Origin of the sequence: Klebsiella sp. R390 (genome assembly GCF_051131745.1) — a bacterium.
Classification (GTDB): Bacteria; Pseudomonadota; Gammaproteobacteria; order Enterobacterales; family Enterobacteriaceae; genus Klebsiella.
The window spans coordinates 1432816-1489578 of record NZ_CP180445.1 but is presented as its reverse complement, the minus strand read 5'-3'; the positions used below and the strand labels follow the sequence as shown (position 1 = coordinate 1489578).

Sequence of the window (56763 nt, the reverse complement as noted above, 5' to 3'; positions counted from 1 at the left end):
GGCCCGGCGATCCGGACGTTAAATCGTCTTATTGTGCAGTCCCGACGCGGGTCAGGCTGAAGACATCGTAAAACGATAGCTCACCTTTGGTGGCGACCATTTTCTCAAGCTGGCTTTTCTGCTCGCCGGCAACGCGGGGCGATTGCAGAATGCGTTCAATCAGCTGTTGCGGTACGTAACGCGTGTTATACCATTCGCCGTTGTAACAAACGCGAAAATCCAGGACATCGATATCTTCGTAGCGATAGCGCGGGTAGACGTCGAAAAAGAAGAAACCGTTGAGCAGGACAAACAGCACAACCAGCAACCAGACGGAATCTGCCAGCGTTTCTGAACGCCACATGACCACGAAGGTCGCCAGGAAGGCGGCGTACATCGCGACGAACAGCCACGGATGGTTGCGGATAAAACTGATACTAAAGCGCGGACGGTTGTCACGCTTCTCTTGCGCATTGAGTTCATCAATGGTGTTGGTCAGCAGTTGCTGTATTTCTGTCATTTTGCTCCCCGGTTCTGCTTCATAACGCGCTAGCCTGAAGGCTATTTTATGTTGCAGTAATCTCTCGGGAAAGTAACAGATCAGTTGCAGAAAAGCATAACAGTTACGATTTTTGCGCTGTCAGCATCTTGATGATTTGCGCCGGGTTGCCACCGACGACGGCGTAAGCCGGAACATCTTTCACCACCACGGCACCGGAGGCGATAACCGCGTTGTCGCCAATCGTCACGCCGGGATTAATCACCGCCCGTCCACCAATCCAGACATTATGGCCGATCGTCACGGGTTTGCCGTATTCTTTGCCGCTGTTGCGTTCATCCGCATCCAGTGGATGCGTGGCGGTATAGATATGGACGCCGGGCGCCAGCATGCAATTATTACCGATATGAATCGGGCAAACGTCGAGCATCACGCAGTCAAAATTGGCGTAAAAATTGGTGCCGAGGAATATATTGTAACCATAATCACAGCGGAAAGTGGGTTCAATATAGGCGTCATGATCCCTGCCAAATAGCTCGGTAAGGCATGTTGCCCGCCATTCACGTTCATCGGGTGCCGAATGGTTGTAGCGATGCAGTAATTGCCTGGCGTGCAGGCGATCGGCTCGTAACGTTGCGTCTCCTGGCTGATACAACTCGCCAGCGATCATTTTGCGTTTTTCTTCACTCATGGTGCTTTCCTTAATGAAATGGGCACCATAATATAAAAAAAGAGACCGGTTTCATAAGTGTTATTAATGACTTATGCGAGAGATATCACAATTAAACCCTGCGTCAGAGGGGCAATTCAATTAACCTGCGTATTTATACGTAAAATGAATTAACGAATGAATTTCCACACAGATGTTGGGATTTTGTCGTAAAGCTTATTCATGGTCAATTCCGCAAGACGATGGTCGGCCGCTGAGTAAAATACAGCCAGTTCGTTATCGGAAAGTTCATATTTGTTTTTTTCAATTACGCGTTCCAGCGTATCAATTGTCTGACAGCGACGTAAGCGCATCAAATAGTCTGTTTTGGTTAATGGTTCACCAGACATAAAATCACCTTTAGATTGTAATAATACTAACAAGAAAGACTTGCCGGGTTCTCCCGGCTGGCATTCACGAAACAACGGAATAACCGATTCCCCGATTTACGCCATTTCTGGAGATCGCCCGTGTTAATGCCATAACTACTGAACAACATAAACGTGTCATCCAGGTATTCGTCCAGCTGAGCAATCAGTTTATTATCCTCAGCGTACTTAATTTTATAATTAAGCGCGAACGTGGCGATGTGTTCGATCAATTCATTAATCTGAAGATTGACAGCCGACGTCGGGTCATTCACCCAGCCGTGGTTGATCTCTTCCAGGTTTGCAAGGCAGTCATGATACAGGGTTTCGCAGAGAAATCGAAGTTGCGCGATATCATGTCTTTTTGGCGAGTATTCGTCCATAACGCATCCCCTTATGAGTGGTTTAAACGACGACCAGCAAGCACCGTTGTGGGATGAACACGACTAACAGACCTGACACATACATTGTAATCCTGTTGTTTTAACTATAATCCACTCTTAAAAAGATTTCACCGTGCTATTACGAAAAATTACAATTATCGCGGTTAATTTATCTTAAAAATATCCGAATTTATTATTACAGCATCCGGTCTGGGGTCTGCAGTGGGCAGCAAGGCTTTTGGGTCATTGATTTATCTAATGATTTCCCGCAGTCACAAGACTATCCGGAACGAATTCAGGGTTAAGAATATTCTTATCTCTGATAAGCCTGGAAAAGAAAAATCCGAATGGAATAAAGCAAAGCTTATCGCAAGAAATTGTATATCAGAATGTAAAATAAACCGTGGCATTGCGTGCGCTTTAATATAGGGCAGCGATCTTGCTGACTCAATGAGTCGGGAAGTGCTCTGAAACACATAAAAAAAGGGCCGCATGTGCGGCCCTTAGTCATGGGAGATTAATGATGCTCAACCGGATGGCTGTGCTCAATGTCTTCTGTTTTCTTACTGAAGCGGCGGCGAACCACCACGAAGAACACAGGAACAAAGAAGATTGCCAGTACCGTCGCGGTCACCATCCCGCCCATTACGCCCGTACCTACGGCGTTCTGTGCACCGGAGCCTGCGCCGGAACTGATAACCAGCGGCATAACCCCGAGGATAAATGCCAGTGAGGTCATCAGGATAGGGCGCAGACGCATACGTACCGCTTCCAGCGTCGCCTCTATCAGACCTTTGCCTTCTTTATCCATCAGATCTTTGGCGAATTCGACGATAAGTATCGCGTTCTTCGCCGACAAGCCAATGGTTGTCAGCAGGCCCACCTGGAAGTAAACGTCGTTTGTCAGGCCACGGAACGTTGCCGCCAGCAGGGCGCCGATGACCCCCAGTGGCACAACCAGCATAACCGAGAACGGTATCGACCAGCTTTCATACAGTGCTGCCAGACAGAGGAATACCACGATAAGTGAAATGGCATACAGCGCTGGCGCCTGGTTACCGGACAGACGTTCCTGATAGGACATACCGGTCCAGTCATAGCCAATACCCGAAGGCAGTTTGCTGGCCAGCTCTTCCATCATGGTCATCGCTTCACCGGTACTTCTACCCGGTGCCGCCTGACCGAGGATTTCCATCGATGGCAGACCGTTATAGCGTTCCAGACGAGGTGAACCGTACTCCCAATGAGACGTTGAGAAGGCCGAGAACGGCACCATCTGCCCGTCACTACCGCGTACGTACCAGTTGCCAATATCTTCTGGCAGCATACGGTATTTCGCTTCGGACATGACGTACACTTTCTTCACACGACCGCGGTCGATGAAGTCGTTGACATAGCTACCGCCCCAGGCCGCGCCCAGTGTGGTATTGATGTCACTGATAGATACGCCCAGCGCCTGCGCTTTCTCCTGATCGATATCCACCTTGAACTGCGGTGTATCTTCCAGACCGTTCGGACGCACGCCGACCAGCAGATCAGGGTGCTTCGCCACTTCGCCAAACAACTGGTTACGTGCCTGGGTCAGTTTTTCATGTCCCAAACCGCCCTGGTCGATCAGCTGGAAGTCGAAGCCGGTTGCCGTACCCAGTTCCACGATAGCCGGCAGGTTAAAGGCGAAGACCATCGCATCTTTAATCTGCGAGAAACGGGCCATTGCACGACCGGTAATCGCTTCAACCTTGTTCTCTTTACCTGGACGTTCACTCCAGTCTTTCAGCGAGACGAACGCAATACCGGTGTTCTGACCACGACCAGCGAAGCCGAAGCCGTTAACGGCAAACACCGACTCAACGTTGTCTTTTTCTTTGGTGAGATAGTAGTCCGTCATCTCATCGAGCACTTTCTGCGTACGTTCCTGCGTCGCGCCAGCCGGAAGCTGCGCCATGCTCAGGAATACGCCCTGATCTTCATCAGGTAAGAACGAGCTTGGCAGACGAACGAACAACCACGCCATTCCGACGACGATGATCAGATACAGCACCAGGTAACGACCAGTACTGCGCAGAATGTTACCTACGCTATCGGTGTAGTGGTGCGTGCTCTTATCGAACATGCGGTTAAACCAGCCAAAGAAGCCTTTGTGCTCGCCGTGACCGCCTTTAGCGATAGGTTTCAACATCGTGGCGCACAGCGCCGGGGTCAGGATCAACGCCACCAGTACCGACAGCGCCATCGCGGATACGATAGTGATGGAGAACTGACGGTAAATTGCCCCGGTTGAACCACCGAAGAAGGCCATTGGGATAAATACCGCCGACAGCACCATGGCAATACCCACCAGTGCGCCCTGGATCTGGCCCATGGATTTACGGGTTGCTTCTTTCGGCGGCAGGCCTTCTTCCGCCATCACACGCTCGACGTTTTCGACCACCACGATGGCGTCATCGACGAGCAGACCGATCGCTAGCACCATACCGAACATGGTGAGGGTGTTTATCGAGAAGCCGAAGATGGCGAGGATGGCGAAGGTCCCCAGCAATACGACCGGTACTGCGATGGTTGGAATCAACGTCGCGCGGAAGTTCTGCAGGAACAGATACATCACCAGGAATACCAGGATTATTGCTTCTACCAGCGTTTTCACTACTTCGTGAATAGAGATTTTCACGAACGGCGTGGTGTCATACGGGTAAACAATTTTCAGGCCTGACGGGAAGTACGGCTCCATTTTTGCCAGTTCGGCACGAATGGCATTTGCCGTATCCAGCGCGTTCGCGCCGGTTGCCAGTTTAATACCCAGACCAGAAGCCGGCTGGTTGTTAAACTTCGCTACGATGTCGTAGTTTTCGCCACCCAGCTCAACCTTCGCCACATCACGAAGACGAACCTGCGAACCATCCTGGTTCACTTTCAGCAGAATATTGCTGAATTCGTCAGCGGATTTCAGACGGGTCTGCGCGATGATCGAGGCGTTCAGCTGCTGGCCTTTCACCGGCGGCGTACCACCTAACTGACCGGCTGCAACCTGGGCGTTCTGCGCTTTAATCGCGCTGATCACATCAACCGGCGTCAGCTGGAAGTTGTTCAGTTTGTTCGGATCCATCCAGATACGCATCGCGTACTGGGAACCAAACAGCTGAACGTCACCCACACCAGACGTACGGCTGATCGCATCTTTCATGTTGGCGCCCACGTAGTCGGAAATATCCTCCTGCGTCATGGTGCCGTTGGTGTTGATAACGCCGACAACCATCAGGAAGCTACTGGAGGATTTCTCCACGCTCACACCCTGTTGCTGTACTTCCTGCGGCAGCAGCGGCATGGCGAGCTGCAGTTTGTTCTGCACCTGTACCTGCGCGATATCTGCATCAGTGCCTGACTGGAAGGTCAGGGTTATCTGTACTGTACCGGTTGAGTCACTGTTGGAGGACATGTACATCAGGTTATCGATACCGTTCATGTTCTGTTCGATAACCTGTGTCACGGTGTCCTGCACCGTTTTTGCATCAGCGCCAGGGTAGGTTGCAGTGATCGAAACGGCCGGTGGCGCAATCGTTGGATATTGCGCAACTGGCAGCTTCATGATCGCAAGACCACCCGCTAGCATGATGATAATGGCGATCACCCATGCGAATATGGGGCGATCGATAAAGAAATTAGGCATGTCTTAACGGCTCCTGTTTAAGTTAAGACTTGGTTTGTTCTGACTGTGCGTTACTGGCAACTTGCTGTTTATCGTCAGAGCTCACTTCCTGCGCTTTTACCTGCACGCCTGGTTTTACTTTTTGCAGCCCGGTAACGATCACGCGATCGCCGGATTTCACGCCGCTGGTCACCAGCCATTTATCGCCGATTGCCTGCGTTGCGTTGACCTGGCGGGTTTCAACTTTATCGCCTTCACCCACCACCATCACGCTGGCATCGCCACGTGGTGTACGGGTGACGCCCTGCTGTGGAACCAGCAGCGCATCCGGGTTGGTGCCTTCCTGGAGACGAGCACGCACGAACATACCTGGCAACAGCGTGTGGTCCGGGTTCGGGAAGACAGCACGTAAAGTGATTGAACCGGTTGTCTGGTCAACGGTGACATCGGAAAACTCAAGCGTACCGGCTTGCGGATACTCAAGCCCATCGCTGGTCACCAGTTCGACTTTGGCTTTGCCGTTTTCTTGTTTCAGCGTGCCGTTTGTCAGCTCTTGGCGCAGACGCAGGAAATCGTTGCTCGACTGAGTCACGTCAACGTAGATCGGATCCAGCTGCTGAACGGTTGACAGGGCGGTGGTTTGACCGTTCTGCACCAGCGCGCCTTCGGTGACCGCGGATTTACCAATGCGGCCGCTGATCGGCGAAGTCACTTTGGTATAAGCCAGGTTAATACGTGCAGTTTCTACCGCGGCTTTCGCGGCGACAACGGCAGCATTGCTCTGCTGAGCATCGGCGACCGCAGTATCATAGTCTTGTTGACTGATGTACTTGGTGCCAAGCAGCTTCTGGTAACGTTTAACGGTCAGCTGAGCGATATTGGCCGCCGCTTGTGCTTTGGCTAAATCGCCTTTCGCACTTTCATAGCTGGCCTGATAGGTCGCGGGGTCAATCTGATAGAGAGACTCGCCGGCCTTGATGTCGCCACCTTCCGTAAAGTTACGTTTCAGAATAATACCACTTACCTGAGGGCGGACTTCTGCAATACGGTAGGCGCTGGTACGGCCCGGTAGCTCAGTGGTGATTTGCAGAGGTGCGGATTTGAGCGTCACTACACCGACTTCCGGCATATGCTGAGCCCCTTGCTGAGCCGGTTTGTCGTCACATCCTGTTAGCGCTAAGCTGCCTGAGAGCATCAGAACGACCGCCAGAGGCGTTAACCCTCTGTTTTTGTTCATATGTAAACCTCGAGTGTCCAATTTCAAATTGTTCAGTGGCTCAAACGACCACAAACCCACTACTGTGTTTCTATTATGGTCATGCTATGGTACATACATTCACAAATGTATGTAAACGTAACCTCTGTAAACTCATCAACCTATGGCACGAAAAACCAAACAACAGGCACTTGAAACCCGGCAACACATCCTGGATGTGGCTTTGCGTTTGTTTTCGCAGCAAGGCGTATCATCTACCTCGTTAGCAGCAATTGCAAAAGCTGCCGGGGTGACGAGGGGGGCTATCTACTGGCATTTTAAGAATAAATCAGATTTATTTAACGAAATCTGGGTGCTGTCGGACGCAAGTATTAGCGATCTTGAAGTTGAGTATCGGGCAAAATTCCCCAGCGATCCACTCTCTGTTGTCCGTGAGATCTTAGTTTATATCCTTGAAGCTACGGTGACAGAAGAGCGTAGACGACTGATGATGGAAATTATATTCCATAAGTGCGAATTCGTTGGTGAAATGGCGGTAGTGCAAAACGCACAACGCAGCTTATGTCTTGAAAGCTACGACCGCATCGAACATACACTCCGTGAATGTATTGCAGCCAAACTGCTGCCCGCCAATCTGCTCACCCGTCAGGCCGCTGTTTTAATGCGCAGCTATCTCTCCGGCCTGATGGAGAACTGGCTTTTTGCGCCAGACTCTTTCGATCTCAAAAAAGATGCGCGTAACTATGTTTCTATTCTTTTAGAAATGTACCAGCTCTGTCCTTCGCTTCGAGAGCCAGCGGAAATTAAGAATTAACTGAGCTGGTAGAACGAAAAAGGTGGTTTTTTGCTGCTGCTGACTGCTATTCGCGCGGTGGCAGAAGTGCTATTCTGCGCGCTGTAACGATCCCCGGTATTCTCCGGCTTTTGCAACCACTCGTGCTAACACTATGCTGCATACTATTCGTAGGCGGAATGCTACTTCCGCGTTTGTCATTCTACTGTTGTTATTTGTTGGCTGCCTTAGCATTAATCAGGCCCAGGCTGCTGATGTTCCCGAACGTTCTGATGTTCAGAATCAACTTAATACCCTGAATAAACAAAAAGAACTGACTCCGCAGGATAAGTTGGTTCAGCAAGACCTGGTTCAAACGCTTGAAGCACTCGATAAAATCGAGCGGATTAAGGCCGAAACTACCCAACTACGCCAGCAGGTGGAACAAGCGCCAGCGAAGATGCGTCAGGCGGTCGACAGCCTCAACGCACTCAGCGATGTGCCTGACGATGAGGCCACGCGCAAAACGCTCAGTACGCTCTCTTTGCGTCAGCTTGAATCGCGGGTCACTCAGACTCTGGACGATCTCCAGACCGCCCAGAACGACCTGGCAACTTACAACAGCCAACTGGTCTCCCTGCAAACGCAGCCGGAACGTGTGCAAAACGCTATGTATTCGGCGTCCCAGCAGCTCCAGCAAATACGTAACCGGCTCAATGGTACTTCTGTTGGCGAAGAGGCGTTGCGCCCGAGCCAGCAGGGATTGCTGCTGGCACAGCAGGCTTTGCTGAATGCGCAGATCGAGCAACAGCGCAAGAGCCTCGAAGGAAACACGGTCCTGCAGGATACCCTGCAAAAACAACGTGATTACGTCAGCGCCAACAGCAACCGCCTGGAGCATCAGCTGCAGCTGTTGCAAGAAGCAGTCAACAGTAAACGCCTGACGCTAACGGAAAAAACGGCTCAGGAAGCGGTGACTCCCGATGAGACAGCACGTATTCAGGCCAACCCGCTGGTCAAGCAGGAGCTGGAGATCAACCACCAGCTCAGCCAGAAGCTGATCTCGGCGACGGAAAACGGCAACCAGCTTGTGCAGCGTAACATTCAGGTCAAAAACTGGCTCGATCGGGCGCTGCAATCTGAACGCGATATCAAAGAGCAGATTTCCGTCCTCAAAGGGAGCCTGCTGCTGTCCCGTATTCTCTACCAGCAACAGCAGACGCTGCCGTCGGCTGATGAGCTGAGCGATATGACCAACCGGATTGCCGATCTGCGTCTGGAGCAATTTGAAGTCAACCAGCAGCGTGACGCGCTGTTCCAGAGCGACAGCTTCGTGGCCAAACTGGAAGAGGGGCACAGCAATGAGGTGACGCCAGAGGTGCATGACGCGCTGCTGGACGTCGTGGATATGCGCCGTGAGCTGCTCGATCAGTTTAATAAGCAGCTCGGCAACCAGCTGATGATGGCGATTAACCTGCAGATCAACCAGCAGCAGTTAATGAGCGTCTCCAGCAACCTCAAAGCGATCCTCACCCAGCAGATTTTCTGGGTAAACAGTAATAAACCGATGGACTGGGACTGGATTAAATCCTTCCCGGAAGCGCTGAAAGGGCAGTTTAAGGCGATGAAAATCACCGTAAACTGGGAAAAAGCCTGGCCTGCGGTGTTTGTTGCCTTCCTTGCGGGCCTGCCATTGTTGCTGATTGCCGGTGTTATTCGCTGGCGTCTGCAGTGGTTGCGTAACTACCAGGCTAAGCTGGCGTCGCAGGTCGGGCAGTTGCGTAACGATACGCAACTCCATACACCGAAAGCGATTCTGATCGACCTGATCCGCGCATTGCCGGTGGTGCTGCTGATTCTGGCTGCGGGTCTGATTCTGCTGACTATGCAGCTGAATATCAGCGAACTGCTGTGGGCCTACAGTAAAAAACTGGCCTTGTTCTGGCTGGTGTTTGGGCTGTGCTGGAAGGTCCTGGAAAAAGACGGTGTGGCGGTCAGCCACTTTAATATGCCTGCCCAGTTGACCAGCCACTGGCGCCGACAGATTGTCCGCGTGAGCCTGGCGCTGTTGCCGCTGAACTTCTGGTCGGTCGTGTCTGAGCTGTCGCCGCTGAACCTGATGGATGATGTGCTGGGGCAGTTCGTTATCCTGATGAACCTGCTGCTGATTGCGGTGCTGGTGTGGCCAATGTGCCGCGAGAGCTGGCGCGATAAAGAATCACACAGCCTGCGCCTGCTCACCGTCACCGTGCTCTCGATTGTGCCGGTTGCGCTGATGGTGCTGACGGCGACGGGTTACTTCTATACCACCCTACGCCTTGCGGGCCGCTGGATTGAAACTGTCTATCTGGTGATGCTGTGGAATCTGCTGTACCAGACCGTACTACGTGGCCTGAGTGTTGCCGCGCGGCGTATCGCCTGGCGCCGTGCGCTGGCCCGTCGTCAGCACCTGGTAAAAGAGGGGGCTGAAGGGGCCGAGCCGCAGGAAGAACCGACGATTGCTCTGGAACAGGTTAACCAACAAACGCTGCGTATTACCATGCTGGTGATGGTCGCTTTGTTTGGCGTGGTGTTCTGGGCGATTTGGTCCGATCTGATTACCGTGTTTGCCTATCTCGATAGTATTACGTTGTGGCATTACAGCGGGACCGAAGCGGGCGCCAGCGTGGTGCGTAACGTGACGATGGGCAGCCTGCTGTTTGCCATTGTCGCGTCGATGGTCGCCTGGGCGCTGATCCGCAACTTACCGGGCCTGCTGGAAGTCCTGATCCTCTCGCGGCTGAATATGCGCCAGGGGACATCCTATGCGATTACCTCGATTATGAACTACGCGATCATCGCCATCAGTGCGATGACGGTGTTCGGCGCGCTGGGGGTTTCCTGGGATAAATTGCAATGGCTGGCGGCGGCACTCTCCGTTGGTCTGGGGTTCGGCCTGCAGGAGATTTTCGGGAACTTCGTTTCCGGTCTGATCATCCTCTTCGAACGCCCGGTGCGCATCGGCGATACGGTGACGATCGGCACCTTCTCGGGTACCGTCAGCAAGATCCGTATTCGCGCCACCACTATTACCGACTTCGACCGTAAAGAGGTGATCATCCCGAACAAAGCGTTTGTGACCGAGCGCCTGATCAACTGGTCGCTGTCCGATACCGTGACGCGCGTGGTGATCCGTCTTGGGGTGGCGTATGGATCCGATCTCGATAAGGTGAAAGAGGTGCTGCTGCAGGCAGCGCACGAACACCCGAAAGTGATGCAGGAGCCTGCGCCATCGGTATTCTTCACCACTTTCGGCGCAAGCACGCTGGATCATGAGCTGCGTTTGTACGTGCGTGAACTGCGCGATCGCAGCTACACGGTGGACGAGCTGAACCGGGCGATTGACCGCCTGTGCCGGGAGAACAATATTAATATCGCCTTCAACCAGCTGGAAGTGCATCTGCGTAATGAAAAAGGTGATGAGGTGACCGAGCTGAAACGGGAAGTCAAAGGCGACGATCCGTCACCGGCTATCGGTTAAGGTACGGCAGATTGACGATCGACAGGGGCGGCCAGAGAGCCGCCCCGTTGATGACTGGCGTGGGTTAGCGTCGTTTCATTCGCTGGTCTGGGTGCCTGACTGGCTTAGTTTAGTTTCATAATCACGTTTGATTATCTCCAGCGCACCCAGCACCGTCTGCGCCGGGATCTGGTTCTCTTCGAGCAACATAATCAAATCAACGGCCAGCTTGACCTCATCCGGGGCGGTTTCCAGGGACATTACGTTTCCTTTTGTTAGCGCGTTATACGTGCCAGTACGGCTTCTATTTTTTCCAGTGCATCGCGACAGCGCGCCAGACGTCCGGCATAGGCGTCCACCTCTTTTGCCAGGCGCTGTTGGTCCTCAAGCGTTGTCGCTTGCGCCAGTTGACGCTGGCGATCGTTTCGCATCGCCAGCAGCCGACGTTCATACTCCTGATGCTGTAATCGCCGCCGCTGCCAGCGTTGCAGTCCTGGGGATGCGCTATCCCATTGACGCAGGGACCACGTTGCCGCCTCACGATTCAGGGCGGCGATTTGCGCGACCAGCCGTTCCGCCAGCCAGCTCACCTGCGGCAGCTGCTGGTTCTCTACTGCCTGGCGCAGCTCAGCAAAATGCTGTTGCGCCTCCTCAAGACAGGCCTGCATCAATGTACTGCGGGTACGAAACAACTGGCGATCGAAACGGGCGCTGAGCGTTGCATGCTGCGCCAGCGGTGCAAGCTGTACCGCCAGCTGAGCCAGCTGATTTTCCAGCGTTTGTAAAAGCCGGGTTGTTTTCAATGAACTCCTCCCTACCTCGATAAACAACTGTGCTACAGTAGCCATCTCTGCTTGATAACGATTCGCATTATGCCACGTATTATTTTAATCATCATTGGCTGGCTGGCGGTAGCCCTGGGGACGCTGGGCATCTTTTTGCCTTTGTTGCCAACCACGCCGTTTATTCTGCTGGCGGCCTGGTGTTTTGCCCGTTCATCACCGCGTTTTCACCACTGGCTGCTGTATCGTTCCTGGTTTGGCGGCTATCTTCGCCACTGGCAGCAGTACCGTGCGATGCCGCCTGGCGCCAAGCCGCAGGCGATAGTCATGATACTGCTGACCTTTGCCCTTTCGCTGTGGCTGGTTAAGCTTACATGGGTGCGCATCTTGCTGCTGGTGATACTGACCTGCCTGCTGATATTTATGTGGCGCATTCCGGTGGTTGATGCAAAGCAACAAAAGCACTGATGCACAATAATGAAGGTTGCAATTGTCGCTGACAGACAGTAAATTCTGGCGTTTTCGAGCGCGGGCATGCCTGGTCAAAGGTTGAACAAATGTTTCTTTGGCCCATTTTGCACGCCCGTGAGTAACACTGTTTTAATCAGGCATAAACTTATGACCGCAACTGCACAGCAGCTTGAATATCTGAAGAACAGCATCCAAAGCATCCAGGACTACCCGAAGCCTGGCATCCTTTTCCGTGATGTCACCAGCTTACTGGAAGACCCGAAAGCCTATGCGCTCAGCATTGAACTTCTGGCCGAGCGTTATAAAGACGCGGGTATTACCAAGGTGGTTGGGACCGAAGCGCGTGGTTTCCTGTTTGGCGCCCCGGTTGCGCTGGCGTTGGGTGTGGGCTTTGTGCCGGTACGTAAACCCCGTAAGCTGCCGCGTGAAACCATTGCCGAGAGCTACGAGCTGGAATACGGCACCGATCAGCTGGAAATCCACGTTGATGCGATCAAAGCCGGTGATAAAGTGCTGGTGGTCGACGATCTGCTGGCAACCGGTGGCACCATTGACGCTACGGTGAAGCTGATCCGCCGTCTGGGTGGCGAAGTGCATGATGCGGCCTTCATTATCAATCTGTTCGATCTGGGCGGCGAGCAGCGCCTGGAAAAACTGGGTATCAATTGCTATAGCCTGGTTCCTTTCCCGGGCCACTAAGAGCCTGCACATTAGACTATTTTGCTTGTCATGTTGAACCTGGGCAGTGCTCGAAACCCTCACGTACTTACGGGTACGCTCCGGTTTTTCCGCGCTGTCCGTGTTCAAACTGCCTGCGCCAATGACGTCTACTGGGACAGGCTCGAAGCATTTCCAGATACATAGCCTCGCCGATCGGGCGGGGCTGTGATAGCATGACCCCCTCGTGATTTCACCTTCCAGCGTTTCAGAGCCAGCCCATGAGTTATCAGGTCTTAGCCCGTAAATGGCGCCCACAAACCTTTGCTGACGTCGTCGGCCAGGAACATGTGCTGACCGCACTGGCGAATGGCTTATCGTTAGGGCGCATTCATCACGCTTATCTCTTTTCCGGCACCCGTGGCGTAGGGAAAACCTCGATCGCCCGCCTGCTTGCGAAAGGATTGAACTGCGAAACCGGTATTACCGCCACGCCGTGCGGTGTGTGCGATAACTGCCGGGAAATAGAGCAGGGGCGCTTTGTCGATCTGATTGAGATCGATGCCGCCTCTCGAACCAAAGTCGAAGATACCCGCGACCTGCTGGATAACGTCCAGTACGCGCCGGCCCGTGGCCGCTTTAAGGTCTATCTGATCGACGAAGTCCATATGCTGTCGCGCCATAGCTTCAACGCGTTGTTAAAAACGCTGGAAGAGCCGCCGGCGCACGTCAAATTCCTGCTGGCGACCACCGATCCGCAGAAGCTGCCGGTGACGATCCTGTCGCGCTGCCTGCAGTTCCACCTGAAGGCGCTGGATGTCGAACAGATCCGCCATCAGCTTGAGCATATTCTCGGTGAAGAGCAGATTGCCTTTGAATCCCGCGCGCTGCAGCTGCTGTCGCGTGCGGCGGACGGCAGCCTGCGCGACGCGTTAAGCCTGACCGACCAGGCGATTGCCAGCGGCGATGGCCGCCTGACGGCGGAATCAGTCAGTACCATGCTGGGTACGCTCGACGACGATCAGGCGCTGTCGCTCATTGAAGCGCTGGTGGCTGCCGATGGCGAACGCGTTATGGCAGGCGTGAACGATGCTGCTTCCCGCGGCGTTGAGTGGGAAGCCTTGCTGGTTGAAATGCAGAGCCTGCTGCACCGCATTGCGATGGTTCAGCTGTCGCCTTCGGCGCTGGGCGCGGACATGGCCGCCATTGAACTGCGTATGCGCGAACTCGCGCGCACCGTACCGCCAACTGATGTCCAGCTATACTATCAGACGCTGCTCATCGGCCGTAAAGAGCTGCCCTATGCGCCAGACCGACGCATGGGCGTGGAAATGACGTTACTGCGTGCGCTGGCGTTTCATCCGCGCACGCCGCTGCCAGAACCCGAGGTGAAGCCCGCTCCGGCGATACCTGTCGCCCCGGCGCAGGCGGCAGCACAGTCAGCCCCTGCCGGACAGCCGCAACCGCCGCAGCCGTCACCGCAGAATTTGCCGCAAACCACCAGTCAGGTGCTGGCGGCCCGCAGCCAGCTGCAGCGTGGTCAGGGAGCACCCACACCAAAAAAGAGTGAACCGGCAGCCGCATCCCGCGCGCGGCCGGTGAATAATGCTGCGCTGGAGCGCTTAAGTTCGATTACCGAGCGCGTGCAGGCGCGTCCTGCCGTCGCGGCGGTACAGGAAAAAACACCGGCTAAAAAAGAAGCCTATCGCTGGAAAGCGACCACCGTCGTCGAAACCGTGAAAGAAGAGGTGGCGACGCCGAAAGCGCTGAAGAAAGCGCTGGAGCATGAAAAAACGCCGGAGCTGGCGGCTAAGCTGGCGCTGGAAGCCGTCGAGCGCGATAGCTGGGCGGCAGAGGTCAATCAGCTTGCGGTACCGAAGCTGGTAGAGCAGGTGGCGCTGAACTCCTGGAAAGAGCAGGAGGGGCAGCGTATTTGCCTGCATCTGCGTCCGAGCCAGCGACACCTGAATTCCGCCGGTGCACAGCAAAAGCTGGCCGAAGCGCTTGGCATATTGTACGGTTCACCGGTTGAACTGACCATCGTAGAAGACGATAATCCTGCGATGCGCACGCCGCTGGAGTGGCGGCAGGCAATTTATGAAGAGAAGCTCGCGCAAGCGCGCGAAGCCATTATTGCGGATAACAACATTCAGACGCTGCGTCGGTTCTTCGATGCGGACCTGGATGAAGAGAGTATTCGCCCCATTTGATTGCAAGTTTGACTTGTGGTCAGCATCCTTAACGATGACCTACTGAGAGAGAAGCCTATGTTTGGTGGAAAAGGCGGCCTGGGTAACCTGATGAAACAGGCCCAGCAGATGCAAGACAAAATGCAGAAAATGCAGGAAGAGATCGCCCAGCTGGAAGTCACCGGTGAATCCGGTGCCGGTCTGGTTAAAGTGACCATCAACGGTGCACACAACTGCCGTCGCGTGGAAATCGACCCGAGCCTGCTGGAAGACGACAAAGACATGCTGGAAGACCTCGTGGCTGCGGCATTCAACGATGCGGCACGTCGCATTGAAGAGACCCAGAAAGAGAAGATGGCGTCCGTCTCCTCCGGTATGCAGCTGCCGCCTGGCTTTAAGATGCCATTCTGATGCAAACCAGCCCGCTGTTAACTCAGCTTATGGAAGCATTGCGCTGTCTGCCGGGCGTTGGCCCGAAGTCAGCGCAGCGCATGGCGTTCACGCTGCTTCAGCGCGATCGTAGCGGCGGGATGCGTCTGGCGCAGTCGTTAACGCGTGCAATGTCGGAAATCGGCCACTGTGCCGATTGCCGTACTTTCACCGAGCAGGAAGTGTGCAATATTTGCAGCAACCCGCGCCGCCGTGAAAACGGGCAGATCTGCGTAGTAGAAAGCCCCGCAGATATCTACGCGATTGAGCAGACCGGGCAGTTTTCGGGCCGCTACTTTGTCCTGATGGGCCACCTGTCACCACTCGACGGGATTGGGCCGGATGACATCGGGCTCGATCGTCTGGAACAGCGCCTGCGTGACGAATCGATGCAGGAAGTGATCCTCGCCACCAACCCCACGGTGGAAGGTGAAGCGACCGCCAATTATATCGCCGAGCTCTGCGCGCAGTATGGCGTGGAAGCCAGCCGCATTGCCCATGGCGTCCCCGTCGGTGGCGAACTGGAAATGGTCGATGGCACCACGCTGTCCCACTCCCTGGCCGGGCGACATAAGATTCGTTTTTAACCAAACGGAGGCGCTTTTCGGGGCCTCCGCTTGAAAATGTCTCCTCCCGTCCCCATCTCCCCTTCATCGGTTTTTTTACCATTAACAATGGCATTGTTGAGGTTGATTTAGATGAAAGGACAAGAAACTCGTGGTTTTCAGTCAGAGGTTAAACAGCTTCTGCACCTGATGATCCATTCTCTTTATTCCAATAAAGAAATTTTCCTGCGTGAACTGATTTCCAACGCCTCCGATGCGGCTGACAAGCTGCGCTTCCGCGCGCTGTCCCAGCCCGACCTGTACGAAGGTGACGGTGAACTGCGCGTGCGCGTTTCGTTTGATAAAGACAACCGCACCCTGACCATCGCCGATAACGGTATCGGGATGAACCGTGATGAGGTTATCGATCACCTTGGGACCATTGCAAAATCCGGGACCAAATCGTTCCTCGAATCAATGGGCTCCGACCAGGCCAAAGACAGCCAGTTGATTGGTCAGTTTGGCGTCGGCTTCTACTCGGCGTTTATCGTGGCGGATAAAGTCACCGTGCGTACCCGCGCGGCGGGCGATAGCGCAGAAAACGGCGTGTTCTGGGAGTCAGCCGGTGAAGGCGACTACACCGTGGCCGATATCACCAAAGCCGATCGCGGTACCGAAATTACCCTGCACCTGCGTGAAGGCGAAGATGATTTCCTGAACGACTGGCGCGTACGTTCGATCATCAGCAAATACTCCGACCACATTGCGCTGCCGGTAGAGATCGAAAAACGTGAAGAGGTTGACGGCGAAACCGTGATCTCCTGGGAGAAAATCAACAAAGCCCAGGCGCTGTGGACCCGTAATAAGTCGGAAATTAAAGACGACGAATACAACGAATTCTATAAACATATTGCCCATGACTACAGCGACCCGCTGACCTGGAGCCACAACCGTGTGGAAGGCAAGCAGGAGTACACCAGCCTGCTGTATATCCCTTCCCAGGCGCCGTGGGATATGTGGAACCGCGATCATAAACACGGTCTGAAGCTGTACGTGCAGCGCGTCTTCATCATGGATGAAGCCGAGCAGTTTATGCCGAACTACCTGCGCTTTGTCCGTGGCCTCGTGGACTCCAACGATCTGCCGCTCAACGTTTCGCGTGAAATTCTGCAGGACAGCAGCGTCACCCGCAACCTGCGTACCGCGCTGACCAAGCGTGTGCTGCAGATGCTGGAGAAACTGGCGAAAGACGACGCTGAAAAATATCAGACCTTCTGGCAGCAGTTCGGTCTGGCGTTGAAAGAAGGCCCGGCGGAAGACAATGCGAACCAGCAGACTATCGCGAAGCTGCTGCGTTTTGCGTCTACTCATACCGACTCCTCCGCGCAGACCGTGTCGCTGGAAGAGTATGTCTCCCGCATGAAAGAAGGGCAGGAGAAGATTTACTACATCACCGCCGACAGCTATGCGGCAGCGAAGAGCAGCCCGCACCTGGAGCTGCTGCGTAAGAAAGGGATCGAGGTCCTGCTGCTGTCTGAGCGCATCGACGAGTGGATGATGAGCTATCTGACCGAGTTCGATGGCAAAGCCTTCCAGTCAGTCGCGAAAACCGACGAGTCGCTGGAAAAACTGGCCGATGAGGTGGATGAAAGCACCAAAGAGGCAGAAAAGGCGCTGGAGCCGTTTGTTGACCGCGTGAAAACCCTGCTGGGCGAGCGTGTGAAAGAGGTCCGTCTGACGCACCGTCTGACCGATACCCCGGCCATCGTCACCACTGACGCGGATGAAATGAGCACCCAGATGGCGAAGCTGTTTGCCGCTGCGGGCCAGTCTGCACCGGAAGTGAAGTACATCTTTGAACTGAACCCGGCGCACCCGTTGGTGAAACGCGCGGCGGATACTCAGGAAGATGCCCGGTTCAGCGAGTGGGTTGAGCTGCTGCTCGATCAGGCTCTGCTGGCGGAGCGCGGTACGCTGGAAGATCCGAACCAGTTTATTCGCCGCATGAATCAGCTGCTGGCATCGTAATTTCCCTGCCGTTTGCCCTCAGCGGCCCCGACTCATCAGAGACGCGGGCCGTTGAGGGCCACTTCTCTAATCATCTAAAATCTGCCTTTCAGGCAAAATAAACCCTCCATTAACCGTTTCAGCCGCTCCGCCTTCCTTGAGCCTTCTGCGTTCTGGTGGTATGGTTTAGCGTTTTTGAAAAATTGAATCGACTTTTGAGGGGATTTTCGTAATGCGTATTATTCTGCTTGGCGCTCCGGGCGCGGGTAAAGGAACTCAGGCTCAGTTCATCATGGAGAAATACGGTATTCCGCAAATCTCTACCGGTGACATGCTGCGCGCTGCTGTGAAATCTGGCTCTGAGCTGGGTAAACAGGCGAAAGACATCATGGACGCAGGCAAGCTGGTGACCGACGAACTGGTTATCGCGCTGGTGAAAGAGCGTATCACTCAGGAAGATTGCCGTAACGGCTTCCTGCTGGACGGTTTCCCGCGCACGATTCCGCAGGCTGACGCCATGAAAGAAGCGGGTATCGCGGTTGATTTCGTGCTGGAGTTTGACGTACCGGACGAGCTGATCGTCGATCGCATCATCGGTCGTCGCGTACATGCGGCTTCTGGCCGTGTTTACCACATCAAATTCAATCCGCCGAAGGTGGAAGGCAAAGACGACGTGACCGGTGAAGACCTGACCACGCGTAAAGATGACCAGGAAGAGACCGTACGTAAGCGTCTGGTGGAATACCATCAGATGACGGCTCCGCTGATCGGTTACTATCAGAAAGAAGCTGAAGCGGGCAACACCCAGTACGCGAAAGTAGACGGCACCAAAGCGGTTGCTGAAGTCCGCGTAGAACTGGAAAAAATCCTCGGTTAATCCCGTTGGTTCTCATCCTGCCCCGGCGGGATGAGAACACCTCTCATTCTACCTTTTTCTATGATTGGTTCCGTTTAGCGCCATTTCAGCTACAATTGTCAGCGATTCAAATGGTTAAGAGGCGGTAATGCAGCAGACGAAAACAGGTATCTTGTTAGCCAACTTAGGCACTCCCGATGCGCCCACGCCCGATGCGGTGAAGCGCTACCTGCGACAGTTTCTCAGCGACACGCGCGTGGTGGATACGCCTCGTCTGCTGTGGTGGCCGTTACTGCGTGGCGTGATCCTGCCGCTACGTGGACCACGGGTCGCAAAACTATATCAATCGGTATGGATGGAAGAAGGCTCTCCGCTGCTGGTCTACAGCCGCCGGCAGCAGCAGGCGCTGGCCGCACGTCTGCCCGACACGCCGGTGGCCTTGGGCATGAGCTACGGCTCACCTGCGCTGGAAAGCGCGGTGGATGAACTGCTGGCACAGGACGTAGAGCACATCGTGGTGCTGCCAATGTATCCGCAATACTCCTGTTCCACCGTGGCGGCGGTGTGGGATGAACTGGCGCGCATCCTGGCCAAAAAGCGGGCGATTCCGGGCATCTCGTTTATTCGTGATTACGCCGATGACACCAGCTACATCAAGGCGCTGGCGGAAAGCGTTCGCGCCTCGTTTGCGCTGCATGGCGAGCCTGATGTATTGCTGCTTTCCTATCACGGTATTCCCCAGCGCTTTGCCCATGAAGGGGATGTTTATCCGCAGCGCTGTCGCGATACTACGCGTGAACTGGTGTCGGCGCTGGGTCTCTCTCCGGACCGCGTAATGATGACCTTCCAGTCGCGCTTTGGCCGCGAACCGTGGCTGACTCCCTATACCGACGAGACCTTAAAAATGTTGGGGGAGAAGGGGGTCAAACATATTCAGGTTATCTGTCCGGGCTTTGCTGCCGACTGCCTCGAAACGCTGGAAGAGATTGCCGTACAGAATCAGGAAATCTTCCTGGAAGCGGGTGGGCAGAAATATGAATATATTCCGGCGCTCAATGCCAATGACGCGCATATCGAAATGATGGTGAACCTGACGGCGGCGTATCGCTGATCGTGCGTGGCACGGGGAATATGCTATTATTCCCCGCTTGTCCACAGCCACTAAATCACCACTATGAAATTTCCCGGTAAACGCAAATCCAAACACTATTTTCCCGTTAACGCGCGCGATCCGCTGCTGCAACAAATTCAGCCGGAAAATGAATCTAACATCGCCTGGGTGGTGGGTATCGATCAAACGCTGGTCGATATCGAAGCGAAAGTCGATGAGGCGTTTATCCTGCGCTATGGCCTGAGTGCCGGCCACTCTCTGGTGATTGAAGATGACGTCGCCGAAGCGCTGTATCAGGAACTGCTCCGCGATAACCTGATTACCCATCAGTTTGCCGGTGGGACGATCGGCAATACCATGCACAACTATTCCGTGCTGGCGGATGACCGCTCGGTGCTGCTCGGCGTCATGTGCAGTAACATTGAAATCGGCGGCTACGCCTACCGCTATCTGTGCAACACCTCAAGCCGTACCGACCTGAACTACCTGCAAGGGGTGGACGGGGCGATTGGTCGCTGTTTTACCCTGATTAGCGATGCTGGCGAACGCACCTTTGCTATCAGCCCGGGTCACATGAATAAGCTGCGCCCGGAAAGCATCCCGGAAGCGGTGATTGCTGGCGCCTCCGCGCTGGTCCTGACCTCTTATCTGGTGCGCTGCAAGCCGGGTGAGCCGATGCCGGATGCCACGATGAAAGCCATCGAGTATGCCAAAAAGCATGACGTGCCGGTGGTGTTGACGCTCGGCACCAAGTATGTGATTGCCGATAACCCGGAATGGTGGCAACAGTTCCTGACGGAGCACGTCTCCATTCTGGCGATGAACGAAGAAGAGGCGGAAGCGTTAACCGGCCTGTCCGATCCGTTGCTGGCCTCCGATAAGGCGCTGGAGTGGGTGGATCTGGTGCTGTGTACCGCGGGACCAGCGGGCCTGTATATGGCTGGTTTCACGGAGGAGGAAGCCCGGCGTAAAACCCAGCATCCGCTGCTGCCAGGGGCGATTGCCGAATTTAACCAGTTTGAATTTAGCCGCGCGATGCGCCATCAGGATTGTGAGAACCCGCTGCGGATCTACTCGCATATTGCACCCTATATGGGCGGCCCTGAGAAAATCATGAATACCAACGGCGCCGGTGACGGCGCACTGGCGGCGCTGCTGCATGACATTACGGCTAACAACTATCACCGTAATAATGTCCCGAACTCCAGCAAGCACAAGTGTAAATGGCTGACCTACTCGTCGCTGGCGCAGGTGTGCAAATATGCTAACCGGGTGAGTTATCAGGTCCTGAACCAGCATTCGCCGCGCTTAAGCCGTGGGCTGCCGGAACGGGAAGACAGCCTGGAAGAGGCATACTGGGAACGTTAAGTGCATAGTCCCCTCGCCGGGCTGGAGGGGAACTACAGGGACAGACATCCTTTGCGCAAGCGCCTCTCCGTTCTGGAGAGGCCTGCTAAGACGCCATAAATAATTGTTACCCGGTGACCACTTCACCTGCTGGCGGCGTTTCCAGCAGCAACAGCATCGCGCGGGCAATTTCTCGCTCGCCCATGACCACCTGATTCGCCCCACGTTCGGTAATATAGTCCACTTCATCATCGTAATGGGCGCGGGCAATAATTTCGATGTTCGGGCATTTCTCTCGCGCTGAGGCGACGATCTCTCCGGCCTCATAGCCGTTAGGTATAGTCAGCAGCAGCCAGCGGGCGCAGTCTAGGTGCGCCAGGTTCATGATCTCTTCATTGGCGGCATTGCCCAGCACCGCACGGATACCCCGTGCGCGCAGCTCGTCCACCCTGGTGCGGGAGGTTTCGATCACCACCAATGGGATCCCCTGCGCCATCAGTTTTTCACCTAACAGACTCCCGACGCGCCCGAAGCCGACCAGCAGCGCGTGGTTGCATATATCAACCGGAATTTGTTTCTCTTCTTCGAGAACTTCTTCGAGGGTTTGCTCGTCGAGAGTTTCGGTTTTATCGAGGTATTTTTCCAGCAAGGTGAACAGCACCGGGTTGAGCATGATCGAGATAATCGCCCCGGCCAGCACCAGGTTTTGCCCGGCCTGCGGCAGCAGATCCAGCGCCATGCCAAGCCCGGCAAGAATAAAGGCGAACTCACCGATTTGCGCAAGGCTGGCGGCGATAGTCAGCGCGGTGCGTGGCGAGTGGCCGAACATCCGCACCAGGAAAAAGGCGGCGACAGACTTACCGAAGATAATGATCGCCAGCGTTGCCAGTACCGCCAGCGGTTGTTCCAGCAGGATCATCGGGTCGAACAGCATGCCGACGGAGACGAAGAACAGTACCGCAAAGGCATCACGCAGCGGCAGCGTATCGTGCGCGGCGCGGTGGCTGAGTTCGGATTCATTCAGCACCATGCCGGCGAAGAAGGCACCGAGCGCAAAGGAGACGTCGAATAGCTCAACTGCCCCGAAGGCGATGCCGAGCGCCAGGGCCAGCACCGACAGCGTAAACAGTTCGCGGGAGCCGGTGGCGGCGCTGCGGGACATAATCCACGGCACCAGACGACGGCCCACCAGCATCATAATGGCGATAAAGGCGATCACTTTCCCGATGGTGATACTCATGTCGACGGCCAGCGAAGCCAGGCCGACGTCGCCTTTTTCCGCCATGCCGGCGACGGCGGGCAGCAGAACCAGGGTCAGCACCATCACTAAGTCTTCGACGATCAGCCAGCCGATGGCGATTTGCCCTCGTTGACTGTCAATGAGTTGCCGTTCTTCCAATGCGCGCAGTAGCACCACGGTACTGGCGGTAGAAAGACACAGGCCAAATACGATGCCGGTCATCAACGACCAGCCCAACATGGCTGACAGCGCCATACCCAACAGCGTTGCCACGGCTATCTGGGCAATCGCGCCGGGAATGGCGATGGACTTTACCGCCATCAAATCCTTTAAGGAGAAGTGTAACCCGACGCCAAACATCAGCAAGATGACGCCCAGTTCGGCCAGTTCCGGCGCAAGTTTGGTATCGGCAACGAAGCCCGGAGTAAAGGGACCGGATAACACGCCCGCTAACAGATATCCCACCAGTGGAGAAATACGTAACTTATTGGCAATCATGCCGAAAATAAATGCGAGGACCAGCCCGCCGACAATGGTGGTGATAAGCGGTGTTGCGTGGTGCATTCCGTCTCCTTGTATGTGGTGAGCTAGTCCATTTTCAGGCACTGCATCCGTCAGGCGCCTCTGCGTTCGCTTTGCGCGTTTATCTCAGCCGTATAGTGGAGCTATGCGTCTGGGGAGTCATTCGCCCGCTGCTTTGACTAACCCGAATGATTTTGCGTATAAACCTAAAAACCGAGTAATAGTTTATGACAGTTTTGGCTGTTTTGTTTATGAATAATTGTTGAACTGTGCAGAAAAAGGGTATTAGCACGAAAAAAAGCACAGACGGGAAAACGACGACAGATAATACGCACAAGTGCTGATGGTATCAGGGATGATGGCGGCCAAAGTTTCACTTTAGCCGCCGGATATTTAAGATTTATGGCGGTTGTCAGGGAGGAATATCGTCAATATGCCGATAAGTGGCAGGAAAGCACAGATTTTATAGACCAGCTCGATGCTGGTATGGTCCGCTAACAGCCCCAGCACCGCAGCGCCAAGGCCACCCATCCCAAAGGCAAAACCGAAAAACAGACCAGAAACCATGCCAATACGGCCCGGCATCAGCTCCTGGGCATAGACTAAAATAGCGGAAAACGCTGATGCGAGGACAAAACCAATAATCACGGTCAAAATCCCGGTCCATTCCAGCGTGGCATACGGCAAAATAAGGGTAAAGGGTGCGACGCCGAGGATAGAGCCCCAAATAACATATTTACGCCCAATTTTATCGCCGACAGGCCCGCCAATCACCGTGCCTGCGGCAACGGCAAACAGGAAGATAAACAGGTGTATCTGGGCATTCTGGATCGATAATCCGAATTTGTGCATCAGATAAAAGGTGTAATAGCTGCTAATGCTCGCCATATAGAAATATTTCGAGAAAATCAGCATCAGCAGGATCCCGACCGCCAGAATCACCTTGTTCTTTGGCAGCGGGCTGGCGACGATGGTCTTTGGTTTACCTTTATTCATTTGGTGCTGCGCGGCATACCAGCGGCTGACTTGCAGCAGCACCACGATAGCCAGCAGCGCGGCCAGAACAAACCATGCGACGTTGCCTTTACCGTACGGGGCGATAATCACCGCGGCCAACAACGGACCCAGAGAGCTACCGAAGTTACCGCCCACCTGGAACAGCGACTGCGCCAGCCCGTGACGACCGCCGGAGGCCATGCGTGCTACGCGTGACGACTCCGGGTGGAACACCGAAGAGCCGATACCCACCAGCGCGGCAGCGAGCAGCACCATCCCAAAACTTCCCGCCAGCGCCAGAAGCACCAGACCACAAAGCGTGAAGCACATGCCGACGGGTAATGACCACGGCATCGAGTGTTTATCGGTCCAGTAGCCGACCACCGGCTGCAGCAGCGAGGAGGCCAGCTGGAAGGTCAGGGTGATCATGCCGATCTGCACGAAGGTCAGGGAAAATTCCGACTGTAGCAGCGGGTAAATCGCCAGAATCAGCGACTGGATCATATCGTTAAGCAGATGGGAAAGGCTGATAGCCCCCAGAATTCCAAACGACGTGCGTGCTTTTTGCGGCGCAGCAGCGGGGCCGGATAAGGGTTGGATAGTCTGATTCGTCGCCATAGGTTCACTTAGAGAGTGTTAGTGTGGATGCAGGTGTAATTATTATCTGACTAACATACCTGCCCCTAAGGTTTGAAGGAAGTCTCAATTCGGAAAACATATTTGTCAGGGGATGTAACTCGCTATACTTTCAGCACTTGTTTATTGAGTCAGGGAGAGAGAGATGCATTTTTTAAAACGAAGCGTGGCGCTGGGGTTACTCGCCGCGCTGTCGCTGGGAAGCTTGTCTGCACAGGCTTACGAGCAGGATAAAACCTATAACATCACCATCCTGCATACCAACGATCACCACGGCCATTTCTGGCGAAGTGATTACGGGGAGTATGGTCTGGCCGCGCAAAAAACGCTGGTGGACGGTATTCGCAAAGAAGTGGCGGCAGAGGGTGGGAGCGTCCTGCTGTTATCCGGCGGCGATATTAATACCGGCGTACCGGAGTCAGATCTGCAGGACGCCGAACCGGATTTTCGCGGCATGAACCTGATTGGCTATGACGCGATGGCGGTGGGTAACCATGAATTTGATAACCCGCTCAGCGTGCTGCGCCAGCAGGAAAAGTGGTCTAAATTCCCGTTCCTTTCTGCCAACATCTACCAGAAAAGCACCGGCGAGCGTCTGTTCAAACCCTGGGCGCTGTTTAAACGCGGCGGACTGAAAATTGCGGTCATTGGCCTGACGACCGATGACACGGCCAAAATCGGTAACCCGGAGTATTTCACCGACATTGAATTCCGCAAGCCGGCGGATGAGGCCAAACTGGTTATCCAGGAGCTGCAGCAGACTGAAAAACCGGATGTGATCCTGGCGACCACCCATATGGGCCACTATGACAACGGGAATCACGGTTCGAATGCCCCGGGCGATGTCGAAATGGCCCGCAGCCTGCCGGCGGGATCGCTGGCGATGATCGTTGGCGGTCATTCTCAGGATCCGGTATGTATGGCGTCGGAGAATAAAAAGCAGGTCGATTATGTGCCGGGAACGCCGTGCGCGCCGGACAAGCAGAACGGCATCTGGATCGTTCAGGCCCACGAGTGGGGTAAATACGTGGGCCGCGCTGATTTTGAGTTCCGCAACGGCGAAATGAAGCTGGTGCACTATCAGCTGATCCCGGTCAACCTGAAGAAGAAGGTTACCTACGATAACGGCCAGAGCGAACGGGTGCTTTATACGCCGCAAATTGTGGAGAACCCGCAGATGCTGTCACTGCTGACGCCGTTCCAGAATAAAGGCAAAGCGCAGCTACAGGTGAAAATCGGCAACGTTAACGGGCATCTGGAGGGCGATCGCAGTAAGGTTCGTTTTGTGCAGACCAATATGGGGCATCTGCTGCTGGCGGCACAAATGGCGCGCAGCAATGCTGATTTTGCCGTGATGAGCGGGGGCGGTATCCGTGATTCCATCGAGGCCGGAGACATCACCTATAAAGATGTGATGAAGGTGCAGCCGTTTGGCAACGTGCTGGTGTATGTCGATATGAACGGCCAGGAAGTGATGCAGTATCTGACGGCAGTGGCGCAGATGAAGCCGGATTCCGGCGCCTATCCGCAGTTCGCTAACGTTAGCTTCGTGGCGAAAGACGGCAAGCTCAATGATCTAAAAATTAAAGGTGAACCGGTCGACCCGGCGAAGACCTACCGTATGGCGACGCTGAGCTTCAACGGGACCGGCGGTGACGGTTATCCGCATATTGATAGCAAACCTGGCTACGTCAATACCGGGTTTATCGATGCCGAAGTCCTGAAAGAGTATATCCAGAAGAACTCGCCGCTGGATGCGGCAGCGTATGAGCCGAAAGGTGAGGTGAGCTGGCAGTAACGCCGGAGGCACTTCCCGGTGGCGCTGCGCTGACCGGGCTACAGGCCTGTGCGGTTTTGGGTTTTGTCGCCCGGACACGGCGCTTGCGCCGCCTCCGGGAATGCCCCGGTGGCGCTGCGCTGACCGGGCTACAGGTCTGTGCGGTTTTGGGTTTTGTAGCCCGGACAGGCGCCTGCGCCGACTCCGGGATTTCCTGATTTATACGCGGATGAGAGATTAGTCGCGACGAGCGATATCGGCGAAGGTTGCCTCGAGGGTCTTCGCCAGATCGCTGGCCGCCAGCTCAATATCCAGACCGCGTTTGCCGCCGGAAATATAGATGGTGGCAAACTCCTGGGCGGGCGCATCAATCACCGTTGGCAGGCGCTTCTTCTGCCCAAGCGGGCTAATCCCCCCCACCAGATAGCCGGTGACGCGCTGGGCGACCATCGGGTCTGCCATATCTACTTTCTTCGCGCCCAGGGCTTTGGCCACCTTTTTTAAATCCAGTTGTCCGGCCACCGGCGTCACCGCCACGGCCAGATGCTTCATATCCCCGTTGACCGCGACCAGCAGCGTCTTATACACCTGGTCTGCATTCAGCCCCAGTTTGCGCACCACTTCGTCACCAAAGTTGGTTTCATTGGGATCGTGATCGTAGCTGTGAATCTTAAACGCAATCTTGTTTTTTTCGAGTAACTTAACGGCGGGAGTCATATCTGTCCTTCTTACCAACCGATCTCAGGTGCGCTCAGGATACGCCTGTCGAATGTGTAAAAAATAGTACTATCTTGCGCAATAGTATTGGCAGTGATGGTTACTTTGAGCGACAATCGAACGATCCGGAATGTAAATTCCGGGATAATAATAATGATGAAATTCCTCTTTGACGGGCCAATAGAAATATTGGCCATTTTTTTACGTCAGCATATCTGGCAGGTTTCCTTCCCCGTATAAATGCAGCGCGCCAACGGCGACGACATAACGCCCCGGCGGCAGCGCCAGCAGCGTCTCGCGCCATGCCAGGTTACGCTGGTGCATCAGCACATCGTACAGCGACTGACTGAAGGTGGTCGGCAAGACGGTTGCACCTTTGGCCGGCGGTTGTTCCAGCCACCAGCCGATCATCACCTGCAGAAGACGGGCGTTAGTGCGCCAGTGGGTCAGCGTGTCGTCCAGCAGCGCCAGACCGCCATCCGGCAGGTCGCGCAACAGCGCTATCTGACTGTCGGTGCCTTCAAGCTCCATCACCGGCACATGATGTTCGCGTGCCGCCATCAGCAACTGGTAATCAATACCGTAATCCGGGCGTAGTCCCAGCTTCTGAGCCTGAGTGGCCTGTAAGACCATAGCGACCTGCCATAACGGCTGGCTGTCAAACAGCGCCGTCGAAAGCCCCATTTCCGCCGCGCGGGATTCCAGTTCAACGATTTGTTCCGCGGTTAAACGCTCCGCAAGAGGAGGGCAGGCGGGAAGGTCGCTGAAGGGCGTGTCATTGCCGGTAATATCCGCCTCGACGATGAGCGCATCGGCCTGGCGAATTTTCTTCAGCAGTCTGGCGGGTGGGGGGGACATGTCGCGGGTGCCCATATGGATGCTGCCAACCAGATGCAGATAACGCTTTCCGGGAAGGGTAATATCCAAAGCAGGCCAGGAATAAGACGAGCCGACGGCGGCTCGCCACAGCATTTTTATTCGGTTTAACAGGCCCATACGCGCTCCGTAGTGTGTAGCCTTCATGCTAGCGCGTATGGGTCAGAACATCTAGTCTTTCGGTTTAAAGCGCAGCAGACGGTTAGCGTTGCTGACCACGGTAATGGACGACAGCGCCATGGCTGCGCCCGCCACTACCGGGTTGAGCAGGGTTCCGGTCAGCGGCCATAAAATCCCGGCGGCAATCGGAATGCCCAGCGAGTTGTAAACGAATGCCCCCAGCAGGTTCTGCTTCATGTTGCGCAGCGTAGCTTTCGAAATGGCCAGCGCATCGGCGACGCCGTTCAGGCTATGGCGCATCAGGGTAATTGCTGCGGTCTCAATGGCCACATCGCTGCCGCCACCCATCGCAATGCCGACGTCAGCCTGGGCCAGTGCCGGGGCATCGTTGATGCCGTCGCCCACCATCGCCACCTGGTGCCCCTGACTTTGCAGCCGCTTGATCGCATCGGCTTTACCATCCGGCAGCACGCCGGCAATGACTTCGTCAATCCCTGCCTCTTTGGCGATGGCATTGGCGGTTGTCGGGTTGTCCCCGGTCAGCATTACCAGACGGTAGCCCTGGCGATGCAGACGGGCCAGCGCGGCGACGCTATCGCTACGCAGCGGGTCGCGAATGGCGAACAGCGCGGCAACCTGACCATCAACCGCCAGCAGCACCGGCGTGGTCCCTTGCGAGGCCTGAACGGTTATTTCGCGCTCGACCTCGGCGGTGGCAATATTTTGCTCATTAAGCAGCGCCTGGTTACCGAGCAGCAGCGCGCGGTCTTCTGCTTCGCCGCTGACCCCTAGCCCGCGCAGGGTCCGGAAGTTATTGACTACCGGCAGTTGGCTGTCGGCTGCTTTATCCAGAATCGCTCGTGCCAGCGGGTGGCTGGAACCTTGCTCCAGGGCCGCCGCCAGGCGCAGCGCGGTAGTCTCATCTATGCCGGCAAAGGTTTTCACCGCCACGACCTGCGGTTTACCTTCGGTCAGGGTTCCGGTTTTATCAAATACGATAGTATCCAACTGGCTGGCGCGCTGGAGTGCATCGGCGTCGCGGACCAGCACGCCATACTCAGCGGCACGACCGACCCCGGAAATAATCGACATCGGCGTCGCCAGGCCCAATGCACAAGGACAGGCAATAATCAGCACCGTGGTGGCAATCACCAGGGTGTAGACAATTTGCGGCGCCGGCCCGAAGAAGTACCAGATGGCCGCGCTGAACAGCGCAATCGCCACCACAGCCGGCACGAACACGGCAGAGATTTTATCTGCCAGCTGGCCGATTTCCGGCTTGCTGCTTTGTGCCTGGCGCACCATGCGAATGATACGGGCGAGGGTGGTCTGGCTGCCGACGGCGCTGGCGGTAAAGAGCACGCTCCCGTCCTGGACAACCGTACCGGCATGCAGTGTATCGCCGTCCGCTTTCTGCTGGGGGATCGGCTCGCCGGTTAGCATCGCTTCATCAAGCCAGGCTTCGCCCTGACTTATCACGCCATCCACCGGGACGCGGTCGCCGGTGGTCAGACGCAGGGTCATCCCCGGCTGCACCTCGGCCAGCGGTACGCTTTTTTCGCCTTCTTCGGTGACAACCCGTGCCGACGGTGGCGTCAGGTCGAGCAGTTTTTCCAGCGCTTTGGAAGAGCGCTGGCGAGCGCGGGCCTCCAGCATATGGCCGAGGTTAATCAAACCGATGATCATCGCGCTGGCTTCATAATAGAGATGGCGCGCTTCCATCGGGAACCATTGTGGCCACAGGTTGACGCTCATCGAGTAGAGCCAGGCGACGCCGGTTCCCAGCGCCACCAGCGTATCCATGGTAGCGGTGCCGTTTCTCAGGCTTTTCCACGCGCTGCGATAGAAGTGTCCGCCGGCAAAGACCATTACCGCCAGGGTGATCAGACCGATAACCAGCCACAGGGAACGGTTATCATCGGAGACCATCATGTTGTCGCCGATCATCCCCCAGACCATTACCGGGATGCCCACCAGCAGGGCGACTATCGCCTGCCAGCGGAAGCGTTTCATGGTGGCGATGGCGGTTTCCTGCTGCCGTTCGCGGCGTTCCAGGTCATCTTCGATCGCTTCTGCGCCGTAGCCGGCCTTCTCCACCGCCTTCACTAATTCGGTGGCGGACGCGCTGCCCATTATCAGCGCAGTGCGTTCCGCCAGATTTACCCGTGCCTGTACCACGCCCGGCACCGCGGCAAGCGCGTTTTGTACCCGGGAGACGCAGCTGGCGCAGCTCATGCCGTTGATCAGCAACTGTTGACTGTCATCTTCATCATGGGCTACCGGAAGCTCAGAAGAGGCCGCTGTCAGTGCTTCCGACGGGGTAATCGATTCCGCCAGCGGTTTAGCCTTTGGGTGGCTGAGCTCCGCACCGTATCCGGCTTTCTGAATGGTGTCGATTAACGCCTCTGCGCTGGCGCTGCCGGTAACGTGCGCTTCGGTGATGGTCACCTCAGCCTGTTCAACGTCAGGACGTTGCTCCAGGCTCTCTTTAACGCGTTTGACGCAATGACCGCAGCTGAGGCCGTCGAGCGTCAGGTCGATAGTGTTAGACATACTAAATCTCCTGTATAATTACCCGGTCAATGACTGACCGAACCAACCCTTTCATCGAGTATTATGAAGGTTAAACCTTCCAGCAAGGGGAAGGTCAAGGGGGAAAAATGAATATCAGCGATGTGGCAAAAAAAACCGGCTTAACCAGTAAAGCGATCCGCTTTTATGAAGAGAAGGGGCTGGTCACGCCGCCGCTGCGAAGCGAAAACGGCTATCGGAGCTACAGCCAGCGGCATCTGGACGAACTGACCTTACTGCGCCAGGCGCGGCAGGTCGGGTTTAATCTTGAGGAGTGCCGCGAGCTGATCTTTCTGTTTAACGATCCGTCACGGCATAGCGCCGATGTCAAACGGCGAACGCTGGAGAAAGTAGCCGATATCGAGCGGCATATCAGCGAGTTGCAAAGTATGCGTAGCCACCTGCTGGCGCTGGCGGAATCCTGCCCCGGCGATGACAGCGCGGACTGCCCGATTATCGACAATCTTTCCGGCTGCTGCCATCGCAAGGCTCAGGCTTAGCTACGGGGCGTCACGGCACGGATCCGCAGCGTAATCCCTTCAACGGCCAGCACTTCAATGCGGCTGCCTGCGGCAAGGTCCTCATCGGCGAGCACCGGCCATGAGCTGTCGCCGATGCGAACATGACCGCGACCGTTCACTAAGGCACTCTCCAGCATAAAGGTGCGGCCAATCAGCTGATTACCACGCTGATTGAGCTGCGCGTCGGCCGGCTTCTGTCGCGCCACCTGCCTGCGCAGCCAGTGCGACCACAGCCAGGCTGCCAGCAGGGTCAGGGTGGCAAACAGCGTCCCTTGCCACTCCCAGCTTACAGGTAACAGCCAGGTCACCAAACCGGTAACCACGCCGGCGACGCCGCTCCAGAGCAGATAGCCGTTGCCGCCCAGCATTTCCGCCGCCAGCAGCAGCCCGCCGAGGCTCAGCCAGAACAGATGCGGGTGGGCAATAATCAGCGCAATCATGATTTTTTCCGTTCGCCGGACCCTTCTTTGATCAGCTCGCTGATCCCGGCGATCGACCCCATCAGGCTGCTGGCATCAAGCGGCATCATCACTACTTTGCTGTTATCGGCGGAACCAATTTTCTGCAGCGCATCGGTATATTTCTGGGCAACGAAGTAGTTAATGGCCTGAATATCACCGGAGGCAATCGCCGACGAGACCATCTGCGTCGCGCGGGCTTCCGCTTCGGCGGAACGTTCGCGGGCCTCGGCCTGCAAGAAGGCCGACTGGCGTTCACCTTCCGCCTTGAGGATCTGCGACTGCTTTTCCCCTTCGGCTTTGAGGATTTCCGCCTGGCGTATCCCTTCGGCTTCAAGAATGTAGGCTCGTTTGGTTCGCTCGGCCTTCATCTGGGCGTTCATCGAGGAGATAAGCTCCGCCGGTGGGCGCACGTCGCGAATTTCAACGCGGGTAATCTTCACGCCCCACGGGTTAGTGGCTTCATCGACAATATGCAGCAGGCGGGTGTTGATGCTGTCGCGCTGGGAGAGCATTTCGTCGAGTTCCATCGAACCAAGGACCGTACGTATGTTCGTCATCGCCAGGTTGATGATGGCGAGTTGCAAATTACTGACCTCATAGGCCGCTTTTGGCGCATCAATAACCTGAATAAAACAGACTGCATCGATAGTGACGTTGGCGTTATCGCGGGAAATGACCTCCTGCGAGGGAATATCCAGCACCTGTTCCATCATATTAATTTTACGGCCGATGCGGTCCATAAACGGCACCACCAGGCTCAGGCCCGGCTGTAGCGTCATGGTATAGCGACCGAAACGCTCGACGGTCCACTGGTAGCCCTGCGGGACAATTTTTACGCCGGCGATCACAATAACCAGTGCGACAAAAATGAGGACTGGGATAAAAATCAGCATCAAAAACCTCCTGTTTTATAGCCTGATGACGCGCCGGGAAAAAAGCGCATGTTTAAACTAAGTATATCTTTCTCCTCATCCTGGTGAAAGAAAAGTGGAGTAAACTAGCCGGGTTTTGCAAACTTAAGTGGATCAATAATGACGGACAATAACGCTATTTTGCGTCTTGAAAATGTGGGTTTTCGCAGTGATGAGACGATCATCCTGAATAATATCAATCTCCAGCTTCGGGCGGGCGAATTTACGCTGATCACCGGACCTTCCGGCTGTGGAAAAAGCACGCTGCTGAAAATTATCGCGTCGTTACTCAGCCCAACGTCGGGGCAGCTTTTTTTTAACGACCGGGATATTACGACGCTCTCTCCGGAAACTTACCGCCAACAGGTCTCTTATTGCGCTCAGACCCCGGCGCTGTTTGGCGACTCGGTGTATGACAATCTGATTTTCCCCTGGCAGATTCGCCAGCAGCAGCCAGACCCTGCTGCGCTGATCGCGGATTTACAGCGCTTCGATCTGGCGGCGAATACGCTGGAAAAATCGATCCACGAGCTTTCCGGTGGTGAAAAACAGCGTGTGTCATTAATCCGTAATCTGCAGTTTCTGCCTCAGATTTTACTCCTCGATGAGGTGACCAGCGCGCTGGATGAAAACAATAAACGCAACGTCAACGATATTATTCATGGTTATGTGAAGGAAAAAAATATGGCGGTGCTGTGGGTCACCCACGATAGCAATGAAATTGCCCATGCCGATGAAGTGATAACCTTGCAGCCGGCGGCGGGTAATGTTCAGGAGGGGAACCATGAACGGGCATAATATTACCAATGAGTCGCTGGCGCTTTCGATGGTTCTGGTGCTGATCGCTATTATCGTGAGCTATCGGGAAAAGCTGGCGCTGGAAAAAGATATTATCTGGAGCGTCTGTCGGGCGGTCGTTCAGCTGATTATTGTCGGCTACGTTCTGAAATATATTTTTAATGTTAACCACGCGCTGCTGACGTTGTTAATGGTGCTGTTTATTTGCTTTAACGCGGCGTGGAATGCGCAAAAGCGCAGTAAATATATTGATAAGGCTTTTTTATCGTCATTTATTGCGATTACTACCGGCGCCGGGCTGACGCTGGCGGTGCTGGTCTTCTCGGGGTCGATAACATTTGTACCGATGCAGGTGATCCCCATCGCTGGCATGGTGGCCGGCAACGCGATGGTGGCGGTCGGGTTGTGTTACAACAATATGGGCCAGCGCTTTAGCAGCGAGCAACAGCAAATTCAGGAAAAGCTCAGTCTTGGCGCCACGCCGAAAATGGCGGCGGCAGGGCTCATTCGCGAAAGTATTCGTGCCTCGTTGATACCGACGATTGATTCGGCCAAAACGGTTGGCCTGGTGAGCTTGCCCGGCATGATGTCGGGGCTGATTTTTGCCGGGATCGACCCGGTAAAGGCGATTAAGTATCAGATTATGGTGACGTTTATGCTGCTGTCTACCGCCAGTCTGTCGACGATTATCGCCGGGTATCTGACCTACCGGAAGTTCTTCAACGCCCGCCATCAGCTGGTGGTGACGCAGTTGAAAAAAAGTGCATAAGTTACAGCCCCGGAGGCGGTGCCGGGCTACTGGGTAAGATCCGTAGCCCGGTCTGACGATCAGTACAGCAGGGAATAGAGCTGACGGCGATACTTCGCGGCTAACGCATCGCCGGTACCCAGTGCGGCAAGGATCTCCTGCAGCATTTTACGAACCTGACCGTCACCGGCGTCCAAATCTTTCTGCAGGTGGCTGAACAGCAGCGCCAGGGCTTCGTCGTTACGACCGACCTGATGCAGCTGCAGTGCCAGCTGGGCTGCCAGGGACGCATCATCGGGATTCTGCTCAACCTGCTGTTGCAGCTGCTGAATTTCCGGGGTGTCCGCCGCCTGTTTCAGTAGTTCAATCTGCGCGACCAGCCCCTGGAAACGGGTGTCCTGATCCTGCATTGGCACGGTTTTCAGTACCGCTTCGGCTTCATCAGAGCGCTGTAACTCGATCAGCGTTTCCGCCAGCAGCAGGCCAATCTGACTGTCCTGATTTGACAGCTGCCACGCCTCTTTCAGCAGCGGCAGCGCTTCCAGATATTTCTCTTCCTGCATCAGCGCCAGCGCTTGCTGGGCTTTGAGTTCTTCTTCACGCGGCAGGACTTTATCCAGCAGCGCGCGGATGGCTGATTCCGGCTGCGGGCCTTCGAAGCCGTCAACCGGCTGGCCGTTCTGGAACAGGTAAACCGTCGGGATGGAGCGCAGGCCAAACTGAGAGGCGAGCCTCTGCTCGGCGTCGCAGTCCACCTTCGCCAGGGTAAACTGACCGTTGTATTGCGCGGCCAGTCCTTCCAGAACCGGCGTCAGCTGCTCGCAGTGCTGGCTGCGTGCTGACCAGAAATAAAACAGTACCGGCGCAGTCGTGGATTGTTCCAGCGTCTGGTGCAGGTTAGCTTCGGTAATATTGATAACATTCTGTACTGACATGAGCGCATCTCTTTAGTCGATTTTGGGTATACCCTTCATCCTTCAAGCTGCTTGGGTGTTGGCTGCACCCGTTCACCCCAGTCACTTACCTGTGTAAGCTCCTGGGGATTTACGGCTTTGCCGCCTACAAGCAACTCGAATTATTTTGGATATATACATGGGGGCGGCAGCCGGAGCTTCAACTCAGCCCTGAATAATTTTGTCCATCATCCGCGTGGGCAGCAGACGCTTAAGCAGCGTCACCGCGTGGGTCACCATGGTGACCGGATAGCGCAATTTCGGTTTCTCGCTGGTGAAAGCATGGCGCACTTTTTCTACTACCGCTTCCGGGCCGAGGGTAAAGCGTGCGGCGATACCCGGGTTTTCCACCGGTTTATCGCGTTGGGTCTGGTTAACGTTCGTGGTAAAGCGGGTGCTGATGGGGCCGGGCTCAATCAGGCTGACCTTAATGCCGCTGTAGCGCAGTTCCATGCGTAGCGCATCGGACCAGGCTTCCAGCGCATATTTACTGGCCGCGTAGGCGCCGCGACCGGGGCTGGAGATGATACCCATCACCGAGGAGGTCATGACAATACGCCCCTCGCCGTGTGGCTCCATGGCCGGCAGCAGCAGCATCGTCAGTTGATGCGCGCCAAAAAAGTTGGCGGAAAACTGTGCTTCCATCTGCTGGCGGCTGATGGTGGCGAGCGGGCCGTATACCCCGTATCCGGCATTGTTAAACAGGCCGTACAGACGGTTATTGGTCAGGGCGATGACCTCTTCGGCGGCGCGTTCCACGCTCTGCGGATCGTCGAGGTCCAGCATCACACCGGTCAGCCCGAGGGTCTGCATCCGCGCCACGTCCTCTGCTTTGCGGCAGGCGGCCAGCACGTTAAAGCCCTGACGTTTTAAATCGAGCGCACTTTCAAGACCAATACCGCTGGAACAGCCGGTGACTAAAACCGATTTTTGCATAACTTTACCTGCAAGCGACGCCTGAGGATCAGGAGTCATGATTAACTAAGGGAGCCAACCGGGTTGCCATCCAGTCGGCAATAAAAGGCTGGGCATCACGATTAGGGTGGATCCCGTCATCCTGCATCCATTGTGGTTTCAGATAGACCTCCTCCATAAAAAAGGGCAGCAGAGGAATATCAAACTCTTTGGCCAGGGCCGGATAGATAGCGCCAAAGGCTTCATTATAGCGACGGCCATAGTTCGCGGGCAGGCGAATTTGCATCAGCAGCGGCTGGGCGTTGGCGGCTTTGATATCCTTGATAACGGTACGCAAGGTTTGTTCGGTTTGCTGCGGCGGGAAACCACGTAATCCGTCGTTGCCACCCAGTTCGACCAGCACCCAGCGTGGTTGATGCTGTTTGAGCAGCGCGGGCAGTCTTGCCAGCCCTTGCTGTGACGTGTCGCCGCTGATGCTGGCGTTGATCACCGGCGTTTTGTCCTGCCACTTGTTATTGAGCAATGCAGGCCATGCGGCGGTGGCCGCCATCCGATAGCCCGCGCTCAGGCTATCGCCAAGCACTAATAGCTTCTCTGCCGCCGTGGCGCGGCAGACAAAAAAAATCAAAAACAGGAAAGGCAAATGCCAGCGGAAAACATACTTGAAGTTCATCATCTTAAGAAGTCCGTCGGTCAGGGAGAGCATCAGCTTTCCATCCTTACCGGAGTTGAGCTGGTTGTCAAACCGGCGCAGACCATCGCCCTGATTGGCGAGTCGGGTTCCGGTAAATCCACGCTGCTGGCCATTCTTGCCGGACTGGATGACGGCAGCAGCGGTGAAGTCTGCTTACTGGGGCAGCCGCTGCATACCATGGATGAAGAGGCGAGGGCGCGCCTGCGAGCGAAGCATGTCGGCTTTGTCTTTCAATCGTTTATGTTGATTCCAACCCTCAACGCTCTCGAAAACGTCGAACTACCCGCGTTGTTGCGCGGCGAGACCGATAACCAAAGCCGGGGCAGCGCCCAGGCGCTACTGGAGCAACTGGGACTGGGCAAACGTCTTCACCATCTCCCGGCGCAGCTTTCCGGCGGCGAACAGCAGCGGGTCGCCCTGGCTCGCGCCTTTAACGGTCGTCCGGCCCTGCTGTTTGCTGATGAACCGACCGGCAACCTTGACCGCCATACCGGTGATAAAATTGCCGATCTGCTGTTCTCCCTCAATCGCGAACACGGCACCACGCTTATCCTGGTGACCCACGATCCGCTGCTGGCGGCCCGCTGTGACCGGCGCCTGCGGCTAGTGGATGGCCAGTTACAGGAGGAAGCATGATTGCCCGCTGGTTCTGGCGCGAATGGCGCTCGCCCTCGCTACTGATCGTCTGGCTGGCGTTAAGCCTGGCGGTGGCCTGCGTGCTGGCGCTGGGGTCGATCAGCGATCGGATGGAAAAGGGACTCAGCCAGCAAAGCCGGGAATTTATGGCCGGAGATCGCACGCTACGCAGTTCACGTGAAGTGCCCGCTGCATGGATTGATGAGGCGCGTCGGCTCGGCCTGACCGTCGGCGAGCAGCTCAACTTCGCCACCATGACCTTTGCCGGCAACACGCCGCAGCTGGCGGATGTGAAGGCGGTGGACGATACCTATCCGCTTTACGGCAAGCTGGATACCCAGCCGCCGGGCCTGAAACCGCAGGCCGGCAGCGTGCTGCTGGCGCCGCGTCTGATGGCGCTGCTGAATCTCAAAACCGGCGATACCATCGACGTAGGTGACGCTACGCTGCGGATTGCCGGCGAGGTGATTCAGGAGCCGGATGCCGGGTTTAACCCTTTCCAGATGGCTCCCCGGCTGATGATGAATACCGCCGACGTGGCGAAAACCGGGGCCGTACAGCCCGGCAGCCGCGTCTCGTGGCGCTATAAGTTTGCCGGGACGGCACCGCAGCTGGCGGCCTACGAACAGTGGCTGCTGCCAAAACTGGGGTCGGAACACCGCTGGATTGGCCTCGAGCAGGATGACAGCGCCTTAGGTAAATCGCTGGAGCGCTCGCAGCAGTTTTTACTGCTGTCGGCGCTGTTGACGTTGCTGCTGGCGATTGCGGCGGTGGCGGTGGCCATGAGCCATTACTGCCGCAGCCGTTATGACCTGGTGGCGATCCTTAAAACCCTTGGCGCCGGGCGGGCGCAGCTGCGTAAGCTGATTGTCGGCCAGTGGCTGATGCTGCTGGCGCTGGCGGCAATCGCTGGCGGTGCGTTGGGGGTAGGGCTGGAGCACATCCTACTGGTGATGTTAAAACCGGTACTGCCGGCCGCGCTGCCGCCTGCCAGCGGCTGGCCGTGGCTGTGGGCCATCGGTGCGATGTTAGTGATTTCTCTGCTGGTGGGATTGCGTCCGTATCGACTGCTGCTAGCTACGCTGCCGCTGCGGGTATTGCGCCAGGATGTGGTCGCCAACGTCTGGCCGCTGAAGCGCTATATTCCGCTGGTCTGCGTGATTGTGGTGATCCTGCTGGCGTGGCTAATGGGCGGCAGTCCGCTGCTGTGGGCGGTTCTCGCGGGGGCGGTGGTGCTGGCGCTGCTGTGTGGCCTGCTGGGCTGGGGGCTGCTGTGGCTGCTGAAACGGGTGACGCTGAAGGCGCTGTCGTTGCGTCTGGCGGTGAACCGTCTGCTGCGTCAGCCGTGGTCGACGCTGAGCCAGCTGGCGGCGTTCTCGCTGTCGTTTATGTTATTAGCGCTGCTGCTGGTGCTGCGCGGCGATCTGCTGGATCGCTGGCAGCAGCAACTCCCGCCGGAAAGCCCTAACTACTTCCTGATTAACATTGCGCCAGAGCAGATCGACCCGGTGAAAACGTTCCTTGCCGGGCATCATGTGACGGCCACCGAGTTTTATCCGATCGTGCGTGCGCGCCTGACGCAGATTAACGGTCAGTCGGCAGAGGGCAATAAAGACGAAGCGTTGAACCGCGAGCTGAATCTTACCTGGCGCAGCGAGCGGCCGGACCATAACCCGTTGGTGGCCGGCACCTGGCCGCCAAAAGCCGGGGAAGTGTCAATTGAAGAGGGGCTGGCGCAGCGGCTGGGCGTGAAGCTCGGCGATAGCGTGACCTTCACCGGCGATACCCAGGATTTCAGCGCGAAGGTGACCAGCGTGCGGAAGGTGGACTGGGAGAGCCTGCGGCCAAACTTCTTCTTTATTTTCCCGCCCGCCGCGCTCGACGGTCAGCCGCAGAGCTGGCTGACCAGCTTCCGCTGGGATAACGGCACGACGCTGTTGACCCAGCTTAACCGCGAATTCCCGACGGTCAGCCTGCTGGATATTGGCGCCATTCTGCGTCAGGTGGGCCAGGTGTTGACTCAGGTCAGCCGGGCGCTGGAGGTGATGGTGGTGCTGGTGACCGCCTGCGGCATTCTGTTGCTGCTGGCACAGGTGCAGGTAGGCCTGCGCCAACGCTATCAGGAGCTGGTGGTCTGGCGCACGTTGGGGGCCGGAAAAACCCTGCTGCGAACGACCTTGTGGGCCGAGTTCGCGCTGCTGGGGGTGGTCTCCGGGGTTGTCGCCGCCATCGGCGCAGAGGTGGCGCTGGCGATGCTGCAAACGAAAGTGTTTGATTTCCCGTGGACGCCTGACTGGCGGCTGTGGGTGATGCTCCCGTTGTGCGGGGCATTCCTGCTCTCGCTGTGCGGCGGCTGGCTGGGGTTGCGCCTGTTAAAAGGCAAGGCGTTGTTCCGCCAGTTCAGCCACTAGTTTCGTGACAGTTTAATGATGCGCCCGCAGAAATGTTGGCGCATTTTTTTTAAGGGCACAAAATGATAAGTTACTGATTTTTAACAGCACTAAACATTAAAAACCCGACAACACGTCATGCCAATTCGCGGGTAAGATTCGACTTGAAACTATAAGGTTGCTTATTACTCAAGGAAAAAGCATGGCACATAAAATAAAAACGCTGGCAATAACGATCGGCGCAGCACTGGCGTTAACGTCTTTTGCATCCCAGGCCGAAATTACGCTGTTAAAGCAGGACCCGCAGGCCGGCGATCCGCTGAGCCGCCTGAACTTTACCGTCGGCGGTAGTATTCGCCCGCAGTTCAATATGATGTCTGGCGACGGCGATAAAGGATCCTATAAGCGCAACGGGTTTGATGGCGGGACCCGTTTCCGCTTCGCCGCTGACTACTATCTGTTTGATGATATTAGCTGGATCAGCTATTACGAGCTGGGGGTGAATATTCCGGCGCTGTTTGACTGGGATAACCACTATGCAGAAGGCGCGAACAATACCACCCGTCGTATGCTTTATACCGGGCTGAAGAGTGATACCTGGGGGACCCTAACCTACGGCCAGCAAAACAGTATTTATTACGATGTGGTCGGGGCGAAAACCGATATCTGGGATTACGATATGGTGGCCCAGGCGCCGGGGAACGGGATCAATGGCGATTACGATGGTTCCTACCGTTCGCGTAATATGCTGAAGTACAAGAAGAGCGCGGGCGATGTCGATCTCTACGCCTCTTATCTGTTTGAAGATAACGAATATCTGCCGGGAAATGGCCTGCGCTATAAACGTAAAGGCGGCGGTTCGGTGGGTGTGGATTATCACATCACCAAGGACCTGACCTGGGGTACCGCGTGGAACTACACTCGCGCCGAAATGCGTGACCCGTCAACCTCGGACAACAAAACCTATGACCAGAATATCCTCGGTACTGCGCTGAGCTGGAAACCGGATAACTGGACTTTCTCCTTCGGCGGCGGTTGGTATCAGAACTTTATGACCACCAAGAAAACCGACGTTTATGACTATTTCGCCGGGGATGCCTGGGGGATTGAGTATTTCGCCGGTTATACCTTCCCGATTGGTCAGTACGCGGTGAAAACCATTCAGCCGTACTTTATGGGGGACCGCCTGGAATACGTCAATGGCCGCAACTATCAGCGCATTGATAACGGTCTGGGGATCAGCTTCCAGCTGGATTACGGCTTCCGCGTCGATTACGAACACGTCTTTACGTCCAGCACCGACAATCTGGGGGATATGAACCTGGTACGTCTGCGTTACGACTTCTAAGTCACCCTGCATCCCGGCTGGCGCTGTGCTCAGCCGGGATGCAGATTCATACTAATTATCCAGCCAGGCGGCGACCTCGTGCCAGCTGCCGCGGAAGATAATGTTGCTCGCTTTTTTACTCAGCTGATAGCGATACATCGGATCGTAATACTCGTTCAGCAGCGGAACCAGCCAGGCGAAATGGGCGTCGGTGCTGGCGCTGCGCAACTGCTCCGCCAGCGCCCCGTCGAGCAGGGCGGTAAGCTGGGCAAAACGCTGCAGCCCCAGGCGACGGCGGATGGCAAACAGACCGTGGTGCAGATATTCACTGTATTCCTGCCAGCCTTGCTCCTCACCATATGCCGCCATAAAGTCACGGTGCATACGGTCAAAATACTCTTCCCGCAGGCGCTCCAGGCGGATATCAAACGGGTCTTCCACCACCGCCAGCGGCGATTGCGCCATCCGGTTACGCATACACTCCGGCAGATGGTTGGCACCAATCATATGGCCTTCATCTTCCAGCACCCACCGACGATGCTCTCCGGCCTTTTTCAGCATCTCTACGGCCAGGTGATTTTCAAAGGTGGCCTGCGCGTACTGCTCTCGCAGAGTGCGGCCGAAGGATGAACCGCGATGATGGGCGAGGCCTTCGAGGTCAATACCGTCGGGCCGGGAGCAAACCAGCTGGGTCTTGCCGTTGCCGGTGCAGCCGCCGATCAACACGATCGGGCGCTGGACCAGCTCTTCAGTGGCCTGGATCGCGGCCTGGCGCAGCGCTTTGTAGCCGCCGACGATCAGCGGGTAGTCAATCCCGGCTTCGCGCAACCACTGCTGCACAATGTGCGAGCGCTGGCCGCCGCGGGCGCAGCACAGATAGCCCTGCGGATAACGTAAGCAGGCTTCACGCCAGGCGGCGAGGCGACTTTCCCGAATCTCGCCGTGAACCAACTGATGGCCCAGCGCCAGCGCGGCATCGGCACCCTGACGTTTATAGCAGGTGCCGACGGCGGCACGTTCTTCGTCGTTCATCAGCGGCAGGTTAAGCGCGGCAGGCAGCGCGCTTTGCTGGAATTCTACCGGAGCGCGGACGTCAATGAGTGGCGTATCCGCCGTGAGAATGGCGCGGTAATCCGTCCCATTTTTCATGGGTCATCCTTTTGAAGTCAAAACTGAAAGCATTTTTAAAGCAAGGAGGGGATTCTACGCGCCAGACGGCATGCCGGGGAAGGGTGAAGATCAATTCCCCGGCAAATAGCCGTTATCATGCGGGCGGCAGAGGCGTTGCCCGCATTTGCCACCCGAACGGCTCAGGAGAGCGAGGTGAGCTGAGACTGCGCCCAGAAGATACCGCTCGCATACTCCGGCGGCAGGATCGGTTTCAGGGCTTCCAGGGTGGCGCTCAGGCGATCGGTGTCGCTGTCGGTCAGGTTCAGGTGCCCGACTTTGCGGCCCGGACGCACTTCTTTGTCGTACCAGTGCAGATGCACCAGCGGCAGCTTCAGCCAGTCGTAGTTCAGATCGGTTCCAATCAGGTTGATCATCACTGAAGGGCTGTTCACCACCGGCGGCGGCAGCGGCAGGTCGGTAATGGCCCGCAGATGCAGCTCGAACTGGCTGATAGACGCGCCGTTCTGCGTCCAGTGCCCGCTGTTGTGTACACGCGGCGCCAGCTCGTTAATCAGCAGGCCTTCGGCGGTGACAAAACACTCCATCGCCATCACGCCCACGTAGTTCAGTTCGTTCATAATGGCGGTCAGCATGCTTTCCGCCTGGTCCTGCTGGCGGGCATTAGCCTGCGGGAAGGCTACGCTGGTGCGCAGAATGCCATCCTGATGCAGGTTGCGTGTCAGCGGGTAGAATACCGTGCTGCCATCATGGGCGCGGGCGCCAACCAGCGACACTTCACCAGAAAAGTTGATGCCTTGCTCAACGATGCATTCACCGTAGTTTTCGTCCGGCAGCTGGGCGATGTCGTCTGCGCGCAGGCGCCATTGCCCACGTCCGTCGTAACCACCGACGCGGCGTTTCACAATCGCCAGTTCGCCAAGACGCGCGAAGACCGCCGGCCATTCATTTTTATCCGCCAGCAGCTGCCACGGCGCGGTGGCGAGCCCCAGCTTATCAAACAGCTGTTTTTGTGTCAGACGGTCGGCGATGATCGGGAAGACGTCGCGGTTAACAAATGCCGGATGGCGTGCCAGTTCGCGGGTCAGCGCCGTTTCCGGCCAGCGTTCGATTTCAGCGGTGATCACACTTTGCTGAAACGGCACCGCTTCAGGGTCAGCCTCGAGGCCGACCGGCCAGACGGCGATACCCAGCGGTTCACCGGCCTGGCGCAGCATGCGCCCTAACTGACCGTTACCGAGGATGCAAACCTGCTTCATGCCGCACCCCGCGGGTCCGGGTTCTCGAGGACTTCATCAGTCTGGGCCTGGCGCCAGGCGCTCAGGCGCTGATGCAGTTCCGCGTCATGCTGTGCCAGAATCTGCGCGGCCAGCAGGGCGGCATTGGCGGCACCGGCTTTGCCGATGGCAAGCGTACCAACCGGGATCCCGCGCGGCATCTGAACAATAGAGTAGAGGCTGTCGACGCCGCTTAATGCCGCGCTTTGAACCGGGACACCTAATACCGGCACCAGGGTTTTCGCCGCAATCATGCCCGGCAGATGCGCCGCGCCGCCCGCACCGGCAATAATCACCTGATAGCCGTTGCTTTCTGCGCCTTCGGCGAAGCTGAACAGTTTATCGGGCGTCCGGTGTGCGGAGACCACTTCAACATGGTACGGAACGTTCAGGGCATCAAGGATTTCTGCGGTAAACTGCATGGTAGCCCAGTCGCTTTTGGACCCCATCACGATGGCGATACGCGCCGAATTATTGCGGGAAGACATGCGTCTTAAAACTCCTGTGGGTGTGCTTCACACTGCTTTAGAGGCCACAGAGAATAACATGATCTTTCGGTAAGGAAAACGGTTGCGTCACCTGAGAAGCGGTGAAAATACGGCGGAAATTAAAACGGGAACGGGATCAGTTCGACGTCGTCTTTGGTGACTTTGACCATCGAGCCTTCGTTATGCCAGGCGCCGAGGACAACGCGAAACGCCGGCTGGCCGTTGGCATCTAAGGTATGGATTGCCGGGCGATGAGTGTGCCCGTGAATCAACCACTGTACCTGATGGCGCTGTAGGGCATCGACCACGGCCTGCGGGTTGACGTCCATTATCTCCAGCGATTTGCTGCTGTTGGCGGCTTTGCTGTCGGCGCGCATTCTGGCGGCGATGCGACGACGAATAAACAGCGGCAGGGCCAGAAACAGTCGCTGGATCCACGGCGTATGCACTTTGGCACGAAACGCCAGGTAGCCGGCATCGTCGGTGCACAGCGTATCGCCATGCATGATCAGGACCTGACGACCGTAGAGGTCGAGCACCTCTTCTTCATCCAGCAACGTCATGCCGCAGGCGCGGGCGAAGCGCTGGCCGACGAGAAAATCGCGATTGCCGTGAATAAAGTAGCAGGGCACCCCGGACTGGGTTAAGGCACCGATCGCTTCAGCGATCTCCTGATGCAGTGGGTTGGGGTCATCATCGCCGATCCAGGCTTCAAACAGATCGCCAAGAATATACAGCGCATCCGCCTTGCGGGCTTCACCGGCTAAAAAGCGTAGAAAACCGGCGGTGATCGCCGGTTCTTCTGTTTGCAGATGCAAATCCGCAATAAAAAGTGTCGCCACGAATTACTCGCTGACGGTGACGCTTTTGATCACAACATCTTCTTTCGGCACATCCTGGTGCATGCCGCTGCGACCGGTCGCAACTGCTTTGATTTTGTCGACCACGTCCATGCCTTCAACCACTTCGGCAAATACGCAGTAGCCCCAACCCTGCAGGTTTTCACCAGAGAAGTTCAGGAAGTCGTTATCAGCCACGTTGATAAAGAACTGTGCGGTAGCAGAGTGCGGCGCCTGAGTACGGGCCATTGCCAGAGTACCACGGGTGTTTTTCAGACCGTTGTTGGCTTCGTTCTGGATCGGGGATTTGGTGTTTTTCTGCTCCATGCCCGGCTCAAAGCCGCCGCCCTGGATCATGAAACCGTTGATAACACGGTGGAAAATGGTGTTGTTGTAGAAACCTTCGCGGCAGTAGTCCAGGAAGTTTTTAACTGTTTCCGGCGCTTTGTCGTCAAAGGTCTTGATTACGATATCGCCATGATTAGTGTGGAAAGTAACCATTTTTGCATCCTGTTCCGGTGATTGTGGTGCTTAAGCCCGAATTGGGCATGACATAGGGGGCTGTTATAGCATAACCGCAGGGTTCGATCACCTTGCATTGTGTGCTGCTTCGGGGTTGAATTAAGGTTAGAATACGCGACTTATATCCACACACGTCTACACGGAATCTTCGATGTTAAAAATTTTTAATACACTGACGCGCCAAAAAGAAGAGTTTAAACCTATCCATGCCGGGGAAGTGGGCATGTACGTGTGTGGAATTACCGTTTACGATCTCTGTCATATTGGTCATGGCCGTACCTTCGTCTCTTTTGACGTGGTGGCGCGTTATTTGCGTTTTCTTGGCTATCAGCTGAAGTACGTGCGCAACATTACCGATATCGACGATAAAATCATTAAGCGCGCTAATGAGAATGGCGAAAGCTTTGTGGCGCTGGTCGATCGCATGATTGCCGAAATGCACAAGGATTTCGATGCGCTCAACATTCTGCGCCCGGATCTTGAACCGCGCGCTACCCATCATATTCCCGAGATCATTGAGATCACCGAGCAGCTGATTGCCCGTGACCATGCCTATGTGGCGGACAACGGCGACGTGATGTTCTCAGTCCCGACCGATCCGAACTACGGCCAGCTGTCACGCCAGGATCTCGACCAGCTGCAGGCCGGCGCTCGTGTTGATGTGGTGGATGTGAAGCGCAACCCGATGGACTTTGTTCTGTGGAAAATGTCGAAAGAGGGCGAGCCGAGCTGGCCATCCCCGTGGGGCAACGGTCGTCCGGGCTGGCACATCGAATGTTCGGCGATGAACTGCAAGCAACTGGGCAACCATTTTGATATCCACGGCGGCGGTTCGGATCTGATGTTCCCGCACCACGAGAACGAAATCGCCCAGTCGACCTGTGCGCATGACGGTGAGTACGTTAACTACTGGATGCACTCCGGGATGGTGATGGTTGACCGCGAGAAGATGTCAAAATCGCTGGGTAACTTCTTCACCGTGCGTGATGTGCTGAAATATTACGATGCCGAGACCATTCGCTACTTCCTGATGTCTGGCCACTATCGTAGCCAGCTGAACTACAGCGAAGAGAACCTCAAGCAGGCACGTTCGGCGTTGGAGCGTCTGTACACCGCGCTGCGTGGAACCGACCCATCGGTCGCAGCCAGCGGCGGCGAAGCCTTTGAAGCGCGCTTTATCGAGGCGATGGATGACGATTTCAACACCCCGGAAGCCTACTCTGTGCTGTTTGATATGGCGCGTGAAGTCAACCGCCTGAAGACGGAAGATGCGGCGGCGGCGAATGCCCTGGCCGCGCATATGCGCAAGCTATCCGGCGTACTGGGTCTGCTGGAGCAGGAGCCGGATCTGTTCCTGCAAAGCGGTGCGCAGGCTGACGACGGTGAAGTGGCGGAAATCGAACAGCTGATTCAGCAGCGTCTGGATGCGCGTAAAGCGAAAGACTGGGCCGCGGCGGATGCGGCGCGTGACCGTCTGAATGAGATGGGGATCGTGCTGGAAGATGGCCCGCAGGGCACTACCTGGCGGCGTAAGTAAGCGATAAAAAAATGCCCGGCAAGCCGGGCATTTTTATTTTTCAGGTTCAGGCGGTAACGGTCACGCTCTGGCCTGCAAAACTCACCGTCTGGCCGGCGACGATTTTGCAGCGTTTGCGGGTTTCTACCGCACCATCTACTTTCACCAGACCATCGGCAATGGAAATTTTTGCCTGCGCACCGCTTTCACTCCAGCCTTCCAGCTTCAGTAAATCGCACAGTTCAACGTGTGGGTGTTTGCCCAGAGAAAAGTTCGCCATCTCAGGCCTCCTGTATGTCGTGATATTCTTCGCACGCCTGCAGCGTGTTCTGGATGAGTGTCGCAACGGTCATCGGACCGACGCCGCCGGGCACTGGTGTAATGTAAGAGGCGCGCTCTGCGGCGTCTTCGAAGACCACGTCCCCGACCACTTTGCCGCTTTCCAGACGGTTGATACCGACGTCAACAACGATGGCGCCTTCTTTGATCCACTCACCCGGAATAAAGCCAGGCTTACCAACGGCGACGATCAGCAGGTCGGCATTTTCAACGTGCTGACGCAGGTTTTTGGTAAAGCGGTGGGTGACGGTGGTGGTGCAGCCCGCCAGCAGCAGCTCCATGCTCATCGGACGGCCCACGATGTTTGACGCCCCAATAACCACAGCGTTCAGGCCGTAGGTGTCGATGTTGTAACGCTCAAGCAGGGTGACGATGCCGCGTGGCGTGCACGGGCGCAGGCGCGGGGCGCGCTGACACAGACGACCGACGTTGTAAGGGTGGAAGCCGTCGACGTCTTTGTCCGGGGCAATGCGCTCCAGTACCTTGACGTTGTCGATACCCGCAGGCAGCGGCAGCTGGACCAGAATACCGTCGATGGTGTTGTCGGCATTCAGGGTATCAATAAGCTCCAGTAACTCCGCCTCGCTGGTGGTTTCCGGGAGATCGTATGAGCGGGAGATAAAGCCCACTTCTTCACACGCTTTGCGCTTGCTACCGACATAAATCTGCGATGCCGGGTTGCTGCCGACCAGCACGACGGCTAACCCTGGGGCGCGTTTTCCGGCCGCAGTGCGAGCCTTCACTTTTTCCGCAACCTCAGAGCGTACCTGCTGCGCAATCGTTTTACCGTCAATAATTTTTGCTGCCATCAGAGAGAGGATTCCATCTGTATCGTAACGAAAGGGGGATGCGGATATTTTGTCAGAAGCCAGCCTCGCTGTCAGTCCTCGTTTAAGATTTTATCCCTCTTTGACAGAACAGAAGCCCAAAGACACTCTTTTTAACAGGGGTATTTGGGCGATAAATGGCCTGTTTTGGCGGTTTATTGTCGATAATGGCGAAGAAGTGCTGAAAATCAGCCTTGGCTGAACTTTGAACAACCTTTGCAGTATATCCAGGCAAGTTAGCGTTATCGCGGCAGTATGATGGCAAAAGGCATTGACTCACCGAGCGTTGACCGTATAATTCCAGGCGGTTTCACTCCACGAAACCCCCGCATTTCAATGCGCCCTTAGCTCAGCTGGATAGAGCAACGGCCTTCTAAGCCGTAGGTCACAGGTTCGAACCCTGTAGGGCGTACCATTTTCACTTCTCTTAACGTCTCCTGAAGTCTACTAAATCCAGCATACGCGCGGCATTCGCCAATATCTCATTATCTCAACGTCTACTATGGTCTATTGAAATCCACATTCATGTGGGGGTACATTTGGGGGTAGATTCCTGTTCAATGAAATGAGATACCCCCAAAATGAAGCTCACAGCCCGCCAGGTCGACACATCCAAGCCCAAGGACAAACCCTATAAGCTGTCTGATGGTGGCGGTCTTTACCTGTTGGTGAACCCCAATGGCTCGCGATACTGGCGCCTGAAGTACCGCATCGCTGGTAAAGAGAAACTACTGGCGTTGGGGGTATATCCTGATATCACTCTGGCGGAAGCCAGACAGAAGCGTGCGGATGCAAAAAAGATTCTTGCTGCTGGTGGTGACCCGGGGCAGGAGAAGCAGGAAGAGAAACAAGCGAAAGAGCAGGCTGTGGCAAACAGCTTTGAACGCCTGGCTATGGAATGGCATACCCATAAAAGCACATCATGGTCTGAAGGCTATGCTGAGCATCTCCTGATGTACCTGAAGAAGGATATCTTCCCCTTCATCGGGCAAAAGGCGATTACGGATATCAGCCAGGTTGAAATGCTTAACGTCCTGCGAAAGTTGGAACAACGCGGCGTTCTGGATAAACTCAAGAAAACCCGTCAGGCCTGCCGGCAGATATTCACCTACGCCATTATTACCGGTAGAGCGGAGCACAACCCTGTATCCGATCTGGCTGGCGCGCTGAAGTCGCCAAAGCAGCAGCACTACCCACACCTTTTAGTCGACCAGATCCCGGATTTTCTCCGTGCGCTAAGTGAATACAGCGGCAGCACCATCACCCGCAACGCCACTCGACTATTAATGCTTACCGGGCTCAGGACAATTGAGCTCCGTGCTTCTGAATGGGTTGATATCGACTTTGACAAAGGCGTTTGGAATATCCCCGCAGAGCGAATGAAGATGCGGCGCCCACATCTCGTTCCTCTCTCGAGTCAGGTTCGCGAGTTGCTGGAAGAGATCCACCAGCTTACCGGGCGAGGGAAGTATGTTTTTCCGGGGCGAAATGATGCCGGCAAGCCAATGAGTGAAGCCAGCATTAACCAGGTGATTAAGCGTATTGGCTATGACGGTAAAGCGACCGGGCACGGCTTTCGCCACACCATGAGTACCATCCTCCATGAACAGGGCTATAACACCGCCTGGATTGAAACCCAACTAGCACACGTTGATAAGAACTCTATTCGCGGTACCTACAACCATGCTCAGTATCTGGACGGCCGCCGGGAAATGCTCCAGTGGTATGCCGACTATCTGCAGGCGCTGGAGAATGGTGAAAATGTGGTCCATGGCTCGTTCGGGAAACGTGCCTGACTGGATGCATAGACAGTATATACAGACGATAGTAGACTTAGGTAGACGAACAAAGAATAGGCTATGTCTAGGCTGATCCCCGAAAACCCGTACACCTCTGCGGGCTGGCATAGCCGCCAAAATCAGAGGGCGCGAGGTGGCGTTGATGTTGAATACAGGTTCGTTAAAAAATTGCCATAAGGTTATATCGACTATACGTCGAAAGGAATTATTATGGGTACCAAAAAGACACTTATGTACCCAATTAAGCTTTTATGATGGAAGAACGCCTATACACCCTGGTGCAGTACATGGCCTGATTAAAACACATGATGATTTTCATGAGTATTTGTCTGTCATTGATCAAAGTATTACTGAGTACCTACCCAAAGAAAGTTTAGTTTCCTGTAATGATGTATGGAATGCTATTCGCTCAGATAAATATATTAAACAATCTTTAACTAAATCTAATATTCCATTTGAAAGCACAATTGAACCAGTCAGATACGTCAAGTATAGAATTTTAGCTGGGCGTCTTAAAAGCTCAGAAAATAATCGGATGTATGATTATTGGAAAGAACTCTATGACTTTAGTAAAGATGAAATTAATATTTTTAATCATGTTTATCTTCGTTTTCATGAGCGGTTAATTGCAATCATGTATGGTTACATTTCTGGAGAACTTCGTATTGCATATGCCAATGGTGCTGATTCCATTAGTAAATATAAAATATTGTTGAAGCAGTTGGCTGAAATAGAGAGTGAGTTTGTTTTTAAGTATGTATTTGATGGGAGCAGGAAACTAATCACCGATCTGGAGTGGGATTTAATGATTGCTGATAATGTGTCTGAATTTATAGTGACAAACAGAAATGATGAAACACTTTCTGAACGCGCTCTTGTTACTGAACTCCTTAAAATTTTTATGGAGTATGGCGAAGGAAATTGCGTATCGGCTGTTTATCGATTTACTCGTTCAGCATTCATAGTGAACGACATTGAAAGAAAAACTATCCAGCGATGCTGGGAATCCTTATGCAAAGCGGTGGAAGTAAGAGATTCCGCAAGATCTGCATATGTTCAAGAAGCCAAGAGGTAGATTGGTTTTGAGACAAAGTTCCATCTCGAACGTTTATCTTTGACATGACATAGTTGCAAAAAAAAGCCTCTTGCTTGTCATGTCAAACTAAGCTTTTTTAGCTTGTTTTTTGGTATTTCAAAAAAAACATATGCACCTCATTCTACCTCTGTCCATAGTCGTATATTGAGGTGCATATGTCTCTAAAGTTTATCCGTTTTTCCGAAGTTCAACGGCGCACAGGCTATAGCAAGGCATGGCTTTACCGTCTTATGAGTCAAAAAAAGTTTCCATCCTCCGTGAAAATCGGCTCCCGTTCTATCGCATTCATTGAGAGTGAAATTGATGAATGGATTAATCAGCGCATAGCAGAATCGCGTGGTGAGGTGGCGTAATGGAAATGAAAAAAACCAGGCGACCAAGCGCCATAACGCATTGAGTCAGGCTTTTGTGCAGATGAATTTCGCTGCCGATTATAGTATCGGCCAGTTAGCGTACATATCATCCTAAAAAAGCACCGTAATACTGCCGAATAACGGAGCCTGTAAATGAAAATGAATAATGTGACCTCATCCGGTCAGGGCCTCGCTCAACCTGAAGCCAGCCAGAATGACATTCTAATAAATTATAAATCCGAGCCGCGCATTGATTCTCGAGTCATTTCGGAGCGGGCCGGAATACAGCATCAAAGTCTAGGTGCGACGATTAAATCGCACCAAGACAAATTCCGTGAGTTGGGATCGCTGCCCCGTCAGTCTCTCAAGGAATTACCCGATTTGAAATCGGGAAAAGCCGGTCGCAAACGTGGGCGTCCCGAGATCAGCTATCTGCTGAATGAACCCCAACTCGACTATTTGCTGCGAATCATCCGTGGGCGTGATCCTAAGCGTGTTAACCAGCTCAAGCTGGATGTCACTAAGGCATTCACCGGTCGTCGCGCCACCCAGCCTGTACGCCGGGAATATCTGCCCGGTTATCATGAAAGTCGTGATGGCTTAAAAGCACTGGGGGCGCAGCGACACCACTACATCAATCTGGCGCGCGCTGAAAACCGAGTTGCTGGCCTGTCAGATGGTAAACGTGGCTCCGCTGATGCGCAGCAGCTAGGTGTACTGATCGTTATGCAGAAAATTGAGCAGGCCGCATTTCAGGAAGCGATTAATAGCGGCATGACACCGACAGATGCGGTGAGGGAGGTAGCTAAGCGCATGGAGGCATTCGCCAGCCTTATGAGTGGCAACGCCATTCTGGGGGGAGGTCATGCGTAAAAATGCCATAAATCACATTTTGCACCCTATTCCGAAAAATGGCTTGCCGTTTATCCCTTACGTCGTCTATGTTTATAGGACATCAGCAAAATCTGGTGTCAGGATTGGCGTCCTGGAAAAGTACAAGGCGACATATGACGCGCCTAGCGTCTTTTTTTATGTCCTCACATTTGCTCACCATTTTTTCAGCGCTGCGGTTATAATCCGTGCCGCTTGCAGAGTTATGGTGAGTTGGATGGGGGCGGAGAAATCCGCGCCGGTTACCTTGTACGCCGGTTACGCCAACCCTGTTCAGCTCACCACCAGTGAAATTGGCGTTTCCGGTGGTGGGATCAAATCCCAGTACAAGGAGGCTGCCATCATGGCTACTACCCCTACCCAAAATCCACAATTTATCTGGATCATCGCTGCTATACGCCGCGATAGCCAATCCGTCACTGTAAAAATCTTCCATGTCACCGCAATATCTGAACGCGAAGCCCGTCGCACTTTAGTGCGTAATCACGTTTGTTTTTTCGCTGGCCGCATCTGTCTGACGGAGGTGGATCATGCGTAATAACTCCTTTCCCACAGTCATCACCGAGAATCCTTATCTGCTCGATGAACTGACCTACGAAACAGAATGCGTGTTGGCAATTTTGCGAACAATTAACGATGTCAGTGATCCACACACCAAAAGTTACCTCGTAGATGCCGCGGAACTTATTGGCACTCAGTTGTTGAAAAAGCTAGAGCACAACGCACGTTTGGAAGATGGTGATTGCAAATGAAAAATATCGACCTCATTCGCGAAGTTACCCATGCTGCAGCTGATCGCTGGCTATCTGTTCTGGCTGGGCTACACATCAACGTGCCAGATTCACCGAGAAAACACACAGCCTGCCCGGCCTGTGGCGGTAAGGATCGCTTTCGTTTCGATGATGGCGGCCGCGGCAGCTTTCTCTGCAACCAGTGTGGTGCCGGTGACGGCCTCGACCTTATTCGCAAGGTGAATAAATGTGACACCACGGAGGCAGCCAGGCTGGCGGCTGATGTGCTGGGTATTGATTACCGGGCAGCAGTACAGGACGAAGCCACCGCCAGACAGAGACTGGAGCAGTTGAAAGCCGAGCGTACACAACTGGAGCAGGAGCGCCTGAAGCGGGCGGCAGGGGACGCACAGCAGCGCCGGGCTACGTTTACCCGTCTGTACGATGAGAAACGCCAGAGCGCTAATCAGGGCGAATCTGAATACCTGACTGGTAAGGGGCTGGACGGCTTCACCTTCCCTGTGCTGCCCGATGGATCAATCCTCCTGCCGCTGGTGGATGAGTCTGGCGCAGTCACGGCAGCGCAGACCATTACCACACAGGGTGAGAAGCGACTCCTGACGGGATCGGCAAAACGCGGAGCATATCACGCCGTGAACTCCCAGGAGCAGCCGCAGAGCGTAGTCATTGCCGAGGGGCTGGCTACTGCTCTGTCTGTTCATCTGATGCGCCCGGAGGCGCTAACAGTCGCTGCTATTGACGCAGGTAACCTGCTACCTGTCGCGGAAGTTATGCGCCGGCATTATCCGTTGGCACAGATCGTCATTGCCGCCGATAACGACTACCACGACGACCAGCCGAACACCGGCAAGCTGGCGGCGATTAAGGCAGCGCAGTCCGTAGGTGGATGGGTGACTATGCCGCCAGGCGATTATAAAGCCGACTGGAACGACTACCACCAGCAGCAGGGGCTTGAAGCTGCTACTGCTGCGTTTAATTATTCAATGTATCAACCTCAGGAGCCTGAAGTGTCTGCGAAACTGCAAGTGATCAACGGAGGGAAGAAGGGCGCATCAAAACCTGAATCCCTGCGACCTCATATCCAAAGCCGTATTGATGGCGTGTACTGGGTTGAACCCAAATCAGATAAAGATACCGGGGAAATAATCAGCCGTGAAAGCTGGTTGTGTTCTGCTCTGAAGGTCATCGGTATTGGCATTGATGACAGTAAAACCCGTTACCTGATCCTGCGCTGGCAGGCATTTGGTGCGAAGAGTGAGACTGTCCAGGCAATACCGCTTGCCGATATCGGTGAACGCGAAGGCTGGCGAACGCTCAAGGCTGGTGGGGTGAACGTCACAACCAAAAGTGGTTTACGTGCAACGTTGGCCGACTGGCTGCAGAGCTGTGCCAATGGTGAGGTATGGCGCATTGCGCATGCTACGGGCTGGCAGTGTGGTGCCTACATCATGCCGGATGGTGAGATCATTGGTACTCCAGAGCAGCCGGTGCTGTTTAACGGACGAAGTTCTGCCGCGTCTGGTTACACCACCAGCGGTACTGTTGAGAGCTGGCGGGAGAGCGTTGGACGTCTGGCCTTTGGCAACTACTCGATGATGACTGGTGTGGCCGCAGCACTGGCAGCTCCATTGATTGGCCTTGCCGGCGCGGATGGTTTTGGTATCCATCTTTACGAACAGTCGAGCGCGGGTAAGACCACCACTGCCAATGTGGCATCCAGTCTCTACGGCAATCCGGATGTACTGCGCCTTACCTGGTACGGCACCGCGCTTGGGCTGGCGAATGAGGCCGCTGCACATAATGACGCGCTGATGCCGCTTGACGAAATCGGCCAGGGCGCTGACCCGGTGGAGGTCTATAAATCGGCCTACGCGCTGTTTAACGGCACGGGAAAACTGCAGGGAGCGAAGGAAGGGGGGAACCGCGACCTGAAGCGCTGGCGTACTGTGGCCATCAGTACCGGTGAGATGGATCTGGAGACCTTCATTGCCAGTGCCGGCCGTAAGGCTAAAGCGGGTCAATTAGTTCGTCTGCTGAACATCCCGATGCGTCGGGCAGTGCGCTTCCATGAGCATACCAATGGCAAACACCATGCCGACGCTCTCAAGGATGCGTATCAGCATCACCACGGAGTGGCTGGGCGAGAATGGGTTAAATGGTTAGCAGACCACCAGCCGGAAGCGGTGAGCTCAGTCAGAGCAACTGAAGAACGCTGGCGTAGCCTTATCCCGTCTGATTACGGGGAACAAGTTCACCGCGTCGGTGCCCGGTTTGCCATTCTGGAAGCCGCACTGCTATTGGGTAAGGTGATCACCGGCTGGGATGAGCAGACGTGTCGGGATGCTATCCAGTACAGCTATAACGCCTGGCTGCGTGAATTTGGGACCGGGAACAAAGAACATCAGCAAATTATCGAGCAGACAGAGGCATTCCTGAACGCCTACGGGATGAGCCGCTTTGCACCGTTCCCGTATGACCCGACCAGCCTGCCCATCTCTAACATGGCGGGATACCGGCAGAAAGGCGGCCATGATGCCGACCCGATGGTGTTCTACACCTTCCCGGCTGCCTTCGAAGGGGAGATTGCCCGCGGCTTTAACTCCCGTCAGTTTGCGGAGGTATTGAAGAAAGCCGGCATGCTGACACCGCCGACTTCAGGCCGGGGGTTCCAGAGAAAGTCGCCACGCATTGATGGGCGACAGATTCGGGTTTATGTCCTGCAGTATCTGCCAGACGATGACCAGCCAGAGTAAAAGCATTCTTCATGTGTGTAGTTTAGGTGTTGGTTCAGTTGGTTCAGTTGCCTCAGTAGTTATATGTATCTGTTTAATAAGGTTTTATGTTTGAAAAATGAACCAACATTGAGGCAACAAACTACCATTTTGAACCAACACTGAATCAGGTACAGGGCATCAGAAGAGAGGATTCAAGCGATGACCGCTCAAATTTCAGCATATGGCCGGCTGGTGGCCGACCCACAGACCAGAACAACTGGAAAAGGTACGAACATGGCTATGGCCCGCCTGGCGGTCTCGTTGCCGTGCAATGCCGCAGAGGATGGTCAATCCACCTTCTGGCTGGGCGTTATTGCCTTTGGTAAGCAGGCTGATGCGTTGGCCAAACACCGTAAAGGCGACCTTGTCAGTGTGGCGGGCAATATGCAGCTCAATCAGTGGACTGGTCAGGATGGCGTTACTCAGCAAGGCTATCAGGTCATTGCGGACAGTGTACTCAGTGCCAGAACGGTACGCCCAGGAGGTAAAGCGGGGCAACAAGGACAAGCTACTGATGCCCTACGTCGGGCCCATGAGCAGCAACAGCCCGCGACCGGCTATGAAGGATACGACCAGACGCCGCTGTATGACGATGATTTTTAGATAGTAAGCTGAATGCTTGGCACTTGAGTGCTCCCTTTGCAAAAAAATGGAAGAGTTAAATACATGGCTGGGGGATAAATTTTTGGATTTTGATAAATATTTTCTGGATTTATAATAAAATAAGGCACTTTTTGAGTGCCTTATTTTTAAATGGCAGGGCTAATAAAGTCACCAAGGGTTTTCGGTCGTAAGCTAATGTATTCCACCCGCCACTGGTCCATCCTTCTCAGGTCGTACAATGTAAACCCTTGATCACTTACAGGCAGGCAAGACTCCAAAGCAATAGTG

General features: G+C 55.1%; 54 protein-coding genes, 1 tRNA gene, 1 pseudogene and 1 other annotated feature (2 of these 57 cut by a window edge). Of the genes and pseudogenes, 30 read left to right on the top strand and 26 right to left on the bottom strand.

From position 1 onward, the window contains the following. Positions 1–60 carry the end of a PLP-dependent aminotransferase family protein gene (locus tag ACMYSP_RS06955; RefSeq protein WP_434586122.1) on the top strand. The gene continues 1398 nt to the left of window position 1, outside the view, so the window shows 60 of its 1458 coding nt (coding positions 1399–1458); the start codon falls outside the window, past its left edge; it ends in the stop codon at positions 58–60. On the opposite strand, the gene ACMYSP_RS06950 is transcribed toward ACMYSP_RS06955, so the two are convergent. Beyond that, positions 29–499 (bottom strand): YlaC family protein, encoded by a 471-nt coding sequence (locus ACMYSP_RS06950; protein ID WP_123755733.1) that lies wholly within the window; start codon positions 497–499, stop codon positions 29–31. The two genes, ACMYSP_RS06955 and ACMYSP_RS06950, sit on opposite strands and share 32 nt — an antisense overlap. 33 nt (positions 500–532) lie before the next feature. Between ACMYSP_RS06950 and ACMYSP_RS06945 the strand changes: the two are divergent. Next, a pseudogene (locus ACMYSP_RS06945) lies at positions 533–631 on the top strand (hypothetical protein); the annotation flags it as partial. Here ACMYSP_RS06945 and maa read toward each other — a convergent pair. From maa to acrA, 5 genes are all read right to left on the bottom strand, one after another. Next, complete coding sequence (maa, locus tag ACMYSP_RS06940; RefSeq protein WP_434586121.1) at positions 603–1169, bottom strand: maltose O-acetyltransferase; 567 nt, start codon at positions 1167–1169, stop codon at positions 603–605. The pseudogene ACMYSP_RS06945 and the gene maa overlap by 29 nt on opposite strands. Before the next feature lie 149 nt (positions 1170–1318). Beyond that, a complete protein-coding gene (locus tag ACMYSP_RS06935) occupies positions 1319–1537 on the bottom strand; it encodes an HHA domain-containing protein (RefSeq protein ID WP_004858783.1) in 219 nt (72 codons plus the stop codon). Positions 1538–1563: 26 nt separating this feature from the next. Then, positions 1564–1938: an Hha toxicity modulator TomB gene (gene tomB, locus ACMYSP_RS06930; RefSeq protein WP_434586120.1), complete on the bottom strand. Its 375-nt coding sequence runs from the start codon at positions 1936–1938 to the stop codon at positions 1564–1566. 517 nt (positions 1939–2455) lie between these two features. After that, on the bottom strand, positions 2456–5602 hold the full coding sequence (acrB, locus tag ACMYSP_RS06925) for a multidrug efflux RND transporter permease subunit AcrB (protein ID WP_434586119.1): 3147 nt from the start codon (positions 5600–5602) through the stop codon (positions 2456–2458). 22 nt (positions 5603–5624) lie between these two features. Then, positions 5625–6818 carry a multidrug efflux RND transporter periplasmic adaptor subunit AcrA gene (gene acrA / locus ACMYSP_RS06920; protein WP_434586118.1) on the bottom strand — a complete coding sequence of 398 codons (1194 nt, stop codon included), beginning with the start codon at positions 6816–6818 and terminating at the stop codon, positions 5625–5627. Between the two features lie 142 nt (positions 6819–6960). Between acrA and acrR the strand changes: the two genes are divergently transcribed. Together acrR and mscK are read left to right on the top strand one after the other, a co-directional pair. Further along, positions 6961–7611 (top strand): multidrug efflux transporter transcriptional repressor AcrR, encoded by a 651-nt coding sequence (gene acrR / locus ACMYSP_RS06915; protein ID WP_434586117.1) that lies wholly within the window; start codon positions 6961–6963, stop codon positions 7609–7611. Positions 7612–7744: 133 nt separating this feature from the next. Then, entirely contained in the window at positions 7745–11089 is a 3345-nt protein-coding gene (gene mscK / locus ACMYSP_RS06910) for a mechanosensitive channel MscK (protein ID WP_434586116.1), read from the top strand. Between the two features lie 75 nt (positions 11090–11164). Here mscK and rsmS read toward each other — a convergent pair whose 3' ends face one another. Both rsmS and priC read right to left on the bottom strand, forming a co-directional pair. After that, entirely contained in the window at positions 11165–11329 is a 165-nt protein-coding gene (rsmS, locus tag ACMYSP_RS06905; protein ID WP_434586115.1) for a pleiotropic regulatory protein RsmS, read from the bottom strand. A gap of 14 nt (positions 11330–11343) precedes the next feature. Further along, entirely contained in the window at positions 11344–11871 is a 528-nt protein-coding gene (gene priC, locus ACMYSP_RS06900; RefSeq protein WP_434586114.1) for a primosomal replication protein N'', read from the bottom strand. A gap of 69 nt (positions 11872–11940) precedes the next feature. Between priC and ACMYSP_RS06895 the strand changes: the two genes are divergently transcribed. From ACMYSP_RS06895 to ACMYSP_RS06855, 9 genes are all read left to right on the top strand, one after another. Then, a complete protein-coding gene (locus tag ACMYSP_RS06895; protein WP_434586113.1) occupies positions 11941–12318 on the top strand; it encodes a DUF454 family protein in 378 nt (125 codons plus the stop codon). A gap of 150 nt (positions 12319–12468) precedes the next feature. Beyond that, positions 12469–13020, top strand: coding sequence for an adenine phosphoribosyltransferase (gene apt, locus ACMYSP_RS06890; RefSeq protein WP_004129935.1), 552 nt, complete (start codon positions 12469–12471; stop codon positions 13018–13020). A 239-nt stretch (positions 13021–13259) separates the two neighbouring features. Further along, on the top strand, positions 13260–15188 hold the full coding sequence (gene dnaX, locus ACMYSP_RS06885; protein ID WP_434586112.1) for a DNA polymerase III subunit gamma/tau: 1929 nt from the start codon (positions 13260–13262) through the stop codon (positions 15186–15188). After that, positions 14518–14582: a sequence feature (DnaX frameshifting element), on the top strand. (Overlaps the previous gene by 65 nt.) A 57-nt stretch (positions 15189–15245) precedes the next feature. Next, positions 15246–15578, top strand: a complete 333-nt coding sequence (locus tag ACMYSP_RS06880) for a YbaB/EbfC family nucleoid-associated protein (RefSeq protein ID WP_004858807.1) — start codon at positions 15246–15248, stop codon at positions 15576–15578. Beyond that, positions 15578–16183, top strand: coding sequence for a recombination mediator RecR (gene recR / locus ACMYSP_RS06875; protein WP_004858810.1), 606 nt, complete (start codon positions 15578–15580; stop codon positions 16181–16183). Before ACMYSP_RS06880 ends, recR begins: the two co-directional genes overlap by 1 nt. A gap of 111 nt (positions 16184–16294) precedes the next feature. Further along, positions 16295–18169 (top strand): molecular chaperone HtpG, encoded by a 1875-nt coding sequence (gene htpG, locus ACMYSP_RS06870; RefSeq protein WP_434586111.1) that lies wholly within the window; start codon positions 16295–16297, stop codon positions 18167–18169. Between the two features lie 211 nt (positions 18170–18380). Continuing rightward, the gene (adk, locus tag ACMYSP_RS06865; RefSeq protein ID WP_174508259.1) at positions 18381–19025 is read left to right on the top strand and encodes an adenylate kinase; all 645 of its coding nucleotides are present in this window, start codon (positions 18381–18383) and stop codon (positions 19023–19025) included. 127 nt (positions 19026–19152) lie between these two features. Continuing rightward, positions 19153–20115 carry a ferrochelatase gene (hemH, locus tag ACMYSP_RS06860; RefSeq protein ID WP_434586110.1) on the top strand — a complete coding sequence of 321 codons (963 nt, stop codon included), beginning with the start codon at positions 19153–19155 and terminating at the stop codon, positions 20113–20115. Between the two features lie 63 nt (positions 20116–20178). Next, the gene (locus ACMYSP_RS06855) at positions 20179–21483 is read left to right on the top strand and encodes an inosine/guanosine kinase (RefSeq protein WP_434586109.1); all 1305 of its coding nucleotides are present in this window, start codon (positions 20179–20181) and stop codon (positions 21481–21483) included. 106 nt (positions 21484–21589) lie between these two features. On the opposite strand, the gene ybaL is transcribed toward ACMYSP_RS06855, so the two are convergent. Continuing rightward, on the bottom strand, positions 21590–23266 hold the full coding sequence (gene ybaL, locus ACMYSP_RS06850) for a YbaL family putative K(+) efflux transporter (protein ID WP_434586108.1): 1677 nt from the start codon (positions 23264–23266) through the stop codon (positions 21590–21592). A 351-nt stretch (positions 23267–23617) separates the two neighbouring features. Then, entirely contained in the window at positions 23618–24838 is a 1221-nt protein-coding gene (locus ACMYSP_RS06845; protein WP_434586107.1) for an MFS transporter, read from the bottom strand. A gap of 163 nt (positions 24839–25001) precedes the next feature. Between ACMYSP_RS06845 and ushA the strand changes: the two genes are divergently transcribed. After that, positions 25002–26654, top strand: coding sequence for a bifunctional UDP-sugar hydrolase/5'-nucleotidase UshA (gene ushA, locus ACMYSP_RS06840; protein WP_434586106.1), 1653 nt, complete (start codon positions 25002–25004; stop codon positions 26652–26654). Positions 26655–26870: 216 nt separating this feature from the next. On the opposite strand, the gene ybaK is transcribed toward ushA, so the two are convergent. From ybaK to copA, 3 genes are all read right to left on the bottom strand, one after another. After that, complete coding sequence (gene ybaK / locus ACMYSP_RS06835; protein WP_434586105.1) at positions 26871–27350, bottom strand: Cys-tRNA(Pro)/Cys-tRNA(Cys) deacylase YbaK; 480 nt, start codon at positions 27348–27350, stop codon at positions 26871–26873. A 201-nt stretch (positions 27351–27551) separates the two neighbouring features. Further along, positions 27552–28346 (bottom strand): TraB/GumN family protein, encoded by a 795-nt coding sequence (locus ACMYSP_RS06830; RefSeq protein ID WP_434586104.1) that lies wholly within the window; start codon positions 28344–28346, stop codon positions 27552–27554. 51 nt (positions 28347–28397) lie between these two features. Continuing rightward, on the bottom strand, positions 28398–30899 hold the full coding sequence (copA, locus tag ACMYSP_RS06825) for a copper-exporting P-type ATPase CopA (protein ID WP_434586103.1): 2502 nt from the start codon (positions 30897–30899) through the stop codon (positions 28398–28400). A gap of 107 nt (positions 30900–31006) precedes the next feature. Between copA and cueR the strand changes: the two genes are divergently transcribed. Then, on the top strand, positions 31007–31417 hold the full coding sequence (cueR, locus tag ACMYSP_RS06820; protein ID WP_434586102.1) for a Cu(I)-responsive transcriptional regulator: 411 nt from the start codon (positions 31007–31009) through the stop codon (positions 31415–31417). Here the strand turns inward: cueR and ACMYSP_RS06815 are convergent. Together ACMYSP_RS06815 and ACMYSP_RS06810 are read right to left on the bottom strand one after the other, a co-directional pair. Then, positions 31414–31878 carry an NfeD family protein gene (locus tag ACMYSP_RS06815; RefSeq protein WP_434586101.1) on the bottom strand — a complete coding sequence of 155 codons (465 nt, stop codon included), beginning with the start codon at positions 31876–31878 and terminating at the stop codon, positions 31414–31416. The genes cueR and ACMYSP_RS06815 overlap by 4 nt on opposite strands. After that, positions 31875–32792, bottom strand: coding sequence for an SPFH domain-containing protein (locus tag ACMYSP_RS06810; RefSeq protein ID WP_434586100.1), 918 nt, complete (start codon positions 32790–32792; stop codon positions 31875–31877). The genes ACMYSP_RS06815 and ACMYSP_RS06810 overlap by 4 nt, the downstream gene beginning before the upstream one ends. Positions 32793–32930: 138 nt before the next feature. On the opposite strand from ACMYSP_RS06810, the gene fetA reads away from it, so the two are divergent. Together fetA and fetB are read left to right on the top strand one after the other, a co-directional pair. Then, the gene (fetA, locus tag ACMYSP_RS06805; RefSeq protein ID WP_434586099.1) at positions 32931–33608 is read left to right on the top strand and encodes an iron efflux ABC transporter ATP-binding subunit FetA; all 678 of its coding nucleotides are present in this window, start codon (positions 32931–32933) and stop codon (positions 33606–33608) included. Beyond that, the gene (gene fetB / locus ACMYSP_RS06800; RefSeq protein WP_434586098.1) at positions 33595–34377 is read left to right on the top strand and encodes an iron efflux ABC transporter permease subunit FetB; all 783 of its coding nucleotides are present in this window, start codon (positions 33595–33597) and stop codon (positions 34375–34377) included. The genes fetA and fetB overlap by 14 nt, the downstream gene beginning before the upstream one ends. Before the next feature lie 59 nt (positions 34378–34436). Here fetB and ACMYSP_RS06795 read toward each other — a convergent pair whose 3' ends face one another. From ACMYSP_RS06795 to tesA, 3 genes are all read right to left on the bottom strand, one after another. Continuing rightward, positions 34437–35291: a tetratricopeptide repeat protein gene (locus ACMYSP_RS06795; RefSeq protein ID WP_434586097.1), complete on the bottom strand. Its 855-nt coding sequence runs from the start codon at positions 35289–35291 to the stop codon at positions 34437–34439. 183 nt (positions 35292–35474) lie between these two features. Further along, a complete protein-coding gene (locus tag ACMYSP_RS06790; protein ID WP_434586096.1) occupies positions 35475–36284 on the bottom strand; it encodes an SDR family oxidoreductase in 810 nt (269 codons plus the stop codon). Then, a complete protein-coding gene (gene tesA / locus ACMYSP_RS06785) occupies positions 36274–36897 on the bottom strand; it encodes a multifunctional acyl-CoA thioesterase I/protease I/lysophospholipase L1 (RefSeq protein ID WP_434587032.1) in 624 nt (207 codons plus the stop codon). The genes ACMYSP_RS06790 and tesA overlap by 11 nt, the downstream gene beginning before the upstream one ends. Between tesA and ybbA the strand changes: the two genes are divergently transcribed. From ybbA to ACMYSP_RS06770, 3 genes are all read left to right on the top strand, one after another. Continuing rightward, on the top strand, positions 36868–37554 hold the full coding sequence (ybbA, locus tag ACMYSP_RS06780; RefSeq protein ID WP_434586095.1) for a putative ABC transporter ATP-binding protein YbbA: 687 nt from the start codon (positions 36868–36870) through the stop codon (positions 37552–37554). The two genes, tesA and ybbA, sit on opposite strands and share 30 nt — an antisense overlap. Continuing rightward, the gene (ybbP, locus tag ACMYSP_RS06775; protein WP_434586094.1) at positions 37551–39965 is read left to right on the top strand and encodes a putative ABC transporter permease subunit YbbP; all 2415 of its coding nucleotides are present in this window, start codon (positions 37551–37553) and stop codon (positions 39963–39965) included. The genes ybbA and ybbP overlap by 4 nt, the downstream gene beginning before the upstream one ends. Before the next feature lie 181 nt (positions 39966–40146). Further along, positions 40147–41292: a porin gene (locus ACMYSP_RS06770; RefSeq protein WP_434586093.1), complete on the top strand. Its 1146-nt coding sequence runs from the start codon at positions 40147–40149 to the stop codon at positions 41290–41292. Positions 41293–41343: 51 nt separating this feature from the next. On the opposite strand, the gene mnmH is transcribed toward ACMYSP_RS06770, so the two are convergent. The 5 genes from mnmH to ppiB form a co-directional block, all read right to left on the bottom strand. After that, positions 41344–42420, bottom strand: a complete 1077-nt coding sequence (gene mnmH / locus ACMYSP_RS06765; RefSeq protein ID WP_434586092.1) for a tRNA 2-selenouridine(34) synthase MnmH — start codon at positions 42418–42420, stop codon at positions 41344–41346. 161 nt (positions 42421–42581) lie between these two features. Continuing rightward, positions 42582–43658: a 5-(carboxyamino)imidazole ribonucleotide synthase gene (purK, locus tag ACMYSP_RS06760; protein WP_154143529.1), complete on the bottom strand. Its 1077-nt coding sequence runs from the start codon at positions 43656–43658 to the stop codon at positions 42582–42584. Continuing rightward, a complete protein-coding gene (purE, locus tag ACMYSP_RS06755; RefSeq protein WP_128878885.1) occupies positions 43655–44164 on the bottom strand; it encodes a 5-(carboxyamino)imidazole ribonucleotide mutase in 510 nt (169 codons plus the stop codon). Before purE ends, purK begins: the two co-directional genes overlap by 4 nt. Positions 44165–44283: 119 nt before the next feature. Beyond that, positions 44284–45006 carry a UDP-2,3-diacylglucosamine diphosphatase gene (gene lpxH / locus ACMYSP_RS06750; RefSeq protein ID WP_434586091.1) on the bottom strand — a complete coding sequence of 241 codons (723 nt, stop codon included), beginning with the start codon at positions 45004–45006 and terminating at the stop codon, positions 44284–44286. Between the two features lie 3 nt (positions 45007–45009). Next, a complete protein-coding gene (ppiB, locus tag ACMYSP_RS06745; protein ID WP_123755773.1) occupies positions 45010–45504 on the bottom strand; it encodes a peptidylprolyl isomerase B in 495 nt (164 codons plus the stop codon). A gap of 172 nt (positions 45505–45676) precedes the next feature. On the opposite strand from ppiB, the gene cysS reads away from it, so the two are divergent. After that, entirely contained in the window at positions 45677–47062 is a 1386-nt protein-coding gene (cysS, locus tag ACMYSP_RS06740) for a cysteine--tRNA ligase (protein WP_154143528.1), read from the top strand. Between the two features lie 46 nt (positions 47063–47108). On the opposite strand, the gene ybcJ is transcribed toward cysS, so the two are convergent. Next, complete coding sequence (gene ybcJ / locus ACMYSP_RS06735) at positions 47109–47321, bottom strand: ribosome-associated protein YbcJ (protein WP_434586090.1); 213 nt, start codon at positions 47319–47321, stop codon at positions 47109–47111. 1 nt (position 47322) lies between these two features. After that, positions 47323–48189, bottom strand: coding sequence for a bifunctional methylenetetrahydrofolate dehydrogenase/methenyltetrahydrofolate cyclohydrolase FolD (gene folD, locus ACMYSP_RS06730; RefSeq protein WP_123755776.1), 867 nt, complete (start codon positions 48187–48189; stop codon positions 47323–47325). A 356-nt stretch (positions 48190–48545) separates the two neighbouring features. Here folD and ACMYSP_RS06725 point away from each other — a divergent pair. The 9 genes from ACMYSP_RS06725 (at position 48546) to ACMYSP_RS06685 (ending at position 56475) form a co-directional block, all read left to right on the top strand. Continuing rightward, positions 48546–48622 (top strand) — tRNA-Arg (locus tag ACMYSP_RS06725). A gap of 166 nt (positions 48623–48788) precedes the next feature. Next, complete coding sequence (locus ACMYSP_RS06720) at positions 48789–50003, top strand: tyrosine-type recombinase/integrase (protein ID WP_434586089.1); 1215 nt, start codon at positions 48789–48791, stop codon at positions 50001–50003. Between the two features lie 145 nt (positions 50004–50148). Beyond that, positions 50149–51081 carry a hypothetical protein gene (locus tag ACMYSP_RS06715; RefSeq protein ID WP_434586088.1) on the top strand — a complete coding sequence of 311 codons (933 nt, stop codon included), beginning with the start codon at positions 50149–50151 and terminating at the stop codon, positions 51079–51081. Positions 51082–51257: 176 nt separating this feature from the next. Beyond that, a complete protein-coding gene (locus ACMYSP_RS06710) occupies positions 51258–51455 on the top strand; it encodes a helix-turn-helix transcriptional regulator (protein WP_434586087.1) in 198 nt (65 codons plus the stop codon). Positions 51456–51608: 153 nt separating this feature from the next. Continuing rightward, positions 51609–52328: a hypothetical protein gene (locus tag ACMYSP_RS06705; RefSeq protein ID WP_434586086.1), complete on the top strand. Its 720-nt coding sequence runs from the start codon at positions 51609–51611 to the stop codon at positions 52326–52328. Beyond that, positions 52321–52884 (top strand): host cell division inhibitor Icd-like protein, encoded by a 564-nt coding sequence (locus ACMYSP_RS06700; RefSeq protein WP_434586085.1) that lies wholly within the window; start codon positions 52321–52323, stop codon positions 52882–52884. Before ACMYSP_RS06705 ends, ACMYSP_RS06700 begins: the two co-directional genes overlap by 8 nt. Next, complete coding sequence (locus ACMYSP_RS06695; RefSeq protein ID WP_434586084.1) at positions 52877–53098, top strand: hypothetical protein; 222 nt, start codon at positions 52877–52879, stop codon at positions 53096–53098. Before ACMYSP_RS06700 ends, ACMYSP_RS06695 begins: the two co-directional genes overlap by 8 nt. After that, positions 53095–55851 (top strand): DUF927 domain-containing protein, encoded by a 2757-nt coding sequence (locus tag ACMYSP_RS06690; RefSeq protein WP_434586083.1) that lies wholly within the window; start codon positions 53095–53097, stop codon positions 55849–55851. The genes ACMYSP_RS06695 and ACMYSP_RS06690 overlap by 4 nt, the downstream gene beginning before the upstream one ends. Before the next feature lie 180 nt (positions 55852–56031). Continuing rightward, entirely contained in the window at positions 56032–56475 is a 444-nt protein-coding gene (locus tag ACMYSP_RS06685) for a single-stranded DNA-binding protein (protein ID WP_100662866.1), read from the top strand. Between the two features lie 146 nt (positions 56476–56621). Here the strand turns inward: ACMYSP_RS06685 and ACMYSP_RS06680 are convergent, their stop codons facing one another. Continuing rightward, a protein-coding gene (locus ACMYSP_RS06680) for a hypothetical protein (protein ID WP_434586082.1) crosses the window boundary here: on the bottom strand, positions 56622–56763 show its 3' portion. Its footprint extends 698 nt past the window's final position; only the last 142 of its 840 coding nucleotides appear in the window; its start codon lies off the right edge, out of view; its stop codon occupies positions 56622–56624.

Coding starts and splice junctions, on each gene's coding strand:
- ACMYSP_RS06950 (WP_123755733.1), bottom strand. CDS start 499: ATGACAGAAATACAGCAACTGCTGACCAACACCATTGATGAACTCAAT.
- maa (WP_434586121.1), bottom strand. CDS start 1,169: ATGAGTGAAGAAAAACGCAAAATGATCGCTGGCGAGTTGTATCAGCCA.
- ACMYSP_RS06935 (WP_004858783.1), bottom strand. CDS start 1,537: ATGTCTGGTGAACCATTAACCAAAACAGACTATTTGATGCGCTTACGT.
- tomB (WP_434586120.1), bottom strand. CDS start 1,938: ATGGACGAATACTCGCCAAAAAGACATGATATCGCGCAACTTCGATTT.
- acrB (WP_434586119.1), bottom strand. CDS start 5,602: ATGCCTAATTTCTTTATCGATCGCCCCATATTCGCATGGGTGATCGCC.
- acrA (WP_434586118.1), bottom strand. CDS start 6,818: ATGAACAAAAACAGAGGGTTAACGCCTCTGGCGGTCGTTCTGATGCTC.
- acrR (WP_434586117.1), top strand. CDS start 6,961: ATGGCACGAAAAACCAAACAACAGGCACTTGAAACCCGGCAACACATC.
- mscK (WP_434586116.1), top strand. CDS start 7,745: ATGCTGCATACTATTCGTAGGCGGAATGCTACTTCCGCGTTTGTCATT.
- rsmS (WP_434586115.1), bottom strand. CDS start 11,329: ATGTCCCTGGAAACCGCCCCGGATGAGGTCAAGCTGGCCGTTGATTTG.
- ACMYSP_RS06895 (WP_434586113.1), top strand. CDS start 11,941: ATGCCACGTATTATTTTAATCATCATTGGCTGGCTGGCGGTAGCCCTG.
- apt (WP_004129935.1), top strand. CDS start 12,469: ATGACCGCAACTGCACAGCAGCTTGAATATCTGAAGAACAGCATCCAA.
- dnaX (WP_434586112.1), top strand. CDS start 13,260: ATGAGTTATCAGGTCTTAGCCCGTAAATGGCGCCCACAAACCTTTGCT.
- ACMYSP_RS06880 (WP_004858807.1), top strand. CDS start 15,246: ATGTTTGGTGGAAAAGGCGGCCTGGGTAACCTGATGAAACAGGCCCAG.
- recR (WP_004858810.1), top strand. CDS start 15,578: ATGCAAACCAGCCCGCTGTTAACTCAGCTTATGGAAGCATTGCGCTGT.
- htpG (WP_434586111.1), top strand. CDS start 16,295: ATGAAAGGACAAGAAACTCGTGGTTTTCAGTCAGAGGTTAAACAGCTT.
- adk (WP_174508259.1), top strand. CDS start 18,381: ATGCGTATTATTCTGCTTGGCGCTCCGGGCGCGGGTAAAGGAACTCAG.
- hemH (WP_434586110.1), top strand. CDS start 19,153: ATGCAGCAGACGAAAACAGGTATCTTGTTAGCCAACTTAGGCACTCCC.
- ACMYSP_RS06855 (WP_434586109.1), top strand. CDS start 20,179: ATGAAATTTCCCGGTAAACGCAAATCCAAACACTATTTTCCCGTTAAC.
- ybaL (WP_434586108.1), bottom strand. CDS start 23,266: ATGCACCACGCAACACCGCTTATCACCACCATTGTCGGCGGGCTGGTC.
- ACMYSP_RS06845 (WP_434586107.1), bottom strand. CDS start 24,838: ATGGCGACGAATCAGACTATCCAACCCTTATCCGGCCCCGCTGCTGCG.
- ushA (WP_434586106.1), top strand. CDS start 25,002: ATGCATTTTTTAAAACGAAGCGTGGCGCTGGGGTTACTCGCCGCGCTG.
- ybaK (WP_434586105.1), bottom strand. CDS start 27,350: ATGACTCCCGCCGTTAAGTTACTCGAAAAAAACAAGATTGCGTTTAAG.
- ACMYSP_RS06830 (WP_434586104.1), bottom strand. CDS start 28,346: ATGGGCCTGTTAAACCGAATAAAAATGCTGTGGCGAGCCGCCGTCGGC.
- copA (WP_434586103.1), bottom strand. CDS start 30,899: ATGTCTAACACTATCGACCTGACGCTCGACGGCCTCAGCTGCGGTCAT.
- cueR (WP_434586102.1), top strand. CDS start 31,007: ATGAATATCAGCGATGTGGCAAAAAAAACCGGCTTAACCAGTAAAGCG.
- ACMYSP_RS06815 (WP_434586101.1), bottom strand. CDS start 31,878: ATGATTGCGCTGATTATTGCCCACCCGCATCTGTTCTGGCTGAGCCTC.
- ACMYSP_RS06810 (WP_434586100.1), bottom strand. CDS start 32,792: ATGCTGATTTTTATCCCAGTCCTCATTTTTGTCGCACTGGTTATTGTG.
- fetA (WP_434586099.1), top strand. CDS start 32,931: ATGACGGACAATAACGCTATTTTGCGTCTTGAAAATGTGGGTTTTCGC.
- fetB (WP_434586098.1), top strand. CDS start 33,595: ATGAACGGGCATAATATTACCAATGAGTCGCTGGCGCTTTCGATGGTT.
- ACMYSP_RS06795 (WP_434586097.1), bottom strand. CDS start 35,291: ATGTCAGTACAGAATGTTATCAATATTACCGAAGCTAACCTGCACCAG.
- ACMYSP_RS06790 (WP_434586096.1), bottom strand. CDS start 36,284: ATGACTCCTGATCCTCAGGCGTCGCTTGCAGGTAAAGTTATGCAAAAA.
- ybbA (WP_434586095.1), top strand. CDS start 36,868: ATGCCAGCGGAAAACATACTTGAAGTTCATCATCTTAAGAAGTCCGTC.
- tesA (WP_434587032.1), bottom strand. CDS start 36,897: ATGAACTTCAAGTATGTTTTCCGCTGGCATTTGCCTTTCCTGTTTTTG.
- ybbP (WP_434586094.1), top strand. CDS start 37,551: ATGATTGCCCGCTGGTTCTGGCGCGAATGGCGCTCGCCCTCGCTACTG.
- ACMYSP_RS06770 (WP_434586093.1), top strand. CDS start 40,147: ATGGCACATAAAATAAAAACGCTGGCAATAACGATCGGCGCAGCACTG.
- mnmH (WP_434586092.1), bottom strand. CDS start 42,420: ATGAAAAATGGGACGGATTACCGCGCCATTCTCACGGCGGATACGCCA.
- purK (WP_154143529.1), bottom strand. CDS start 43,658: ATGAAGCAGGTTTGCATCCTCGGTAACGGTCAGTTAGGGCGCATGCTG.
- purE (WP_128878885.1), bottom strand. CDS start 44,164: ATGTCTTCCCGCAATAATTCGGCGCGTATCGCCATCGTGATGGGGTCC.
- ppiB (WP_123755773.1), bottom strand. CDS start 45,504: ATGGTTACTTTCCACACTAATCATGGCGATATCGTAATCAAGACCTTT.
- cysS (WP_154143528.1), top strand. CDS start 45,677: ATGTTAAAAATTTTTAATACACTGACGCGCCAAAAAGAAGAGTTTAAA.
- ybcJ (WP_434586090.1), bottom strand. CDS start 47,321: ATGGCGAACTTTTCTCTGGGCAAACACCCACACGTTGAACTGTGCGAT.
- folD (WP_123755776.1), bottom strand. CDS start 48,189: ATGGCAGCAAAAATTATTGACGGTAAAACGATTGCGCAGCAGGTACGC.
- ACMYSP_RS06720 (WP_434586089.1), top strand. CDS start 48,789: ATGAAGCTCACAGCCCGCCAGGTCGACACATCCAAGCCCAAGGACAAA.
- ACMYSP_RS06715 (WP_434586088.1), top strand. CDS start 50,149: ATGTTGAATACAGGTTCGTTAAAAAATTGCCATAAGGTTATATCGACT.
- ACMYSP_RS06710 (WP_434586087.1), top strand. CDS start 51,258: ATGTCTCTAAAGTTTATCCGTTTTTCCGAAGTTCAACGGCGCACAGGC.
- ACMYSP_RS06705 (WP_434586086.1), top strand. CDS start 51,609: ATGAAAATGAATAATGTGACCTCATCCGGTCAGGGCCTCGCTCAACCT.
- ACMYSP_RS06700 (WP_434586085.1), top strand. CDS start 52,321: ATGCGTAAAAATGCCATAAATCACATTTTGCACCCTATTCCGAAAAAT.
- ACMYSP_RS06695 (WP_434586084.1), top strand. CDS start 52,877: ATGCGTAATAACTCCTTTCCCACAGTCATCACCGAGAATCCTTATCTG.
- ACMYSP_RS06690 (WP_434586083.1), top strand. CDS start 53,095: ATGAAAAATATCGACCTCATTCGCGAAGTTACCCATGCTGCAGCTGAT.
- ACMYSP_RS06685 (WP_100662866.1), top strand. CDS start 56,032: ATGACCGCTCAAATTTCAGCATATGGCCGGCTGGTGGCCGACCCACAG.